Annotated in this window: 33 protein-coding genes (2 of these 33 running past the window's edge); 7 read left to right on the top strand and 26 right to left on the bottom strand. The window is 43.6% G+C overall.

Annotated features, from left to right (window positions below):
* Positions 1-985: the 3' portion of a methyl-accepting chemotaxis protein gene (locus HG263_RS16265; RefSeq protein ID WP_171627143.1), read on the top strand. 851 nt of this gene lie to the left of the window's left edge; 985 of the gene's 1,836 nt are visible here — the last part of the coding sequence; its start codon lies off the left edge, out of view; it ends in the stop codon at positions 983-985.
* Between the two features lie 27 nt (positions 986-1,012).
* On the opposite strand, the gene mrcB is transcribed toward HG263_RS16265, so the two are convergent.
* The 3 genes from mrcB to HG263_RS16250 form a co-directional block, all read right to left on the bottom strand.
* Positions 1,013-3,358, bottom strand: coding sequence for a penicillin-binding protein 1B (gene mrcB / locus HG263_RS16260; RefSeq protein WP_171627142.1), 2,346 nt, complete (start codon positions 3,356-3,358; stop codon positions 1,013-1,015).
* A 127-nt stretch (positions 3,359-3,485) separates the two neighbouring features.
* Positions 3,486-4,715, bottom strand: coding sequence for an ammonium transporter (locus tag HG263_RS16255; protein ID WP_171627141.1), 1,230 nt, complete (start codon positions 4,713-4,715; stop codon positions 3,486-3,488).
* Positions 4,716-4,726: 11 nt separating this feature from the next.
* On the bottom strand, positions 4,727-5,065 hold the full coding sequence (locus HG263_RS16250; protein WP_152085104.1) for a P-II family nitrogen regulator: 339 nt from the start codon (positions 5,063-5,065) through the stop codon (positions 4,727-4,729).
* A gap of 324 nt (positions 5,066-5,389) precedes the next feature.
* Between HG263_RS16250 and HG263_RS16245 the strand changes: the two genes are divergently transcribed.
* Positions 5,390-6,898 carry a S10 family peptidase gene (locus HG263_RS16245; protein WP_171627140.1) on the top strand — a complete coding sequence of 503 codons (1,509 nt, stop codon included), beginning with the start codon at positions 5,390-5,392 and terminating at the stop codon, positions 6,896-6,898.
* A gap of 110 nt (positions 6,899-7,008) precedes the next feature.
* A complete protein-coding gene (locus HG263_RS16240) occupies positions 7,009-7,821 on the top strand; it encodes a DUF2797 domain-containing protein (protein WP_171627139.1) in 813 nt (270 codons plus the stop codon).
* Here HG263_RS16240 and HG263_RS16235 read toward each other — a convergent pair.
* A complete protein-coding gene (locus HG263_RS16235; RefSeq protein WP_171627138.1) occupies positions 7,797-10,313 on the bottom strand; it encodes an EAL domain-containing protein in 2,517 nt (838 codons plus the stop codon). The genes HG263_RS16240 and HG263_RS16235 overlap by 25 nt on opposite strands.
* Positions 10,314-10,390: 77 nt before the next feature.
* Between HG263_RS16235 and HG263_RS16230 the strand changes: the two genes are divergently transcribed.
* Positions 10,391-10,696, top strand: a complete 306-nt coding sequence (locus HG263_RS16230) for a DUF4144 family protein (protein WP_171627137.1) — start codon at positions 10,391-10,393, stop codon at positions 10,694-10,696.
* Positions 10,697-10,713: 17 nt separating this feature from the next.
* Here HG263_RS16230 and HG263_RS16225 read toward each other — a convergent pair whose 3' ends face one another.
* The 5 genes from HG263_RS16225 to HG263_RS16205 all read right to left on the bottom strand — a co-directional run bounded on the left by HG263_RS16225 (position 10,714) and on the right by HG263_RS16205 (position 14,172).
* Positions 10,714-11,637, bottom strand: coding sequence for a histone deacetylase family protein (locus HG263_RS16225; protein ID WP_171627136.1), 924 nt, complete (start codon positions 11,635-11,637; stop codon positions 10,714-10,716).
* Between the two features lie 109 nt (positions 11,638-11,746).
* Complete coding sequence (locus HG263_RS16220) at positions 11,747-12,271, bottom strand: gamma-glutamylcyclotransferase family protein (RefSeq protein ID WP_171627135.1); 525 nt, start codon at positions 12,269-12,271, stop codon at positions 11,747-11,749.
* Between the two features lie 20 nt (positions 12,272-12,291).
* Positions 12,292-12,918, bottom strand: a complete 627-nt coding sequence (locus tag HG263_RS16215) for a LysE family translocator (RefSeq protein ID WP_171627134.1) — start codon at positions 12,916-12,918, stop codon at positions 12,292-12,294.
* A complete protein-coding gene (locus HG263_RS16210; RefSeq protein ID WP_171627133.1) occupies positions 12,911-13,696 on the bottom strand; it encodes a hypothetical protein in 786 nt (261 codons plus the stop codon). Before HG263_RS16210 ends, HG263_RS16215 begins: the two co-directional genes overlap by 8 nt.
* 2 nt (positions 13,697-13,698) lie before the next feature.
* Positions 13,699-14,172, bottom strand: coding sequence for a CreA family protein (locus HG263_RS16205; protein WP_171627132.1), 474 nt, complete (start codon positions 14,170-14,172; stop codon positions 13,699-13,701).
* Positions 14,173-14,237: 65 nt separating this feature from the next.
* Here HG263_RS16205 and HG263_RS16200 point away from each other — a divergent pair, with 65 nt between their 5' ends.
* From HG263_RS16200 to HG263_RS16190, 3 genes are all read left to right on the top strand, one after another.
* Positions 14,238-14,567, top strand: a complete 330-nt coding sequence (locus HG263_RS16200; RefSeq protein WP_171627131.1) for a 5-carboxymethyl-2-hydroxymuconate Delta-isomerase — start codon at positions 14,238-14,240, stop codon at positions 14,565-14,567.
* 56 nt (positions 14,568-14,623) lie between these two features.
* A complete protein-coding gene (gene rsuA, locus HG263_RS16195) occupies positions 14,624-15,334 on the top strand; it encodes a 16S rRNA pseudouridine(516) synthase RsuA (protein WP_171627130.1) in 711 nt (236 codons plus the stop codon).
* Positions 15,335-15,459: 125 nt separating this feature from the next.
* Positions 15,460-17,091, top strand: coding sequence for a methyl-accepting chemotaxis protein (locus HG263_RS16190; RefSeq protein ID WP_171627129.1), 1,632 nt, complete (start codon positions 15,460-15,462; stop codon positions 17,089-17,091).
* A 410-nt stretch (positions 17,092-17,501) separates the two neighbouring features.
* Here HG263_RS16190 and HG263_RS16185 read toward each other — a convergent pair whose 3' ends face one another.
* The 17 genes from HG263_RS16185 to HG263_RS16105 form a co-directional block, all read right to left on the bottom strand.
* A complete protein-coding gene (locus HG263_RS16185) occupies positions 17,502-18,821 on the bottom strand; it encodes a sensor histidine kinase (RefSeq protein WP_171627128.1) in 1,320 nt (439 codons plus the stop codon).
* Positions 18,805-19,494, bottom strand: a complete 690-nt coding sequence (locus HG263_RS16180) for a response regulator transcription factor (RefSeq protein ID WP_171627127.1) — start codon at positions 19,492-19,494, stop codon at positions 18,805-18,807. Before HG263_RS16180 ends, HG263_RS16185 begins: the two co-directional genes overlap by 17 nt.
* Before the next feature lie 3 nt (positions 19,495-19,497).
* Positions 19,498-21,183 carry a cyclic peptide export ABC transporter gene (locus HG263_RS16175; protein WP_171627126.1) on the bottom strand — a complete coding sequence of 562 codons (1,686 nt, stop codon included), beginning with the start codon at positions 21,181-21,183 and terminating at the stop codon, positions 19,498-19,500.
* Between the two features lie 183 nt (positions 21,184-21,366).
* Positions 21,367-22,143 carry an amidohydrolase gene (locus HG263_RS16170; protein ID WP_171627125.1) on the bottom strand — a complete coding sequence of 259 codons (777 nt, stop codon included), beginning with the start codon at positions 22,141-22,143 and terminating at the stop codon, positions 21,367-21,369.
* Between the two features lie 13 nt (positions 22,144-22,156).
* Complete coding sequence (locus tag HG263_RS16165) at positions 22,157-23,383, bottom strand: SDR family oxidoreductase (protein ID WP_171627124.1); 1,227 nt, start codon at positions 23,381-23,383, stop codon at positions 22,157-22,159.
* A gap of 41 nt (positions 23,384-23,424) precedes the next feature.
* Positions 23,425-24,192: an SDR family NAD(P)-dependent oxidoreductase gene (locus HG263_RS16160; protein ID WP_171627123.1), complete on the bottom strand. Its 768-nt coding sequence runs from the start codon at positions 24,190-24,192 to the stop codon at positions 23,425-23,427.
* Positions 24,193-24,197: 5 nt separating this feature from the next.
* Entirely contained in the window at positions 24,198-27,179 is a 2,982-nt protein-coding gene (locus tag HG263_RS16155) for a PfaD family polyunsaturated fatty acid/polyketide biosynthesis protein (RefSeq protein WP_171627122.1), read from the bottom strand.
* 2 nt (positions 27,180-27,181) lie between these two features.
* Positions 27,182-31,816: a polyketide synthase family protein gene (locus HG263_RS16150; RefSeq protein WP_171627121.1), complete on the bottom strand. Its 4,635-nt coding sequence runs from the start codon at positions 31,814-31,816 to the stop codon at positions 27,182-27,184.
* Positions 31,806-38,621 (bottom strand): type I polyketide synthase, encoded by a 6,816-nt coding sequence (locus tag HG263_RS16145; protein ID WP_171627120.1) that lies wholly within the window; start codon positions 38,619-38,621, stop codon positions 31,806-31,808. Before HG263_RS16145 ends, HG263_RS16150 begins: the two co-directional genes overlap by 11 nt.
* A gap of 1,119 nt (positions 38,622-39,740) precedes the next feature.
* Positions 39,741-40,928 (bottom strand): acyltransferase family protein, encoded by a 1,188-nt coding sequence (locus HG263_RS16140; RefSeq protein ID WP_171627119.1) that lies wholly within the window; start codon positions 40,926-40,928, stop codon positions 39,741-39,743.
* 14 nt (positions 40,929-40,942) lie between these two features.
* Positions 40,943-41,983 carry a hypothetical protein gene (locus HG263_RS16135; protein ID WP_171627118.1) on the bottom strand — a complete coding sequence of 347 codons (1,041 nt, stop codon included), beginning with the start codon at positions 41,981-41,983 and terminating at the stop codon, positions 40,943-40,945.
* A 10-nt stretch (positions 41,984-41,993) separates the two neighbouring features.
* Positions 41,994-43,082, bottom strand: coding sequence for an alpha/beta hydrolase family protein (locus tag HG263_RS16130; protein ID WP_171627117.1), 1,089 nt, complete (start codon positions 43,080-43,082; stop codon positions 41,994-41,996).
* Between the two features lie 28 nt (positions 43,083-43,110).
* On the bottom strand, positions 43,111-50,352 hold the full coding sequence (locus tag HG263_RS16125) for a non-ribosomal peptide synthetase (RefSeq protein WP_171627116.1): 7,242 nt from the start codon (positions 50,350-50,352) through the stop codon (positions 43,111-43,113).
* 124 nt (positions 50,353-50,476) lie between these two features.
* On the bottom strand, positions 50,477-51,481 hold the full coding sequence (locus tag HG263_RS16120; protein WP_171627115.1) for a hypothetical protein: 1,005 nt from the start codon (positions 51,479-51,481) through the stop codon (positions 50,477-50,479).
* On the bottom strand, positions 51,471-52,529 hold the full coding sequence (locus tag HG263_RS16115; protein ID WP_171627114.1) for an alpha/beta hydrolase family protein: 1,059 nt from the start codon (positions 52,527-52,529) through the stop codon (positions 51,471-51,473). Before HG263_RS16115 ends, HG263_RS16120 begins: the two co-directional genes overlap by 11 nt.
* A 156-nt stretch (positions 52,530-52,685) precedes the next feature.
* Entirely contained in the window at positions 52,686-54,197 is a 1,512-nt protein-coding gene (locus tag HG263_RS16110; protein WP_171627113.1) for a condensation domain-containing protein, read from the bottom strand.
* Positions 54,194-57,671: the 3' portion of a beta-ketoacyl synthase N-terminal-like domain-containing protein gene (locus tag HG263_RS16105; RefSeq protein WP_171627112.1), read on the bottom strand. Its footprint extends 374 nt past the window's final position; only the last 3,478 of its 3,852 coding nucleotides appear in the window; the start codon falls outside the window, past its right edge; its stop codon occupies positions 54,194-54,196. Before HG263_RS16105 ends, HG263_RS16110 begins: the two co-directional genes overlap by 4 nt.

The raw sequence follows: 57,671 nt of genomic DNA, 5'->3' as shown, positions 1-57,671 counted from the left end.
TGTGGACAGTATTTCTAGCTTTTCTAACGCAGCAGCGCTTGCTGCTCAAGGTGACTTACGTGCCAAAGCAAACCCTTATGGCAAAGATGAGATGACCATTATTGTAGCTCAGTACAACAAAGTGTTGTCTGCTTTCATTGCATTGCTCAACGATGTCAATACAACCAGCGTTGAGCTTGATGGAGAAACTTCAAAGCTCACCCAAATAAGCCATGACACGCGCAGTGATGTGGGCCAACAGCAGCATAAAATCAGCATGATCCATGGTGCTTTGAGTGAAATGGCCAATGTTGCAGACTCGGTTGAGGGCTCCGCACAACATGCCACTGAACTGGCAAGTACGGCAGCGCAGCACGTGAAGCAAAGCTCCGTTAATACCACTGAGCTCGCTCAGCATATGACGGTATTACAAAAAGAGTTTGAAGAAAGCCGTATCGCACTGGATAAACTTGCCCAAGACAGTCACAACATCAGCAAAGTCAGCGCCGCTATCAGTGAAATTGCAGAGCAGACTAACTTACTTGCGCTGAATGCGGCCATTGAAGCGGCAAGAGCCGGGGAGCAAGGCCGAGGTTTTGCTGTGGTTGCCGATGAAGTAAGGACCTTAGCCAAAAGAACGCAACAACAAACCGAGGAAATACATACCATTATTAACTCTTTGCAAAATGCATCAAACGATACACAGAGCAAAATGCGCAGCAGCGTAGAGAAAATGGAGCAAGGTGTTGAAGCTGCCGATCAAACCAATCAAGTATTACAGCAAGCTCAGCAAAGTATGGTTAAAATTGATGAACAAGGTGTCCATATAGCCCAGCTGGTGCAACAACAAAGCCGCGCTACACAACAAGCACTTATCGATGCCAGTGAAGTCAATGAGCTTGCTGAACATACCCTAAGTTCAGCACAAGCAACTGAAGAAGATGCCCTGAAGCTGGCTGCAATGGCTCAAAAGTTACAAAAAGCGATGAGTCAGTTTAAAAGCTAGTTGGTTACTTTATCTAGACTTCCATGTTTATTCACATAGCGGTCTAGGTTTAAACTCGCTCTGTCGTATTGGCAGTTGGATCACTTTACCGCATCCAGGCGGTGCTTGCTTACCGGTCAAAGGATTTACAAATGCCCAACGTACATCACTTGGCCGATTATCAGCAATCGCTTGCGGATTAAGCGGTTTCAAGTAACGGATATACAGCTCTAGCGCCCCGCTGGCACCTGTTAGGCCTGTCGATTGGTTATCATCTCGTCCCAGCCAAGTAACAGTTACGGTATTGTGATCAAAGCCTGCAAACCAGCTATCTCGCAAATCGTTACTGGTGCCTGTTTTGCCCGCTAGCTGAATAGATGGAAAGTGTAAATTCAACCTTTTCGCAGTGCCTTCTTTTGTCACTTTCTTCAACCCATATTTGGTCATATAGACAGCTTGCTCGGTAAAACGCTCACGGCTTATAACATCATGCTCATAAAGCACTTTGCCAGTGGCGTTGGTCATTGCAGAAATGGTTGTAAGCTGACGATAAACCCCGTTACCTGCAAGTGTGGTATACATTTGCGCGACTTCGAAGCTCGACAGCTCCAATGCGCCTAACAACAGCGATGGGTATTGGTTGATTTGTGATTCTATACCAAGCTTTTTCAGCGTTGCAGCGACATTATGCACTCCCACATCTAACCCTAAGTTGACCGCTGGTATATTAATACTGTTACTAAACGCTTGATAAAGAGGCAAAACTCCACGGTATTTATGATCAAAGTTCTCAGGGCGCCAGACATCTCCCGACTCGTCTGTCACTTGTAATGGACCATCTTCAAGCAATGTACCTAAATTGTATTTTGGCTTTTCTAATGCCGTTAAATAAATCGCAGGCTTCACTAAAGAGCCAATGTTTCGTTTGGTATCGAGTACACGATTAAAACCACTAAAACGCACATCACGTCCAGCCACTAAAGCTGATACTCCGCCTTTTGCGACATTGACAGAGATCATTGCAGTTTCAAGCTTTTCTGTATCAAAACGTCTTTCGAGGTATGGCAACCCCTTGCGCACAGCCTCTTCCATCGCAGCTTGTTTTTGCAAATCGAAATAAGTAAATATCCTGACTCCTGCATTTATTATCTCTTGATTGGTCAGTAACGTTTTCAGCTCTCTATCAACCAACTCTAAATAGCCGGGATAATTTTGCTGGAGACTCTTGTTTATCGGCTGAACTTTAATGGGTCTGACTAAAGCTTGGCGCAGCTCATTGGTTGATATATATCCTTGCTCTGCAAGCAATCGCAGTACCAAATCTCGCCTCTCTTGTACGCGCTCAGGATAACGTCTTGGATTATAAAAGGATGGACCTTTTACCATCGCGACCAACATCGCGATTTGGTCAAATTCAAGCTCATCAACAGGTTTGGCAAAGTAAAACTCCGCTGCCAACCCCATCCCGTGAACCCCTTGGTTATAGGCTTGTCCCATAAAGACTTCGTTAAGATAAGCCTCTAAAATTTCATCTTTGCTGTAACGATAATCTAAGATCAATGCAATGAAGGCTTCATTGATTTTTCTAACTATTGAGCGCTCTCGGCTTAAATAAAAGTTTTTCGCCAACTGCTGCGTTAACGTGCTGCCCCCTTGCACCGTTCGACCCGCTTTAAGGTTTGTGTATAACGCGCGTAAAATTGACCAAACAGATACCCCGTGATGTTCATAGAACTCTCTATCTTCAACCACCAGCAATGCCTGTTTCAAAATATCAGGAAACTTCTCTAAAGGAACGAACTCTCTATCTTGTTTAGATTCATTACCAATACGTGCAATTTGTACAGGTTCTAAGCGAGCCTGTTTAATGCGTCGACCATTTTCATCGACGATATTGGCTAAACGTTTACCAGCAAAACTTAATGTAAATACCTGCCCCGACTGTGCACCATTATAAAACTCAAAGGCACGACGGTGTATTTTTATGGTTCGCCCATGCAGCTCGTATTGCCCTGTACGGTTAATTTTGTTGACCTGAGAGTAGTTAAGGCGCTTGAGTTCCCAGATAACTTCGTCTTCTGATAAAAATTGCTCTGGATAGAAGTTCATGGCTCGTGCATATACCTGCACTGGCAGCTGCCATTTACTGCCTTCAAATTGGCGAGTAATTTTTGCATCTAAATAAATTAAATAAAAACTAACAAGTACCACTATGGCAATGGTGCCTTTGTAGAAAAAGCGCCAACAAGTTTGCAATATACGATGTTTAACCGCCGCCAAAGTAGATTTTGGGGAGGATGTTTTAGTTTTAGATGCAGAACGACGCGTTTTGGCTGGCGTTTTTGTCGACTTTTTCTTGGGTTTTTCTGTGTCGTTATTTTTTTTATCTACCATGCCACTTATTACAAACTTCTTAGTTAAATATGCCGAAGCATAGAGTACCCTAGATTAACCAAGCCTGAAAGATAGAACGGGCCATTTTGGCCCGCTCTGCGTATAAAGTAAGTGAATACTCTAATCGTTATTGACTGCGCACAGAGACAAACTCTGGGTATGCATCAATACCACAATCATGTTGGTCCATTCCGTTGATTTCTTCTTCTTCACCAACTCGAATGCCCATCGTGGTTTTTAGCAATGCCCACACAAGGTAAGACACGATAAACACAAACCCTAAGATACATACCAAACCAATCAGTTGATTTACAAATGTCGCATCGCCGTTCGATAAAGGCACTAACATAACCCCTAAAATACCGCAGGTACCGTGCACTGAAATTGCACCTACTGGGTCATCAATTTTAGCTTTATCTAAGAAAACAATACTAAATACCACTAAAGAGCCACCCAATGCCCCCAACATACAAGCGAGTAAGGGGGTAGGTGAAGCTGGCTCTGCGGTAATAACAACAAGCCCAGCTAAAGCACCATTTAACACCATAGTTAAGTCTGCCTTACCCCATAATGCTTTACACACAAGTAGTGCTGCGATTGCCCCAGTCGCTGCCGCCGCATTGGTATTTAGCAAGATTTGGCTGACCGCTACGGCATTTGATTTATCCGCTAAAAATAATTGTGACCCGCCATTAAATCCAAACCAGCCCATCCACAAGATAAATGTACCGAGTGTTGCTAAAGGCATGTTTGATCCTGGAATTGGATAAATCTCACCATTCTTACCATATTTTCCTTTACGTGCGCCCAGCAATATGACACCTGACAAAGCTGCTGCAGCGCCCGCACCGTGTACAATCGCAGAGCCTGCAAAGTCAACAAAACCAAGTTGAGATAAAAAGCCACCACCCCATGTCCAGTAACCTTCTACCGGATAGATAAAACCAGTCAGTACCACAGTAAAAGCCAAAAATGCCCATAGCTTCATACGTTCAGCAACCGCACCTGATACAATCGACATCGCGGTGGCAACAAACACAACTTGGAAAAAGAAGTCAGATTCCAAAGCATGATCAGCGTCAGCGGCAGCTTCGCCAATCAGAGCACCAAAACTTGGGACGATGCCGCCTTCTGTATTACCCACATACATAATGTTGTAGCCAACGAGCAAAAACATCGTACACGCTATCGCATAGAGGGTAATATTTTTGGTTAAAATTTCTGTGGTGTTTTTTGAACGAACCAGTCCTGCTTCAAGCATGGCAAACCCTGCAGCCATCCACATAACTAGGACACCCGAAATTAAAAAGTAAAAAGTGTTTAAAGAAAATTTCAGTTCTACAATTGCGCTTTCCATTATTCGGCCCCTTAAATAGCTTCTTCATCTAATTCGCCGGTACGGATCCGCACGACTTGGTCTAGGTCATATACAAAAATTTTGCCATCACCGATTTTACCTGTGCTGGCTACTTTCGTAAGCGTGTCAACAACACGTTGTGTATTTTCACTACGCGTTGCAATTTCTAGTTTTATTTTTGGAATAAAATCGACTTGATATTCAGCACCACGGTACAACTCGGTATGACCCCGTTGACGCCCAAAACCCTTTACATCAACCACCGTCATACCTTCAATGCCTAAATCTGCGAGCGCTTCTCTTACTTCATCCAATTTAAATGGTTTTATTATTGCACTTATCATTTTCATTGTTGGTCCCCTTAGGACAGGTTTATCCTGTTAACACAGCTAATCCAACCTTCATGCCACAAAATTAAAGCCAACAAATTCAAAATGTTAACAAAAAAACACAAATAATAACGGCTAATAGTGCACCAACTAAGTGCATTATTAGCCATGCTGTACTGTCATGGTGCAACCTTCTTAATCAAAGTGCGTTCTTTGAGAGTTGTTTCGCTCGACTCATTTAATGCCCGCAAGTTATCCTATTGTTGATGGTATTTGACTCATACACTTTGAAAGTTGCGTGAAAAACAACTGTAATGTTATAAATTTATTCATTTGGGGAAAGTAATGAACTTAAGCAAGTTTCTGGCGGTATGTTTTATTGCCGTTGGCTTTAACTGCGCTGCAGCAGATCACAATCGTGCAATAGACATTGATAGTAAAGTGGTCACCAATCACAAAGCGACCATCAACGGTGAACGCATTAGTTACAGTGTGACATCAGGCACTCAACCGGTATGGAACGAGCAAGGGGAACCGACGGCGACGCTTTACTATAACTACTACAAAAAAGATAAAGTGGATGATATCAGTAAACGCCCACTGTTAATTTCATTTAATGGTGGCCCTGGTTCCGCTTCTGTATGGATGCATATCGCCTACACTGGACCACGCATTTTGAAAATTGATGACGAGGGCTACCCTGTGCAGCCTTACGGTATGAAAGATAACCCTTACTCTGTGTTGGACGTTGCAGACATCGTATTTGTTAACCCTGTCAAAACGGGTTATTCACGTGTATTACCAAATAAAGAAGGCAAAATGCCCAGCGCCGATGAACAAAAAGCGCAGTTTTTTGGTGTTAACGCAGATATAAAATACCTTGCAGATTGGATTAATACCTTTATTACCCGCAATAACCGCTCATTATCACCTAAGTTTTTAATCGGAGAAAGCTACGGTACAGTGCGAGTTTCAGGTCTTGCAAGAGAGCTTCAACAAGCCCATTGGTGGTTTTTAAATGGTGTGGTGTTAGTCTCGCCAACCGATATTGGTATCGAACGTCAGGGGCCAGTAAAAGCCGCAAACCGACTCCCTTATTTTGCTGCAACTGCTTGGCATCACAAGGTGTTGCCAGCCGAGTTACAAGCAAAAGACTTAACAGAAGTGCTATCAGAAGTTGAGCGCTTTACCATTGATCAGTATTTACCAGCACTGGCAAAAGGAGCCTTCATTGCAAACGATGACAAACAAGCAATCGCTGAACGTGTTGCCTTTTATAGTGGCCTGTCTAAACAGTTTGTGCTGCAAAATAATTTGGATATCAGCGATGACGCGTTTTGGAAAGAATTGCTGCGTGACCAAGGCTATATTTTGGGTAGACTAGACTCACGCTATTTAGGTATAGATAAGCGTGATGCAGGTGACAGACCGGATTATTTTCCTGAACTAAGTGCTTGGTTGCACGCCTTTACTCCAGCCATAAACCATTACATTCGTGAAGAGCTAAATTATAAAACAGATGTGCAATACAACATGTTAGCCAATGTTCATCCGTGGGATAGAAGTAATAACAACACAGGTGAACAGCTACGTGAAGCGATGGCCGAAAACCCTTATCTAAACGTATTAATACAAGCTGGTTACTATGATGGTGCAACCAACTACTTTGATGCCAAATACACTCTGTGGCAACTAGACCCAAGCGGCAAAATGCGCGACCGCTTGAGCTTTAAAGGCTACCGTTCGGGCCATATGATGTATTTACGTAAAGAAGATTTAAAAACCTCTAATGATGATTTACGTGAATTTATTAAAGCATCTTTAAAAAGTCAGACGCGCTCAGCCAAATACTAACTAAACCGCGTGCGAACAACATTGTTGTTCGCACTTCTCTTCTAATACAGATTGTGACTTAACGAGCAGCTTGATAGTATCGCCCTTTTAACATCTTTAGGGGCGTAAAGATGCAAGGCACTCTAAGCAAGCTAAAAGCAACGCATACACAACCAATTCAATACCAATTACCCATTGGCAATGAGCTTATTGCACTCAATGAGCACATCGGTAAGCGCATTACCCTCACGCACACTGGCAATATTTTTTGTTGTAACTGCGGTAAAAAAACCAAAAAAAGCTACTCGCAAGGACACTGTTTTGTGTGTATGAGAAAGCTGGCGAGCTGCGACATGTGTATTATGAAACCGGAAACGTGTCACTTCGATAAAGGCACTTGTCGTGAACCACAGTGGGGTGAAGAGCACTGTATGATCCCCCACTACGTTTATCTTGCAAACACCTCAGGTTTAAAAGTGGGTATCACTCGTCATACACAGGTCCCAACGCGTTGGATAGACCAAGGTGCCACTCAAGCGTTGCCAATATTTAAAGTGCAAACACGGTTACAGTCAGGCCTAGTAGAGGTTGCACTGGCTGAGTTTATTGCTGATAAAACCAATTGGCGCAACATGCTCAAAGGCGTATCTGAAGAGATCGACCTAAAAGCCAGTGCCAATGAGTTGATCCCACAAATCAAAAACAAATTAGACGAGCTTGCAGAGTTATTTGGTGCTACTGCCATTGAATGTCTAGATGAAGAAGTGGTTGACTTAAGCTTTCCTATTGAGCAATTTCCAACCAAAATAACATCCTTCAACTTTGATAAAAACCCAGAGGTATCGGGTGTATTACAGGGAATAAAAGGCCAGTACCTTATTTTTGATACCGGCGTCATTAATATTCGTAAATTTACCGCTTATGAAGTGACTTTTTCTGCGTGATAGAAACGCAGCCAATCGTCACAACTCAAGGGTTTACAATACATATAACCTTGGATAGTGTTGCAGCCCAGTTTTTGTAAAAACTGGCGCTGCTCTGCTTTTTCAACCCCTTCAGCTACCACGTGCAAATTGAGTGCTTTAGCCATCGCAATGATTGCTGCAACAATTTCACTATTACCATATTCATCAGGTATTTTAGCGACAAAGCTGGCATCTATTTTTAGTGTGTCAATCGGTAACTTAGTGAGGTAACTTAGCGCAGAATAACCCGTTCCAAAGTCATCTAAAGCGATAGCAACCCCCAAACTCTTTAATTTATGAAGCTCACTTTTAGCTTCATGTAAGTTACTAATAAAGCTGCTTTCAGTGAGTTCAAGCTCAACAAAACGCCCATCTACCCCATGTTTATTCAATGCGTTGGATACGGTTGTTGCCAATTCACCTTGGCACAAGTGCTGGGCTGACACATTAATCGCTATACGCCGTAAATCACTGCCTTGACGTCGCCATAGCGCCATTTTTTCACACGCTTTATTGATCACCCATTGATCTAATTTGATAATGAGTCCTAATTCCTCGGCAAGCGGAATAAATTGCGCAGGCGAGATCATGCCTAACTTTGGGTCATTCCAGCGCAACAAGCATTCAACACTAGAAATTCTTCGACTCGCCAAACATTGTAGTGGCTGAAAATAAAGCTCAAATTCATCATGCTCTAGGGCGTGCTGGAATCGGCTTAACATAGACAAACGCTCTAACGAACGGGCGTTCATTGACGCTTTGTATAACTGAAACGAATTTCGGCCAATCTCTTTGGAGCGATACATCGCTACATCTGCATGCTTGAGTAAAGTTTCGCTATCCACGCCATCATCAGGATAAATAGCAGCCCCTAGCGAGGCGGTGGCGTTAACACTGATATCATTAAGCTCAAATGCTTTGCTTAACTGCTCTAGCACATTGTTCGCGAACCCCACCACATCCGAAATATGCTTTACCTCTGTCAGTAGCACGACAAACTCATCGCCACCAAGACGCGCTAGCGTATCGCCTTCTTCAAGCATATTTTTTATACGCTCACTGACTTGCACTAAGAGTTCGTCACCGGCACTGTGGCCTAGCGTGTCATTCACTTCTTTAAAACGGTCTAAATCAATGAACATCACCGCTAGTTTATGATTTTCACGATGAGCAGAAGCTAAAGCCATCGATAAGCGGTCGTAAAACAAACGACGATTTGGCAAACCTGTTAGCTCATCGAAATAAGCGAGTCGTGCAATTTTCTCTTCAGCATTTTTGCGCTCGGTAATGTCACTGAAAATAGCCGCATACAGCACTTCATCACTATAGGGCTCATTGATGGCAATAATGGTTAGCCACTCAACATATATCTCACCACTCTTTTTACGATTACAGATTTCGCCTTGCCATACACCTTTTGTTCTCAGCTCTAACCACATTTGGTCATAGTATTCTTTACCATGAATACCTGAACTGAGGATATTTGGGCTTTTACCAATTACCTCATAATCTTGGTACCCTGTTAATTCACTAAACGCAGGGTTGATTTGTAATATTTCACCATCACCACGAGTGATCATAATGCCATCTAATGAGGCATCAATAATCCGATTGGCAAGGTAAAGGTTTTTCTCTGACTTACGCAGCGCTAAGTCTCGTTGTACAAGCACCTTTTCAAGTTCACTGCAATACGCAGTTTCAATCTCGGTTAGTACATTTTTAAGTGGCAACAAGCCTATCACTTTAGCTGTGCATGGGTCTTTCACGACCAAATGACGAATAGACTCAGCCGTCATCAGTCGATATGCATCAAATAAACTATCTTTGGGACTAACTTGTAACAGCGGATATGTCGCCAGCTCCCAACAAGGAATACGCCAATCAGGGTTGAGTAGCATGTAAGCGATATCTCGCTGAGTCACAATGCCATATTCAGCCAAGTCACTGTGGTAAACTAACACCGCAGTAACTCGACGAACTCGCATCACTTCAATAACTCTTGAGACACAATCATCGGCTTTTAAAATAATCACATTGCGGTTGTAGTGATCTTCGATTGGCCGAAAATGTAAATAATGATCTAATCCTTGATTGCGTACAATATCAGACAGTGAAACCACTCCAACAGCTTCATTGTGCTGATCTTTGACCAGTAGATGACGAATGCCTAATTGATGAAATTTGACCGTAGCCTCACTCAAGGTTTTATCAACTTGAATATCATGCACAGGTGCGGTCATTGAACCTGCGATTGGCGCATAGGCAAAGTCTGGATCATTAAAGTTGAGCTTGACACAATCTGATTCCGTCCAAATTCCCACTATTTGCCCATGTTCGGTGACAAATATTGAGCTTACTCGCCGCTTACGCATCAACTCAACCGCTTCGACTAATGGCGTTTGATGATCGCAGGACAATAATTGGTTAGAAAAAATATCTTTGATTTGTAATTGACGATTATCAGATACCATTGAGCACAACCTCGTATTCTTACTCGAATACGCAGTATAATGCTGCTCATGTTTTATACTTTGATTGAGAACAAACTATGACAATAAAATATTACCCACTCTTGCTGTGTTTAGAAGAAAGTATTGAATATATTGACAGCCCTCATTCACTTGAACAGAGCACTTTTTATTTAACCACCGAGCAAAAGAATCAAGCGGTGTGTGTGCTAAAAGACGGCAATTGCTGCGATTTATTGGGAAATGAAATAGCTGCAATTCAACTACAACCGCTCACTGAGTTAGTTCAGCAAGCGCTTATGGAAGATGGGCAATGTTGCGTGCAAAAGATATCTCTACAAACCTATCAACAAGCCTTTGAATTGCTCAAACAACTACATAACTAATCTGAACTCGGGGTAACTTAGAAGTGCCCTTCAACCAATGCTTTGATGTGTGTAGCAACGCTGCGCCCTAAAGCCGACAAAGCATATCCCCCTTCTAAAAAAGAGATAATCCCCTTCGCTTGGGTACTATTGGCTACGTTTATCACTTGCTCTGTTAGCCACTGATAATCGGCCTCTACAAATTGTAAACCGCCCATGTCGTCTTCAATATGCGCATCGAACCCCGCACTGATAAAGATGAGCTCCGCCTTAAATGCCATTAATTTAGGCAACCATTGTTGGTTAAACAGCGCTTGTAAGTCTTCACCTTTACTTGCCACTGGCAATGGAGAGTTGACGATATGCTGGTTGTTCTCGATTTCGGTGTTTGGATAAAATGGATGCTGGAATAAAGAGCAAAACAACACATCAGGTTGCTCACGCATTATGTCTTGTGTGCCATTGCCATGATGTACATCGATATCCAATACCGCTATGCGCTTTACACCCAATGATTTTGCATAGGCAACGGCAATTGCCAGATTATTAAATACACAAAAGCCCGATGAAGAGGATTGGTTCGCGTGATGTCCCGGCGGGCGTACGCTACAAAACGCGGCATCTAAATTACCAGCTAATATTTCATCAACGGCTAATATACCAGCCCCCGCCGCTCGTTCAATCGCTTTGAACGACTCAGGACACAACCAAACATCCTCTGCAAATTCATGTACACCTTGCTCAGGTATCGCTGCGCACACTTTATCAATATGAGACTGCTCGTGTACTAACGCCACGTGAGACATACTCACTTTAGGTGCTTGCATATGAGCGATGGTAGCATCGACACCCGACGCTAATAACCTATCGGTGATCGCATCTAATCGTTCTGGACACTCAGGGTGCTCAGGCCCCATCGAATGCTTTCGACAATGAGGGTGGCTTATCACTGCAGTTCTCATTGTAATCCTTCAACTCGTTTTTATATAAGTGTAACAAGCACTGTGAGCGAGCACAGTGCGACTTTGGTGTTAATTACCAACATCTTGAATTTTTTCCTGCACATCAAAATTAAACTTTGTTACTCACTCTCACTTTTTGATATAGCTGCCATTCTCGCTGGGCACGTTCTAGGTCATGATCAGTGACATGCTGTTGCGCTTCAATGTGCTTAACATAATCAGCAGGAAACCGATGCTCTAACGCCCCATGCAGTACATGCTGCACATACCAATCAAAAGGTAGATGCGTATCAATAAACGTATTGGCGATATAGCAATGCGCACGCATCGGACCATGTTCTAATGCCTCAACGTCAAGCGCAACACGATCGTAACGCGCCCCTTCGATGATATCTAATTGATTAATTTCTTGATCATTTAAGGCATACAGGACCCCCATGACCAAATCATCACGCCGATGAGTCGCTTCGATAGTACATTTGGCTGAACCATCGGTGCTTAGCATATTAAATGTAAGCTGATGACCAAAAAGCTTAGCGACACCTAAGCACTGCGCTTGGGGTAAGCGGGCAAATAACCGCTTAGTTGACATGTTCGAGCCAAATGCAAAATTGATATGGGGCTTAATACTCATACTGCTTTATTAACCTTTACTTAAATCACAACTCTTACCGCCAAAGCGATTAAGACAACGCCAATCCCTCTGTCAAACCAATGACCCGCTCGCGCAAAAAAAGCACGTACACGCTCTTTGCTCAATACCAAAGCTAAAAACGAGAACCATACCCAAGTAGCAAAAGCCATATACAACCCATAAAATGCTTGGACTTTGGTGGGCGTTGACGGTGAAATAACCAAGGTAAACAACGAGAGAAAAAACAGCGTCGCTTTTGGATTAAGCGCATTAACTAAAAAACCGCGTCTCAATGCTTGCCAAGCGCTTTCAGTATCCTGAACAACTGGTTTTTCGCTCGATGAATTACCCTGTGCTGGTTTTGCGCGCAGCGCCTGAACACCCATATAGGCCAAATAAGCACCCGCAACATATTTAAGCACGTTAAACAATGTTGGTGACTGAGACAAAATAATCGCCACACCAAGCAAACAATAGGTAACATGGACTAAAATACCCAATGCAACTCCACCGCTTGTCCATAGCGCATTTGCTCGTCCCCGTTGAATACTTTGCTTTAATACAATTGCAAAGTCAGGGCCAGGACTTGCGACGGCAAAAAAATGCGCCACAGCAATCAACAAAAATTCATCGACAAACTCAAGCATTACTTTGCTCCTTGAGCATCAGTAAGACTGGATTAGGTGAATCACTAACGTAACTTTCAATTTGCTTTCGCGCTTTTTTATAAATGCTCTTTAAATGTGGTTTCAAATGCTTTTTACCATCTACATTGGGTTTGAAATAACACACTAAAGCATGCATAAAGACCGTCTGCGCTTCGCTCAGTGCCGCTTGGCGATTCGCATAAGGGTTATAGCAAGAGCCACACCCTCCTTTGAATTGATATACCGTGTTACTCATCATCACGCCAAAGCCCATAAAGCAAGCTAACGCATCGCTGGCAGCTGCAATTTGTTGCTCTCCACCTGGTGGTAACGCACCTTTTTGATAAATCATGACCGTCGCTAAGCTGCCAGCAAAGCTGGCCACTAAATCTTGAGGTTGATTAATTTGGTTTGGATTATACGACAACAATACATCATGTGGTGGCTGTACATTGAGCATAGCCGACTCCCCGCGCATGGTATCGGAAAAACTAAATACCGGCATAGTTTGCTCAGCAGGTAAATTTGCAGGACCAACCAATTGTAATGGCCATGTTTGCAAACCCGCATAATCTCGCACACGCTTAAACACCGTCTGTGCCATTTGCTCAACACTGGTTACTTGGTCAGGAAAGTACTGCCCCGTAGGCTCTATGATCTGTGTACTAGATAAAAAGTATTGCCCGTCAAAATGCTCACATGCCCAGACAAATGTGTCCATCAGCCAAGCTACTTCTGACTCACTTAATAATGGTTTTGATTTAAATAACGCTAGCATAATTACTCAGTTCTCGTTGCCCATTGCCAAGCTTTTGTATTATAAAGTGGTACTGTCGACAAGGCATGGTGATGACTGCCACTGGTTTCTTTGGTCGAGTAAGATAAATACAATAAAGTGCGAGTTTTAGCGTCATAAATACGACGAACTTTTAATGATTTAAATAAAATACTTTTTGATGTTTTAAAGACAACTTCACCATCTTTAGATAAATCAATTTGTTGCATCTGTTGCTCAGTAATTTCACCCGTTTGGCGACATGCTATCGACATATCCGATGGGTCAGAAAAATCAAAGTCGGCTTCAACATGACTAATATGGCAGGTAACTCCCGTAACAATCGGGTCTTGCTGAGCTGATACCACCACATCTTTGGTGGTAAACAAACCTAAACTTACTTTGGCAGCATCATCACTACAGCCACTTAATGTCATCACTGTAGCAATGGCAGCCAATACAATTTTGTATTTATACATCTAGTATTTCCATATAAATGACCTAATATAGCCCCATTTACTCATACTTGGACCAATAAGTCATCATGCCACATATAATCATTGAACATGCCAGTAACCTTCCTGTACCAACTACTGACCTTGTTACATGCGTCCACCAAGCCACAGAGCGAACAAACTTGTTTGATAACAGCACGATAAAAACTCGTAGCCAGAGTTTTGAGCACTTTAAAGTACAAGCAGGTAAAAGCGGCTTTGTCCATGTACAAGCTCACCTCATAGCAGGACGCAGTGAAGAGCAAAAGCAATTATTGAGCGAAACTATTCTCAGCGCTTTGAAAACTCTACTTGATAGCAACTGGCTACTTAGTGTTCATCCGTATGATTTAATCCCCGAGGTATACCGAAAAAACTGATCTAAGTAACACAGTTGCGTATAATGATGTTCCGTTAAAATTAAAGATAAAAGATTATGAAGTTTCCTTGTCGCTTGGATAAGTTTTTGAGCCACCTCACTGAATTGCCACGTACCAAAGTCAAAGCTGGTATTAAAAGACGTTATGTAACCGTTAACGGTGAACTGGTTAATAAATTTGATTATTCAGTTACTCAGGACGATCTCGTCACTTGGCAGGGTAAACCGTTGCAGTATTTGGGCAAGCGCTACTTCATGTTGAATAAACCAGCGGGTTATGTCTGCGCTAATAGTGATGAAATGCATGCCACTGTCTTTGATTTGTTAGACGAACCTAACTTAAAAGATTTTCATGTTGCAGGTCGTTTAGATATAGATACCACAGGCCTTGTACTTATCACTAATGATGGTGATTGGTCTCATCAGATCACCTCTCCAAAAAAGCAAAAATTCAAAACTTATTTAGTTGAAACTCAAGAGCCAATAACGGAAGAAGCCCTTGAACAACTCAGAGCAGGTGTGCAATTGCATAATGAAAAACAAGCCACTTTGCCTGCCATCGCACAAAAGCTAGAAAGTTACTGTTTGCGGTTATCTATTTGCGAAGGCAAATACCACCAAGTTAAACGTATGCTTGCAGCCGTTGGCAATAAAGTTGTTGAACTTCATAGAGAAAAAATTGCTGATATTGAATTAGACGACACGTTAGCAAGTGGTGAGTATCGCCCTTTAACGGAGCATGAAATAAGCATAATCAATGCAAAGTAAGTAAATAATCTCATCAATATGAGGAAATATCATCTCCATTTTTAGCCAAATGCACTATATGTTACTTACATGATTCCGATAAACATGGTAGATAATAATACTCTATTATCTGAAAGGGGCGTATCGTGCTATCAGGTTTAACATTAAGAATTAAAATAATACTTTTCGCCGCGGCTATTTTCCTCTCACTTTTACTGGTCGCCACATTAGGATTACAAGCTTTACGTCATGCGAGTGAATCAGACAATATTGCACGCATCAATCAATTGATGAAAAGCACAGTTAATATTGTCGAACAATTCGAAGACTATGTAGAAACGGGTGCTCTGAGTGAAAAACAAGCTAAAAAACTTGCAATTCAGATGCTTAGAGAAAACAAATACCATGACTCTGAATATGTCTATGTTGTTGATGATGAGCTTAACTTTGTTGCCACCCCTCATGATCCGCAACTTCATGGTACAAGCTTTAATGACTTTAAGGATTCCAAAGGTAACAGTATAGGCCGTATGGTCGAACGTTTGGTTGGCAGCAAAACAGACCAAATTATCACCTACAAATGGGATTCTGTGCGTGATGGAGAAGTGGTTGACTTAACCTCTGTTGTACAAAAAACCTCTGGGTTTGGTTGGTACGTGGGTACGGGGATCAGTGCCAAAGAAGTCGACGCTCGATACTGGGGCACCGCACGTTGGTTGTTGAGCTTATCTTTGCTCATTGCCGTTGCCTTAACATTTGCGTTAGCTAAGTTTGGTTTGGCTTTATCTAACAAGCTTGGTGGCGAGCTAGATGAAGTGCTCTCTATTGTAAAGCAAGTATCGCGTGGCAACTTGAGCTCACCAATTAATACCGCACAAGCAAAAGAAGACAGTATTATTGCGGCGATGAGCTACATGCAACAAGGCTTGCAAGGCGTAGTTGGTGGTATTGCAGGAGTAAGCGACGCACTTAAATCACAGAGTAACGATGGTGAGCAACGTTCAAATGAGCTTGAGCAACTAACTCGCAGTTTAAGTAGCGAAACACAAATGGTTGCCTCTGCTATCACCGAGTTAACGGCTTCTGCACAAACAGTGGTTGAACATGCCGATCAAACTGCCAACTCCGTACAAGAAGCCGAGAAGCAAGGCCAGAATGCCGATAAGCTGACTACTGAAGCTGCAAAAACCATCGCCTTATTAGAGCAGCAAATTGACAGTGCGGGTAATAACATACAAACCCTAGATGAAGAAGTAAGTAATATTGCTAATGTACTGAGTGTTATTCAAAGCATTGCTGAACAAACCAACTTACTGGCTCTGAATGCCGCCATTGAAGCTGCGCGAGCTGGGGAGCAAGGCCGTGGCTTTGCCGTGGTCGCAGATGAAGTACGCCAGCTTGCACAACGCACGCAATCCAGTACCGAAGAAATTCATACTATGATTGGCAAACTGCAATCTGCCACCCAAGAAGCGAAATCATCTGTGACAGTGTCAATTCATACCAGTGAGAAAACCGTGACTATGTCCAAAGAAGCTGGTGAAGAACTGCGTAAAGTGGCCAATTCATTGAGTGAAATATCGCAAATGAGTCACCAAATCGCTCATGCAGCGAAAGAGCAGCTCGAAGCTGGCGAAGATACCGCACGTCGTGTCGTAACTATTTCAGATACAGCCTCGCAAACCGCCAGTGTGTCTGAAAAAGCCCATCACGCCACTGACAGTATTAAAGAGTTAACCGTTAAACTAGAAACAGAAATAGCCAAGTTTAGTTGCTGATAAACAACCAATGATTTGTCATCCTGAACTTGTTTCAGGATCTTCTTGCACTCGCACTGGTTGCTAAATATAACAAGATTCTGACCCGCGTCAGAATGACGGGGTTCTCGTCATTCTGAACTTGTTTCAGGATCTTCTTGCACTCGCACTGATTGCTAAATATAACAAGATTCTGACCTGCGTCAGAGTGACGGGCTTCTTGTCATCCTGAACTTGTTTCAGGATCTTCTTGCACTCGCACTGGTTGCTAAATATAACAAGATTCTGACCTGCGTCAGAATGACGGGGTTCTCGTCATTCTGAACTTGTTTCAGGATCTTCTTGCACTCGCACTGATTGCTAAATATAACAAGATTCTGACCTGCGTCAGAATGACGGGTTGTTTGTCATCCTGAACTTGTTTCAGGATTTTAGCTGCTCTTAGGCTTTGTGAGTTTTTTCTCACTGGGCAGCATCAAGGTGATCTTAGCGCCTCCCAAAGGGGAGTCGCATATCTCCAATTTACCGTTATGGCTGTTTAAAATGCTCGCCACAATCGATAAGCCAAGTCCAATTCCCGGTATGTTACGGCTACTGTCTAAGCGTAAAAAAGGTTTTAGTACTGCTGCTCGTTTGTCTTCGGGTATACCTGCACCATCATCCTCGACGTCAATACAAACATACCCATCACAGCAGCGCGTACTCACACGAATTGTACTAGAAGCAAATTTGCAGGCGTTATTTACCAAGTTCTCAATCGCTCTTTTCAGCAACTTTTTGTCAGCGTTAACCTCAATATCAGGCACGATGTGAGCAAGCGCATTAATCTGTGAATAAGCAGGAACACTGCGACTCACCACCTTATTAACAATACTTTCTAGTCGGCAGACCTGAATTTTAGGCTCTCTACGTGCGGCATTTAAACCAACATATAAAAACCAGTCATCGAGTAATTCGTCCAAGGCATCTAAATCTTCGTCCATAAACTGAATCGTCTCACGATACTCTTCGGCACTGTTACAACTGCGAGTCATATCTAATGCAAAGCGCAACCGAGCGAGTGGCGTTTTTAAATCGTGAGAAATACCATTGAGCATATGTTGATGCTCTTCGAGTAAGCTTTCAATTTTTTCTGCCATGGTATTAAAGTGACTAGCAAGCACACTGTAAGGAGCAGGCATTTCGGTGGGTACGCGTAAAGAGAGCTTACCTTGACCATACGCTTCATAAGCGTTTAACAGTCGCTTAATGTACTTTTTATGCATATGTACATAGCAATAAACAAACAGTGCTAATACTGTTAAAATCGTCACCAATAGCGATTGCCAGTAGAGCAAGTAAGCTTGCTTATCCACATGCATCTTAGACATCACTAATATTTGTTCACCATGCTGATAGTAAGCCGTGACACTGTCTTGCGTCCAACCACTGACCAATTCAATGATACTTCCAGCACGGGATAACTGTACCAAATCTACTTCTAAATCCTCAGCCTGCTGAACAGTCAACACATCTAACTCATAACCAAATTGACCAGACCAATAATTCAGTACATCATTACTGATAGGGCCTTCTTGAGCTTGCTTATTGATGACAGAATAAATGCCTTCTAAAATAGGCTTTTCTTCTTGGACACGGATATCAACATAATTGGTATCTAAAAGAATAACCGCAATAAAGATACTGCAAATAAAAGCCGCTGCAGAATAAAAAAATAAACGTTTAAACATCTGGTTACTCGCGTAGTACATACCCCACACCCCTAACCGTCTTTATGTACTTATAGGGAGGAACATTATCGTTTATTTTTTTGCGCAAAGAAGAGAGTCTCATATCAATAGAACGATCATGTCCATCGTACTCTATGCCTCTTACAGCAGAGATGATACTGGCTCTGTCTAGGATCTCACCTGGATGTGACATCAAATAGTACATCAGGCTAAACTCAGCCTCTGTAAGCTCTACAGGCGTATCATCTAAATAAAAACTACGATTGCTGGTATTAAGGGTTAAATCTTGAATTTGAAATACAGACTTTCTACAACTAGGTGCCTGACCTGCAAGGCGGCTCAGCGCTTTTACTTTTGCTACCAATATATGCGGCCTGATTGGTTTAGTAATAAAGTCATGAACGCCCAAGGCCAATGCATCAGCTTCCAAGCATTCATCATTGCTGGCAGTCATCATGATAATGACCCCTGTGTATTCAGGAAGTATTTGTTCCAATACACTAATGCCGTTGAGCCTTGGCAGCATCATATCGAGTAAAATGACATCATAAAGCTCACTATTTACTTTCTCTAACGCCACTTGCCCATCAAATGCGCAAGTAACTAAGTAACCTTCATGTCGCAGCACATGTGAGATCATATGACTCAAACGTTTGTCATCTTCGACCAATAAAATGCGCTTTTTGTTCGCCATTGCCTACTCCTTGCAACTATCTAGTACTTTAAAAAATTGATTATTCTGTGTAATTTCTGCTGGCTTGTTATTTTTATGTAGTATCAACTGCCCGTCTCTTAACTCCATCAAGCGATCGGCCGTATGATAGTAGTTATCATCATGAGACACGATGATCACTACTTTACCCTGCGCTTTTAAAGAAGGCACGATTTCTTCATAAAATACTTTTTTAAATACAGGGTCTTGATCTGCCGCCCACTCGTCCAATAACACAATTGGCTTATGCTCTATGTATGACTGGATCAACGCTAAGCGCTTTCTTTGCCCTTGCGACAAAGTTGTTTTGCTCCACTTACCTTCAATGATTTCCACGGCTTTATCGAGTTTCAGTAAAGACACCAATTGTTGTAGTAGCTTTTCATCTTCAACTGAGTCGTTCACCAAGATATGTTTAAATACCCAAAAATCAGCAGCAATTAGGCTCACACACTCTCGATAGCTCGGTATATTATTGGTCTCTAGCGGAATATCACCGTACTCAATCGTTCCGCCTGTGGGGCTGTACAGTCCCGCTAACATTTTAAATAGCGTTGATTTACCACTGCCGTTACCACCAATTATGAATGTTGCTTCACCGGCTTTAAACTCGCAATCTATTGGACCAATTTTAAACCCTTTCTCAGACTCTACTTGCGCAGCATATTGATAAGTAATGTTACTAAGCTTCAAATTAAGGTTACTGCCTAACGCAGCAACTTCTTGCTTTTCATCCACAACGTCATCTGAAAGTTGTAGGCTTTCAATTTTCTTAAAGGCAACTTTAGCTTCCATCAAATCAGTAGAGGCTTGTGTCACCTGCTCAATAGGCTCAAGGATGAACAGCAAGGTAAGGATATAACCCACGACTACTGTTTTCTCTAACCCTAAAGTCATGCCTAGGTAGTATAAAATCACCCCTAGAATGGCAAACAAGATAAACTGTCCCCAATGCTCTAACATACCAAATAAAGTCAGTGCGCCGCGGTTGTTTTTTCGTAACTGTTCCAATGTGCCGCGGATATCCGTTCTCACATAACGTTGACGTTTTGAATCTAAAGATAACTCCTTTTTCCCTTTAACTATCGCTTCGTAATGCTCCATAAGTGTATCTGCGCACTCACGAATATTTTGTAGATATTTGCGCGACAATAAAATGATTACAGTAAAACTAAGCCCAGCAAATGCTATTAATGCAAATACATACATCAGCGCAGTCACAGACAAATACGCCATGTAGGCTATTGCACAGACAATGATCGAAATATTAGCAACCATTTGCGGTAAAACTTGAAAGAATTTAATGGCAGTATCAACGTCTTTGCTGAGCGTCGCATTGACTTTAGGCAAGCCAATACTTTCTACTTTTTCATAAGATGAGTCTAAAACCTTATCAACCAAGCGACTGTGTATATCACGGCTTGCATTCACAACCAGGCGAATTTTAACAAACTCATTGAGTACGCCCAGTCCAAGTAATACGCCAATCGTAATAAAAAACTGTTGCGCCGAGTATTCAATAGTCTCAACACCAGAGGTAAGCGCATCATTAATGATTTGCAATACATGCATACTAATGACACCTAATAAAATCCCCATTGGTAGGGTAAAAGCAAAATACCAAAAGTATTTTTTATAAAGGCGATTTAAGCTTTCCAATTGAATTCTCACTTATCCTTAAATTAAAACAACGGCTGCAAACTTATTCAGCATTAACGACTGGTTTGCACATTAAAATACTTGTACCACAAATAGCAGATAAACTTGGTAAGGGTTAGTAAAGACGTGACGACTCACACCATTTGCTCAGCACTTCAAACTTGAAAAAACGCCCGTAGTGGGCGTTTTGATAACTTAAGCAAAGGTAAATCCATCTGCCTCTTGCAAGAATGGAAAGCGACTTCTCACATCTTGTAACTCATTTAAATCAAGCTCGATGTTTAACACCACTTCCTTATTGGCGCCATACAGTAACGTTTCACCCAGTGGATCAACAACCATAGAATCGCCGCTATATGCGATATCATTGCCATCAACACCCACACGGTTAAGCGCTACAACATAACTTTGGTTTTCAATGGCGCGAGCGGGTACTAAGCTCTTCCATTGCGGTGCACGTACCTTAGGCCAGTTTGCGACGTATAACGCAACATCGTACTGACAATCTAAGTTTCTAGACCAAACTGGAAACCGTAAGTCGAAGCAAATAAATGGTGCAATTCGCCACTGACCAAGTTGGAAAATCGCGCGCTCAGTACCGGCACTGTATTGCTCATCCTCACCGGCAAATTTAAACAGGTGACGTTTGTCATAATGAGATACTTCCCCTTGCGGTGTGACCCACAAAAAGCGGTTTACGTACTCATTACCCACTTGCATCATCATGCTGCCACACACAACTGCGTCTTGTTGCTTTGCAACAGACTTTAGCCAACTAACGGTTTCACCATCCATTGTTTCGGCAAGTCCCGCAGGCTTCATATCAAACCCCGTTGAAAACATCTCTGGTAAAACGATTAGGTCTCTATCAGATACTGTTCTTAACTGCTGCTCTATCGCTTCGCGGTTCGCAGCTGCGTCTTGCCACACTAAATCTAGCTGTAACAAGCTTATCTTTAATTTTTCGCTCATATTTAACTTCCACTTAAGCGTCGTATAAATGTTCCATAAAAACCTTTGCTGTGATCTCTTCACTGATCTCAGCTATCGGATGTTGTTGCGCTGGTGTTTTGATAAGTCCTGCTGCCACACAGTGATCTAATAGAGTAGACATTAATTTACTATCCAGCTTAGGACAGCTCACACCTGTGCCTTCTAACAATGCTTGGATACCAGACGTATCATATTTAGCTTGCTCAGATAAATTATCATCATCGCTTACCAATGCCAAAATATCAGTGAAGCTTGAGTGATATGGCTTACCATTTAGTAACATACGGTCTTCATGTAGTGCTTGGAAGTAATCATCACAAGGTACGTTACGCACTTCGTAGCCGTATGCTCGTAGCAAATCGATAATTTCATTGTAAGTCGGTGGGTTTGGATTAACCAAATTGAACGTTTGACCACTTACCGTATTGATATTCTTTACAACTTCTAAAGACGCTTTAGCCACATAATCCACAGGTGTTACATCAAAGTCGTCCGTTGCATGGAAAGTATAACCCGTTTCAACCAGCGCTCTTATCATCTCATAGTAGATACCTTTTACTGTGGTACCTGTGAGTGGATAACGACCATTTTGGCTATCACCCCAGATATTACCAGGGCGCACAATAGCCATTTGTAAGCCTTTTTTAGCTAAGTCATTAAGCAATACTTCACTTTCAAATTTAGTTTGCTCATAACCCATGTCTTTAAAGTTTTGCCCATAGTCCACACAGTCTTCTTTTAGCACAAAACCAGGCTCGTATAACTTAGAGCCGATAACTGAGAAGCTTGAAGTATAAAGAAGTGGAATATTCGCTTGCATACATAGCTTAGCAATACGCTCTGTACCAACCACGTTTTCTTCACGTAAAGAAGGATATTCTGCAATAAGAGATAACTTGGCTGCACAATGAATCACTACTTTAACTTGAGAAGTCAACGTAGCGTAGTCATCATTACTTAGGCCTAATAAGTCTTTACCTATATCACCATAAATAACGCTGATACGTGATAGTTGATCGGTCACTGCGCCTTGAGGATCATACAGCTCAACCATCTCCAATACTCTACGACGTGCATTTTCTAAGTCTTGCTCACGAGACATGCAATATACTTTGGCATTTGTGGTTGCAAGTAACTCGGTTAAAATACGTCCGCCCAATACGCCTGATGCACCAGTTAATAGGTAATTATCTGGTAAAAACGCTGCGTTATTGTTCATGTTAATTCCTTACAATTGTTCCATTAAGTTTCGCGTTTACGCTACATGGCCCCAACTCGCATGCCACCATCAATGGTGATCACGGCCGAATTGAGATAGTTAGTTTTACAAGTTGCTAAAAACTGCACGACTTCTGATACATCTTCTGCTGAACCAAAGCGTCCGATAGGTACCGTACGACGTGCAAACTTTGCTTCCTCAGCATCCGGGATGCTTTCTTTTTCAAGAAATTGATTAAACATCTGGGTTTTACAAATACCCGGTGCCACACAGGTCACACAAATATTCATAGGTCCGAGTTCTTGAGCCCATGACTCTGACGCTTTAATCAAACCCGCTTTTGAAGCTGCATAAGCTGCACTACCACCTGACCCCCAAATGCCTGCCACTGAACCAATATTAATGATCCGACCATATTTTTGTCGCACCATGGCTTGGCTAAAAATAGTGGTGCAATTAAATGCGCCAGTGAGGTTCACATCAAATGTTTGCCGCGCTGCTGCTAAGGACTCTTTTTTAAGACAAAACGCTTTATGTAAAATCCCAGCATTATTAACCAGAACCGTAATCGTACTATTTTCACGCTGCACTAATTGATCATAAACAGCTTGCACACTATCGCTATCTGTAACATCCATAACAAACGTCAGTAACCGTTCATCATCATCTAGCCAATGCTTAAGTGACGCCAACTTGTCTTCATTCAAATCTACAGCCGCTACCGTATAATTTGACGCGAGTAAGGCGCGGCATATCGCCGCACCAAACCCACCAGCAGCACCTGTAACAACTGCTATTTGTTGTATCATGCTTATCAAAGTCCTTTAGGGAATGTGATATCAATGATTTGTTTAGCGTTAACCATTGCAGGATAAATACGCTCTTCGAAGAACGATACATCGTCTTGGTTAAGCATTAAGTTTGAATACATACGTGATAGTGGCGAGAACTGAATGCCGTAACGTTTGCTGATCTCACGAATGATGATGTCACACATCTTAACTTTTGCTGTGTAACCTTCAGAGCGGTCTACTAACTCATTCTGAGAGTGGAACACCATACCTGTTGGCATACCTTGCAGCACTAATGGCATGTCTGCAGCATGTGCAGCTTTAACGAAAATATCAGCCATTTGCGACATCAAACCACCCATTCGGTCATAACAACCCGGATCATTCTCAATCAAGTCAAATGTTGCTTTGATTGCAGCAAGACCCATAGGATAACCGTTGAAAGTACCCGCATGAATGATCTTACCTTTGGTGTAGTAGTCCATAATGTCTTTACGGCCCACGATTGCAGAAATTGGTACTGCGCCACCACCGAGAGCTTTACCTAGGGTAGTGATATGTGGTGTAACACCGAGTAGTTTTTGTGCACCACCTAGACCAAAGCGAACACCTGTGATTACTTCATCGAAAATTAATACCACGTTGTGCTTCTCACATGCCGCTTTAGCACGCTCTAAGTAACCATCTTTTGGCAAAATACCGCCACCGTTCATACAGATTGGTTCCATAAGTACCGCGGCAATTTCGTGACCGTGTTGCTCTAGTGTACGCTCTAGGATTTCAGGCTCATTCCAAGGCAACATAAATGTTTGGTCTTGCAATGTGTTAGGGAAACGGCCTAGCGTATCTAGCATGTCACCTTTAAACATTTCAGGTACAGGGAAATCTGCTGTTTCAGGGTTGAAGCGACCACCAATGACGTTATCCGCATTACCATTGTAGTGACCATGGAAGCGAATAAAGCGCGGCTTACCAGTATAACCACGTGCCAAACGAATGGCGTTTTGTACCGCTTCAGTACCACTTAAACTAAAACGTACGCGCTCAGCTGAAGGGACATTATCAATTAACTTTTGGCATACTTCATACTCAAGGTCGAAGGTATCTACAGAAGTTAACTTCTGCATATTTTCGATCAAGATTTGATTGTATTGTTCGTTGTTATGACCAACAAACAAAGCGCCAAATTTACAGAATAAATCAAGGTGTTCATTACCATCCATATCCCAAACGCGAGAACCTTTACCTTTTACAAATGGTACGATCAAGGCTCTTTCTGGATCTGCGAAGTTATAGTGTGCGCCACCTGGAAGTACTTCCCATAATTTTTTGAAGTACTCTTTTGATTCAGTCAGATCTAATTTTTGATTTACTACTGTGTTCATTTTCTTTTGTTCTCCTTGAATAGAATCTTTCTTGATTTCTTCCTTTTGCGACTGCGCATCAGTAAATTCACTAAACTGCTGTAATCGGATAGGGAAGGTTCCGTCTTGGCATTGTTCGATACCAGAAACGGATAGTGTTTTTGCAATATTTACGCGAGTTAAATATGCAGCGCAGTTAAGTAGATAGTTTGCTACGCTCTCAACTGTACGTGATGGTGCGTCCTGTAAATGAGTGTCTTGTAACCAATCATTATTAGACCCCATGGCTGGGCCACACCAAATTTGGTAATCGATGCGACGCTGCGCATCACCTGTAATTGCCCACTTAGATGACTGACCTAAATACCACTGAAACACCAAGGCCATCTTGCGCTTAGGATCTTGCTCAGCAGAATCTGCTATGCGCTGCAAATTACGACTGGCAAAGAAAGCTTTAGTGTCATCCCAAATTTGCGCCAATGGTTTGTGGAACATTTGTTTTTCAAGCTGCTGTTGTTCCGCTTCAGGGATTTGCTCTAATGAGTCATAACGCTTATAGATTTGATATAACTTTTGCGAACGCACACCATACATGGTGCCTTTTTTCAATGTTTGTACTTGTGCGCCTAGCTCAAACATATCCGCAGAAGGCGACGACACAACATCCGCAATCGTTGCCCCAGTTAGCATCTCACGTACTTGATCAGAAGTGCCCGACTCAATACACGCTTGGTTGATTGACCCTGTCACCACGTAGGCGGCTCCCATGGCATACGCCGCAGCGACGGCCTCAGGGCAACCGATACCACCAGCGGCACCAACACGCACAACCTGCTGATAACCGTATTGCTTGTGCAAGCGAGTTGCTAAGCGCAACATTTGCGGGAAGATACACGTTAACGAGCCGTGATCCGTGTGACCACCTGAGTCAGCTTCAACCGTGATGTCGTCAGCCATTGCTAACTGCTCACCAAGCTTGGCTTCAGCTTCACTCAAATGACCACTGGCCACCAACTTAGCAACTATCTTATCTGGCGCAGGCGCTAAGAACTTGCTTGCCACTTCTGGGCGAGAGATTTTTGCGATGATGCGTTGCGCTGGCACAACTTGACCATTGATAAGCTGTACACCCTTCAAGCGGAAATAAACCAGAGCGGGTGTTAAGTTAATATAAGCGGCGGCTTCGACCACTTTTACGCCATTATCTAAACATAATTGCACGACCTGCATTTCCCATTCAGGATCAGCGGGGTTGTGCAGCATGTTCATAGCAAACGTTTTATCACCTACCACCTGCTTTATTTGCGCAATACTTTGCGCGATGCGCTCAAGTGTTAAACCACCCGCACCAAATGAGCCTAGCATGCCCGCATTGGCAAACGCGCCGACCATTTGTGCAGAGTGGATGCCATTGGCCATCGCTCCCCCCATGTAGGCATACTTCAAACCATAGGTTTTTCTGAATGCCTCGCTACCTAGGCTGTTTGGTGTTACAGCTGGGATAATGCCTGCCACTTCATTGATAGAGATTTGATCCCCCACCAACTGGTTCAGTGGCATCAAGGTACGCGTTGACTGCTTTGACCACACTGCCAAAGGCAACTCTAGTGTGGCTAAATTTTCTTTGATTTGCGTTAACATAGTCATACCGTTTGCGCTCTCATTGTTAATATCGACTGCAGATCACCCTCGTAACACACATACATGTCGTCACATAAGCCAATCACGCGATCCTCATATAGCACCTCAATGACCGCTGTGATCTCCAAGCGAGCTTGATGCGCAGCTAACTCAGTTACACTGATGTCTTTGATTGTCATACGATAGAACAGGGTTTCGTTTTGGAACTTCACTTCGCCACGGAATTTAGCCGATGAACTATGTCCAGATTTAGTCACTAACTTGACCCCTGGTAGTTGAGGTAACTTCAAGTAGTACATATAGAAAGAGAACAGCTGCTGACATCCTTCAACGGTAAAGGTCCCAGGCACACAAGGGTCATTTTTAAAGTGCGCATTAAATACCCAATGTTCGGTCGAGATATCTACTTCCCCGAGCATTTGCCCTAGCTGCCATGCGCCACCACGAGGTTCAAACTGAGACACCCTATCGAGCATGCGATGACATGGTCCGTACAGTGCAACCGCTTTGTTATCAACATACCCGTCTCCAAAACACTGTGACAGTAGGCCCGAGTTTAATGCCGCGATTTGCGTACTATCAAAGCTTTGCAGTTGACTCAATTTGGTGACATCAATGGGGTTTTGCTGAGGTTTCGCAGTAAAGAACACCCCTTTGTTGTTCATGCTCTTACCGCTTTGCTTGAGCAAGTCTTCACGATAGAAGAAACCTGATGCTGCAACTAAGGTAAAGCAATGACGCTCAGCACCATTAGCCGCTTTAGCAAAACAATCGTACTCATAATCAATCAGTACGTTGTTGCCCATCTTCTTAAATGAGGTGATACGTACCACACCACGGAGTATTTCGCCCGGTTTAGGGAACTCTCCATATACGGTGGTTTCACTGTTCACAGCACGATAAGAATGTTGTCCTTGGAACATTTCGTCACAACCAATCAGCGTAAATGCCACTATCATTGCGTGAGACGATTCCAACGATACAAACGATGGCACCTGCCCTTTTACCACATACCAGTCATCTGGCGAGATGTCGTATTCCCAATGCACTTCACACGGTTTTAACTGACCACGCTCTGCTGTACATGACAAAATGCGAGATACAAACATATATGGCCATGACGGCATACGCGTACGTACAGAATATTGATCCGCAGCTGCATAATCAGGCCCCAAAACATTAGCAATTAAGCCATCTGTGATCTCGTGCAGTTGTTGCTCATTAAACATTGCAGCTGCTGAACGCGGCGATACAGGGATGTTTTTCACTTCTGGCGCTAAACGTCCATAGCGCGGGTCAAGTAATACCGCTTTCGCTCGGCTTGCACTGCTTGCTGAAAGTACAGCATCAGGCACTGCTGAGTGTTCTGCTGCGCTATTTTGCAGCTGCTGCTCATCAAGCTCAGAGGCCAGCAATGTGGCTGTTGCCGCATAACTTGCTCGCATTGCTTGTAAAAAAGCACTATGTGTTTTGGCATTTTGAGCTAGTTGAGACATCACCTTGTGCTGCACCGTGCTAGGTAATGAAGTGGGACCTGCAACGTTGTGCGCCTGAATAGATTCCAGAGCATCCTCTTGAGTACTCTCTTGAGTTGGCTCCTGAACAGCTTCAACAACTGGCTCAGTTAATTGAACATCATTTTGCGTAACCGATGCTGTTGGCGCGGCAGAGGCTTGTTCAACAACACCGTGCTGAACATCGTGTTGCGGCGCTTCAGTTACGTTGACTTCTAGCGGTGCAAAACGTGCGCGACATGGAGCAAACTGGGCCATCGTGCTGTCATTAACTAAAGTCTCGGCAACGGTGTTTTCTCCGGCCACCCAAATTGTCTTAAATAGCCCTTTTGGCTTTTCACCGGATAAGTTAGCAAATAGGCTAGTGAAGCCTTTATCTTCATACTTATCAGCCGCTTTTAAAATCATATGGCTATAGGTTCTGTCTAAGCCCATACCGCTGATAGCGGCATAACGCAGCGCATCAGTCTGTTGCTGCTCATGGCGTAGCACTAAACCCTGCTGCTGTGATGATATAGACTGTTGTTGTGACAGATGTGGCACTGCAGGCAAGCGTCTGCGATACAAATTAAGTGCTGTGCCAATCAAACTGGTGATATAAGATGCACCATGTAAATGACCAACATGCTGTTTGATGTTAGAGACAGTTACAGGTTTGCTCGCGTCCCCATAAACCGATAACAATCCTTGTTTTTCAGCTTCATCTTCAGCATCAATACCACTGGCATGCACTTCTAACAGCTCAACCTGCTCAACATCAACCCCTGCTTTTTCCAGTGCCATGCTGGCCGCTTGCGCGATGCATGTAGCATCTGGAACAAAAGTCGTGCCATTATCAACCGATTGCGTAAAGCTTAAAGCTTCTATCGTTGCATAAACACGGTCTTTATCCGTTACCGTATCGCTTGGTTTGAGCACCACAACACCGCCACCTTCACCCAGTTTCCACCCTTTACTTTCTAGTAATGGCATACCTGGCTGCGAGGCATTAATTGGCGAGCGTTGGTGAGCAAACATCACACCTTCAGCACTACCACCAAAGCTCCCCCCACCAACAATGACAGCATCAACCTGTCCGGCATCAAGCAGCAGGCGTGCAACATCTATGGCTTTAGCAATTGAGTTTTCATGAGACTGCAAGGTAAATGCAGGACCATTGAGTTTTAACAACGCTGAGATACGACTAGATACAATATTACCAATTCCGCCCGTCACACCTTCGACAGTCGGCTCTGGAAATAACGCATCTTTTGTAATCGTCTCTAAGCGTTTTAACTCCTCATCTGTCAGTTCAATGCTTGCTTTGGCTAGACTATCTTTTAGTTGCCAAGCCATTTCTGTTCTAGCTTGATAGCGCAAGCTGTTAACATCATCATCACCTGCAACGATTACCGCAATGTTGCGCACTTGGCCATCACGCTCATAACCTGCGTCTAAAAATGCAGCTTCTGCAAGCGGCATCAGCGACAAGTGAGAAAGCAAGTGTAAGCCTGCTACATTGGGTGGGATTTTGTAACGCTGGCAGTCAAAAATAAAGTTATCTAAAAACGCTCCGGTCGGAAGCTCATTTAGATTGTACTTTTCTAACAATGACTTACACTGCTCAATTCCTGACCAACGCTTTAATGGTAACTCGCTAAAGTTATCAGCCCCTTGGGCAATCAATGCATCTAGTTCAACAAGTTCTTTAACCTGTGGTAAACAAGCACTAAGGCCAACAATCGCCAAACTACTAGGCGATTTTTCAGGCTCAGCCTCTGTCACTGTCTTTATGGCATCTTCAGAGCAAATGACTAAGTGGCCGTTAACGCCACCAAAACCAAAAGCGTTCACCCCAGCAACTTTGCCTTTGCCTTGAGCTGGCCACTTTATGGCTGAGCGAACGACAGAGTTGATGGTTAATATACCTGATTCACTTCCCACAAAGTCTTCTACTTTTTGTGTAGCAGGTACTTTGTCGTGCTGCATAGATAGCAGAACTTTGAAAATACTGACCATACTGGAAGCTGTGAGTGCGTGACCAAAGTTTTGCTTATTCGCACCAATTTTTGGTAAACGATCAGCGCCAAAAAAACTGGCGATAGAATTAAGCTCTACTTTGTCACCAACGGGTGTTCCTGTGGCATGACACTCTACATAGTCAGGGTAGCGACTCGCTTGCTCGTAAGCTCGCGATAACGCTAATTGTTGGCCCTTACTATCTGGTACTAGCATATGTTTAGCACCAGCGTCGTTAGACAGACCGATGGCGTCAATCACACCATAAATTTTGTCGCCGCTGGCTTTTGCATCGCTATAACGTTTTAATGCTAATACACCAACACCTTCACCCGCTTTCAAGCCACCTGATCGCTTATCAAACGGCAAAGACTCTTCCCCTTTATCAGGAAACGCCTTAAGTACGTTGAAACCATGGTTGATATAGATATGGTCGGCTTGACAAGTCGCACCGGCAAGCATGATATCCGCCTCCCCCGCTTGTAAGTGTTTACAAGCGAGACTGATGGAATAAATCCCCGAAGAGCATGCACCATCAATGGTATAAGTTGGACCCTGCAAGCCCAGCGCTTGGGCTGTTACCACAGCGTTGTGACTACCAATCAGCAAATTATCAAATGACCAGTCATGACCTTGCCAATATTTACTAAACGCAAAGTCTTCACGACCAATGAGCGTTTGGATATGCGGTGTCAAAATCTCATGATACATTTGGCTAACCAACTGCTTGGCCGCATGTGTTGGCATATTGATGTTACCCAGTACCAGACCAGTACGAGATAACAGTTCTTCAACTTCGCTACACCCTGCATCTTTTAATGCCGCAGCTGCTGCATGCAAAGTCCATTGGAACACTTTATCAAACTGCTGCAATGTTTGCTCTGCAACGCGAAAACCGTTCAGTTCAATGTCCGATTTTCTGACGTAGCCATTTTTGCTGTAGCCAATCTTATCAATCGTGCCTTTTTCTGGGTGCTTGTAAAGAGCGGGAGATACCCCGAGCTCTAGCTCAGAGATCTCACTCGTTACATCGGTTCCCTGTTCAAAGACTTTCCAGAGTTGCTCTGGGTTGTCGGCTTCGGGGAAGATACACCCCAAACCGACAATCGCTATTTTATCTTTCATGTTCACTCACACCTTTTAACAACGCGTTTTCTGAAGCAGAAATCGACGCTAACTGTGTGTACTTGACCCCTGAAAGTCGGTACGCTAACTCGCGGCGCTCGTTGTATACCGAAATATCAGATAGCAGCGTTTGCTTATTACAAGACACCACATCTACAGCTACATAAAAGCGCTCGTCAAAATTAATATCGCGATGCTTTTCTATATGTTGTATGCCAAGCGGCAGTCCCACAGTTTGTTTGTGATGACGAAGCCACAGATAAGGGACTTGCACAAAGATGTCTGCGATAAAGCCATTAAACTGTCGAATGTCATTGAATTGCCCATGACCGACTTGCTGACTAGTAAGTTGACAACAGACCAACATGCCTTTTTCGTCATTTTGTATTACATAATCAATACCTTGCAGTGAGGGGCCACTGAATAGGTAGCCACGTACTCCGTTATGATAAACAGGGAATGGTAGAACCTTTTCGCCTTGCAATTTGGCAGCATCTAGCTGTTCTTTGCTGGCTTCTGCCTTAGCAACCAGCGCAATACTGGCTTGATAGTGCTTAACAGCTTTACCATCTTTGAGCCCTGTCACTTCTAAGTGTAAGTTCAGCTTGCTACCTTGATGCTTATCGGCTTTGATCACACACTCAAAGTCATCACTTTGCTTGCCATCAAACACGATGCCTTTTAGCACGGCAAAGTCATTGATTTCACTTAAAGAGAAACCTGGATAGAAGTTAAGGCTCTGCTCTATCATCCAGTGCAAAGAGAACATTGCTGGGAACACGATATTGCCGCCCACCTGGTGATCTGTAAGACCTGGCGTTGCCGAAGCAAGCAAAGTACGTGTTACTTTTTGTGGTTCACTGTATTGCACTGACATTGGTTTTTTGTCGGCATGATATGCACGACCACCAATGATCACCTGTGTCGCACTTTGCTGTGGTGCATCCAATTCACTGACACACGCAGCAAACCCTGTTGGCTTATCAATCAGTACCAAGTTGCGGCTTTCATAGGCTTTTTTCAGAACATCATTGACCATACCACCGTCCCATGGGCCCCAATTTATAGAGCGAACAAGGCAGTTCGGGTATTGACGTTTGAGCATATCCGCGGCACGTGAAAGTACCTCATTAGACATTGAGTAGTCTGTTTGTCCTGCATTACCAAAGAACCCTGATACAGATGAGAACAGCAACACTGTTTCTAACTTGCTTTTATCCACCAGTGATAAAATGTTCTGTAATCCCAATATTTTGGTATCGAACACTAAGGCAAAATCTTCTAACGTTTTACGTTCAATTTTCTTATCTGCAAGGTTACCCGCACCATGAATTACACCGGTAATTGTACCAAGCTCTTTTTCTGCACTTTCAACAACTTGTTCCAATGCTTTTTTGCTTTGTACATCAGCTGCGTAGTAACGTGCTGGCGCACCTATCTTGGCTAATGCATCTAAGGTATCTTGGATTTCTTGCGTACCTTTGGTAGAGCGAATCAACGCATCAACTTTTGCAGGGGTCATCGGCTCAGACTGTGCTTTCAAGTACGCTATCGCTTGCTTTTTCAGCTGGGCATCATCGTTTGCACCTTGTGCCCACTGCGGTAGTGCTTTTAGTTCGCTGCGTCCAAGTAACGCAAAGCCACAACGGTAGCGTTTAGCCAGCTCAATCACACACCCAGCTGTAATACCTTTGGCACCACCGCTGACCAATAACACCGATTGCTCATTCAGCACAGGTGTACTTGTTTGTTGCGTTACGTCATCACGCTTAAGTACGAGCGCGGCACGTTGCTCTTTGCTAATACCAACGTGACTTAAAGTACGGTCAGAGTCAGCAAGTTCTTTGGCAAATGCTTCGTTCATCGCTTTTTTGCTCAAGCTTGTCTGCAAATCAAGGTGACGACAGTAAACGCTTGACCACTCGTAGTTCAACGATTTGGTTAAGCCACTTAATGCACTGTTTAAGGTGCCACTTTTGCCTTGTGCACTAGTACCAAATTGACCATCATTTAGACCAATAGTGAAAAAGTAAGCGGGTACTTTTGCAGACTCAGCTTGCAACTTAGGTTGTAATACTTTAGCCAACATAAAGAGTGCTTTTAAGCTAAATACCTGTGCTTGGTCGTATAACAGCTCCAGCGACTCTTGCTTAATTGGGTCCGCGACGTATAACACACCAGCAATCTTACGTTTGGTCTTAGACTCAACATCCTCAACCAATGCTTTCACCGCATCTTCTGTACACTGTGTTAAGTAAAAGTCACTTATCGTGTTGGTCTTTTTACTACCAACCAATACGCTAACCATATTCTGCTGCTGTTGTTTGAAAGTTTCTTCAAACAGCGTCACGCTTTTTTTGGTATTTGCCAGCACTAACCATTGGTGATTTTGCTGTGGCAAAACGGCAATACGGTCAGGTGCTGCAAGCGCTTCTAATTTAGCAACATAACGGCCTACTGAACTGGGGGACGCTGCAGATTTACTCTGCAGCTGGGACTTTTTTACGGCACCCTCCTGAGTGTCAGTTGACACAAAGAATCCGATTTGTTGAGTTTTCTTTTTCACGTCAGCATCAGCAACGTATACTTCTTCTTTAGCGTCTTCTTTCGCTTGTTGTTTTACAGCTGGTTTAGCTTCTGATGTTGCGTCAAGCGCACCACCATCAATGGCACTTAATACTTCTTGAATTGAATTATGAGCAAATTCAGCGATGCGGCGGATGGTGTTCAGAGCGTCAAAGTTAACGTCACCGTCTAGGTCATCTTCATCCATACCATCGCCTGAATCTTTACCCCACAAGCGTTCAAACAATGCAGCAAAGATTTCAATACGTTTGATAGAATCAATACCAAGATCCGACTCTAGGTCCATATCTGGGTCAATCATATCAGTCGGGTAACCCGTCTTATCACTTACGATTTCAACTAATAGGCTACAGATCTTATCGATATCCAACGACTCAAAGTATGATTTTTGCTCTAGATCTATTGCCCCACCTTCAAGTGCAGGTGCTTCTGCTGCAGGCGCAGGTGCCACTTCTGGCGCAGCTGTTTCAACTACCGGAGCAGGCGCTACAGGTGTTGCAGGCGCAACTGGCGCAGAGGTAATAGGTGCCGATACTACTGAAGCAGGAGCCGCTGGCGCAGCTTGAGCAACCGGTGCAGCTTGAGCAACTGGCGCAGCTTGTGCAACTGGCGCAGTTTGTGCAACCGGGGCAGCTTGTGCAACCGGGGCAGCTTGAGCAACCGGGGCAGCTTGAGCAATCGGTGCAGTATTAAGATTAGAAATTTCAGACACAGACGCAGCAGCACTAGACTCAACGCTGCCTAATAGCGCTTGCTGGCTACGGAAGTACTGTTCATGGTTTACATGATAAAGTGTCTGGTTCTTCTCAAGTACATTGAGCGTGTGATCGATATGACCTAGAACCTGGTTAAAGCTGTCGTGGTTACGAAACTCACTTAATGCATTTTGTTGATGACTGATAACCGACGTCAACATGTTTAAATACTGCTGTTGGTTTGCCTGAAACTGGCTATGTACGTCGCTTAATTGCTGTTGAGCTTGTAATTGTCCAGCAACGGCGCTGAACTGTGCATTTGTGTCGTTTTGAGACATGGTCAATTCCCTTGTGATCTGATTTTGATTTAAATTTGAAGATGTTTGATTTGAGTGTGTAGCTTGATTCGCCGCCCACTTAACTTCTTGTAATTTTTGCTCTAACTGTTGCTCTAAATCTTGGTTAGCCAGTTGCAACTGTTTAAGCTCTTGTTCTTTGTGTGCAATAGTTTGCGCGAGCTTTGCTTGCTCAACAGCAACCTGCTGCTGCACTTGTTCGTCAACATATTCTTTAAGTAAGCTATCGTCAGTATCGCGTAACTTTTCCATCACGGCTCTGCGCTTAGGCGTTGCATAGTTACCACCATCTAGCAAAATCGTCATAACTGACTGTTTGGCAGGTAATGGCTGCCTTAAGCGATACTTGTCGATGTGCTTAAGCTCGATGCCCAATGACACCATTTGTGCCACTGCTTTGTAGAACTGCGCAACCGTTGGTGCTGAAGATGACGGGTTAACGGGTACAACCGCAAAAGGTTTATCGCCCAGAATGTTTTTCACGAGGTTACTTAGCACCCCTTTTGGACCAACCTCAACAAACACTCTGATACCATCAGCGTACATTTGCTCTACCAATTCAACAAAGCGCACTGAGCTGGTTAACTGCGATGACAATGTCTCACGCATTTGCGCTGACTTATCGCTATATGGTTTAGCCGTCGTATTAGCATAAACTGGGTGCTTGGGTGCTGTGAACGGTATGAACTTCAAGACCTCTGAAAACGCACTTTGTGCTTGGGCAATGTAAGGTGAGTGGAACGCCGCATCTACGTTCAATTGCTGACATCTAAGCTGTTTTGCAATCAATTTTTGTGCGGCTTGCTGTGCTTCATCTTCTGCTCCAGCAAACACCGTTTGTTTTGGTGAGTTGAAGTTTGCAACAACTAAGTTTTTATACTCAGCTAAAACACTCTTTACAATTTCGCCATCCGCTTCTACCGCATACATGACACCTTTTTCATCTTTGCCTTTGAGCGCATTTGTCATAGACAAGGCACGCTCAACAGATGCTAAATAAAGCTGGCTTTCAGACATAGCACCGGCTGCCCACAGTGCTGTTAATTCACCGTAGCTGTGACCCGCAAAACGTGTAACTTCCATTCCCATGTTGCACAAGGTTTTGTAATACGCTGCAGATACTGCGCCCAGTGCTGGTTGAGTGAACTCAGTGCGGCGCAACTTGTTATGCAGCGCTTCTTCTTGCTCTTCAGTAAATACAGGCACAGGGTAGATAGCAGTAGAGAGCTTCTCGCCAAGCTTTTTGCGGCTCTCTAAATCAGCGACTCGTAAAGACTCTCTAAATTCAGGGTATTCAATGGCCATATCTCGAGCCATATTGAGATACTGTGAACCTTGACCTGGGAACAATGCAGCTACTTGTTTTTTATTTTCAACCAAACCTGTTGGACGATAGAAAACACCTAGCGGGTGCTCAAACGCTTGATCTGGCTGATTAGTCACAAGTGGTAATACTTTTTCAAGTAGGCCCGCTGCATGTGACGCATCACTGGTTACCATCGTTAAACGTGCATCGCCTTGCGGTACAGCAATTTTCTGTTGCTCCAGATGTTCACGGAATTTCGCGGCTCCTTCCTCAGAGCGCCAATCAGCCAGTGCTTGCTCAGCAACTTGTTGCAATTGTGCTGGTGTTGACGCACTTAGAACGACCACTTCGGGCAAGATCGATTGACGGTAAGCATCGGTGTGCTCATCTTGGAACTCCTCCAAAATGATGTGGTAGTTGGTACCACCAAACCCAAAGCCACTGGTTGCTGCACAACGTGGTTTTTTGCTATCTTTTTTCACCCAAGGCCTTGCTTCGGCACTGATGTAGAAAGGGTTTTTCTCATCTGCAAAAAACTTATTTGGCTTGGTGACATTGATTGTCGGCGGTAAAACTTTGTGATGTAACGCTTGTGAAACTTTAATCAACGAAGCTGCACCAGCAGCACATCTAGCATGGCCAATTTGAGATTTAATACTGCCCACAGCTATCGACTGCGGTGCCAAATCGTAATTACCAAATACCATGCCTAAGCTACGTAATTCGGTTTCATCACCTGACGCGGTGCCTGTACCATGCGCTTCAACCAGCTCAATATCTTCTGGAGAAACCGTCGTTCTGCTGTAGCTACGCTCGAGTGCAAAAACCTGACCTTGATCACGCGGTGCAAACACACTTTTAGCCTTACCATCACTTGATGCTTCAACTGACTTAATCACTGAATAGATTCTATCGCCATTGGCTACCGCATCACTTAGACGCTTCAGCACCACTAAGCCAACGCCATCCCCTAACAACATACCATCCGCTTGCTCATCAAACGGACGGCAGATCCCCGCTTTAGAAAGTGCAGGTGTTTTCGAGAAACATAAAAATGAGAAAATAGAGTTTTCTAGGTTAACACCACCGGTTAATACCGCATCACAGCTTCCCATTCTCAGCTCGTTTACCGCTGACTTAATTGCTGCATGGCTACTACCACAGGCGGCATCAACCATGTTAGATGTGCCACCAAAGTCAAAGTAACTGGCAATACGACCACATGCCACGTTACCTAAAAACCCAGGGAAGCTATCTTCGTTCCAGCCGATATAGCACTCGTTAAGCTTGTCAACAACACTGTCCACTACGCTGCTCGGTATGCCTTGGCTAACCATCGCACTGCGAACCATAGGTGTTTGGTTGCGAGCAAGAAGTGAAAACGCCGTATTTCCGTTGCCGGCACCACCTAAGATAACACCCACCTTGCTGCGATCTAATGAGCTGTTTTCTTTAAGTAAATTGGCATCTTCAATCGCTTTTTTAGCCACATGTAATGCAAACAGCTGGGCGGTACTGATTGACTCGATTAATACTGGCGGGATCTTAAACTCAATAGGATCAAAGGCGATAGGTTTGATGAAACCAGCTTTGAACATATAGGTTTTATCAACTTTACTCGGGTCAGGATCATAATATGCCTCCTTGTCCCAGTAAGTCATATTGTCTTTTTCATCGACACTGGTCATCGAATCTTTTTTCTGGCAAATGTTGCTCCAGAAATCGTAAAGATTGTCAGCATCAGGAAATTGGCTCGCCATGCCTACAATGGCGATTGGTTCATCCTCATACGATGTAGGTTTGCTTTGCGTATTTGGTTTAGCTTTAACTTTAGCTTTTGTAGGCGACTTCTTGGTGACCATATCACTCGTCCTTTTTATAAAAATTAGTGAAGTCAAAAATTCCATTCTTGATTACGAGCCATCCAAATTGTGTGCAAAAAAACACCCAGATCAGTCGAAATCAAAATACAGCTAAGGAACGACAAATGTTTAACATTTGTTACATATCAAAACACTTTTTGTCTGCAAAATGAAGACAAAAAATATGAAATTTTTTATACGAAAAATAATTCCATTAGTTTTTATGCGGTTATATATGAATTTTTTTATTTTCCTATAAAAAGGACAGATACAAACAAATTACAAGGCTTACATTTAGCTGAAACAGCACTCCCCAATAACAAAAACCTAAAGAAAATGAAATTATAAAACCAAATAAATCAAAAACATACAAAACAGAAGAGGCAATATAAACTTTAATTATTGTTTATCAAAAAACGTACAACTCAGGAATAGGGCTCACAAAAAACCACAAACCATTGATAAATAAACATAAATTAAAAAAACCGAAATCAACTCACCATACAAAGAAGTTCAAATAAAAATTAAAAGCTTTAAAAACAAAAAGATAATAAAAAACAAAAAATATTTTGAATATTATCCACCCATGAAAATGAGAATTATTCACTTTACATGACAGTTATTAGACAAAGCATCTTTTTTGTAATACGTATAAATTTCGTTCTATTGACACCCACCTGGTCAGTCCAGATTCAGCGTACTCTAAATCAATTACGTTGATTACAATCCATTTACATAGTTTTAATTTCTTGTATCTAATACACCTAACTATGAGCCGCGTTACATTTTATTCAAAACATCAAATTACAATGCAATAGAAAACCGCCTTTAAAGCTTTTATCAAAAATGAAAAAATCAATGGGACTTACTGCAAATAAAGTTATTTTTCGTGGAAGAGTAAGAGCAGGATCTAGAATTTATAAAACGACGAGCCGTTGGTACGAGTAAAGACTTGTACCAACTCATAGCTGATTAACCAAATGTTTGAATAGGCATTGTGAAATACAAAGTGTTTATTTAATTAAACTAACATCGCTATCGCATATTTTGTATCAGGGTGTGCCGTAATTAACCTCTGCTATTTTCTATTTCAAAAATCTTATCCAAACCTGAGGTTAATTAAACTTGACCAAGCTTTGTTGTAGTTTGGCTTTTAGCCCACTTCAGTTGTCTACGCTTACCGTTTAGTAGCTGACCTAGCCAAGTGTAACGAACCAGTATGTGATAACTCAGTAGTGAAATAGCAGACGAGATAACGATATTCGCAGCCATTTTGGTATAGTACTCCCATTCATAACTATACAAGCCATAACTGACAAGCAACACAATTGGTAAGTGAACGATATATACCCAATATGCACTATCAGACAAATATCGCAGCCAGCTTTGGTAACCACTCAGCCAACGCTTGAAAAAACCAAACAGTGCAAAACTCCAACACCAGCCCCAAAGACCATAACAATACGCAACCACAAAATTATCTATCTGTGAGCCAGATCCAGTAAGAAGCGGCTCAATAACGACCAAGGTTGCCAACATCATTACACACCCCAAAAGCGTATAACGCCCCCAGCAACGTTGATAGTGATTGAGCCAAAGGCGTCTGAATTTATAAGCCATAAAGCCAAAACAAAAATAAGGAATGTAATGCAATAACTGCAAAGGATTTGGTATAAGTTCGCCATCGGCGGGGATCATACCTCTTTCAAAGTGGCTATCAACATACGCAATCATCGTCGCATAAAAGATGATAGAAACGGGATGGCTCGCCCAATACCGAAGACGTCTCAGTAGTGATGAATTACTCAAAGACAACCTATAAAATAGCGGTAATAAAATGATATGACAGATAAGTAAATAATACAGGAACCACAAATGGCCGAAGTTGAAATGATGCGCTTGTGCTTGACTCAACCAGTCTTGATCAATTTCGATCCCGCTGCTGCGCATAAGCTGCAAATATTCAACAATGATTGAGCCTAGAGAATAAGAGATTATCGGACCAAAAATGAGCAGCGGAATAGCAATTCGTAGCAACCTCAACCGGATGGTTTCAACTAGCCCTTTTCTGCCCAATATAGCAGCAACAAAAAAGCCAGATAAAATAAAAAACAGCGGCATCCGAAAGCTATGAATCGAAAATACCAGCATATCAGCCCATTCACTGAGCGCTGCTTCTCTGAGTCGTTGCGGCGTATCAGAAACCATTTGCAACATAGCAACATGTATCACCACACCCAACCACATAATATATGCGCGTAAATTATCCAGATAATGAACACGGCCACGTACTGTTTTACTAATCATCCTAGATTTATCTCTCACGTATTTTCAAATTGTCGGGCACTTAGCGCTTTACTAGCACAAAGCTTTAAAATTGCGATACTCACACCTGCAAATGCAGCTAACAGCATAAAAAACATGCTAATGGCAATTGCGCTTTGGTAACGGTACTGCTCAATATCGAAAAAGCCATTAATGGCCGCAATGATCACCGCTAATACTATGGGCACAGCCATCACCAAACTAAATGCTTCTGACTCCGAAATATGGCCAATGCCACTTAAATTGATATACCCTAATATGCGTTCCAAACGGGCTATTTGTCCAACCTCTAGCCACAACCACACTGCTACCAAAGCGCCCGATATATAGGTGCTTCTGACCACAGCCCCGGTGTCAACGTAACCGTACTCATCAGCGATCCCTACGTAGTATTTAATGAAGAATGTAAACAACGTTGTGACCGCAATGGCACTCCATGGTAATAAGTGAAAACGGATAATATGATCGATACTTTGTGCTTCGTCATATGCTTGACGACGATGGTGAAATGCTCTGATAACGGCAATCGACAAAGGCAAAGCGGCGTTGATAATGATCCAGTTGGCAAACAAAAATGTGGCGATAATGATGGCGCAAAATAGCATCAACAAATCGTCAAAGGTCTGCGCGCTTTCGCTGTAACATAGCGCTATCAACAATCCAGTGCCCACCATGAGAAGCACTTTTTTCCAACTGATATATTGCCATGCAGAGGTCGCTGCCGAGGTCGCTGCCGAGGTCGCTGCCAAGGTCGCTTGGGTGCCATCACCCCCCTGTTCTATATTGATATTTTGCTTCTTGGCTTGTAGCAATGCTTGCGATGCAATTTTAGTTAGCGCGTTTACTGCCACAGAACACCCACAGGCTGGTACAAGAATCAAACACAACAAGTACCAAAAGACTTGATAAGACTCAAAATATGGCTTGGTCAGTAAAAACAGCAACGCAACAACAACAACTTCAAATAAACTAAGTAGCAATGTCCTTAGCAAATAACCGGGATATTGTGCACGTACTAACTCAGTGAGTTGATTCATTTCACCGCTCCTAATGACTGTTTTTTTGGGTTGCGAGTTGTGTCAACTGGGTGTTCAGCCACAGCATGACATCGTCTACAAACTGCTCGGAAAATCCATCTTCTTCCCATAGCGACATTTTGATCAGCCACCAAAGGGACGGTGACAAGTGTCCAAACTCACTATTTTTCAACAAGGTATGGTTGGCATTTTGGTAAACATTGAGCTGCAGTTGTGAGGCATTGCTGGCGAATATCCGCTCATATTGCTGCACGTTGTATGGCACATTGACATTGCTATCATGATTGCCAAAAGCGACAAATATCGGCTGTTTGATATCCGATAAGTCTTGCTTAGAATCAGCAAGTATATTTTGCTGTACAAAATGATAGCGTTCGGGACTCATTGCTGACTCCACCACATCGGGCTCTGTTTGCTGTAAAAAATCAAGGTAAGCGCGGTGAGATTCTCCTTGAGCAATCAGCTTAGAAATGTTTTGCGCATGCTGCATTTGCTGCTGTTTAGCATCTCCTAAAATGCCCTCTTTTTGTAAGCGCACTTGCGTCAAAAACTCACTTTGTTTGAGCCAGTTAACCGGCGTTGATACAAATACAGCAAAGGATATTTGCGTAGAGTCTTTGAGCGCTTTAGGCATCACCCAAGCAGCTTGCGAAAAGCCGAACAGTCCAATGGGCACATTTTTAAGTTGCTCTTGTTGGCGCAGCATTGCGATGGCGTTGTGTATTTCATCGGCACGACTTTGCATATTCTGGTTGAGCCAGTTACCGCCAGATCCTCCAACCCCAGCTTTATCCCATGAATATGAAGCGATACCTTGCTTTGCTAAACGCTGCCACAGCGGGTAGTAATAACCAAACGCACTGCGTCCCATTGCACCATCACCATGCACAAAGATCATCACTGCACGAGGAGTCTCACTATTTGTTGGCAATATTAAAGAGCCCGAACGCATCGCGCCATCGGTTGCAAAATCTTGCTCTAGATTTTCGTACGGCGCACTATCTAACATCGCTAACAAAACAAACACCAGTCCAGCTAAGGCAACGTATAGAGTCCACCGACCATAGATAGTGGGAAGCTTGTCATCGATTTGCGTCATATTATATTCCTTTAACATTCATGGTCCTTTAGTTTTCCCTCTGTGCCTGTTCATCGACATGAACCTCACACAGCGTTTGGATTTGCAACTCAAGTTCATATTGCAATGCCTGCACAGCTTCAAATGTTAAGCTACGAGCGTTAATTTCGATACATGGTTGCCGGCTGTCAGTCCGCGTACAAACAAACTCTAGCGTCGCCCCCCATATGGCATTTTCACAACCATTGTATTTTTGTTCTAATTGCGCAACCCCTTCACAATGCTGTTCAATACATTTGGCAACTTGTGCATCGTGATGCCAGCTCAGCCCCTCATCCGTTTTTTGTATCAGCGCAAAGTCTTGCAAGATGTTTATAGATACCGGCGGCGCTTCTCTAAAACCTCGATATGTTTTTTGCTGAGGCTGACCTGCCATTAATTTGCGGATCCATTTTGGAATATCATCAACGGCCATCATCTCTTGCAAATAGCGTGGGTATATTTGAGCCGATTTAAAGTACCAGCTGAATAAACGGCTACCTATATTGAGCATCTTCTTGTAAAACTGCGGGACGTCCTGCCAGCGCCTTTGTTCAATGATGGCATCCAACATAACCGAAGAGATAACAGGGTACTCTAGCGCAGCTATCGTATGCTGTTTAACGCTTTTCAGTAGCTGTGCAATACTGCCGTTTGCAGGAACACGAATTGGCAAAGCGCTCTCCCCTGCTAACAGCGCAATGAGATCGGTCATTTGCGTATCGTAACGGTTCTCCATCACGTGCGTGATACAAAATTCACTGTTTGCTGTGACACGAGATAAACTCATCCCAATCAGCGTATTCATCAACATTTGCAAGCTCGCATCATAGTGCTGAGCGTAATGTTTAAGTTTTTCCAACTGCGCCTCACTCAACACCACCAAAGCGCTTTGCAATGCTAACTGTTCACCCTGATATTGCGCTGGGAAGGTTGGGTAATGTAGGTTGCGCAGCGCATCTTGCCAAAATGCAGTAATATCATTTTGGCACGTTTGATAAGCTTCTCGCTCCCAATAAACAAAGTCTCTTAGCTGTGCGCTGTGTTGAGCTAAAGGAAACGCATGACCATGAACAAGACTGAAGTAACATTGTTCGATTTGGCGTGCAAAAATGCTCAGCGCTGCACCATCAAAAATAATGTGTGGGGCACATAAAAACAGTACATAATCATCGTGTGCAAACTGCAATAGGTGTGCAACCAGCAGTGGAGGATGAGTTAAATCAAAAGGCTCAAGACGAATGGTTTCCAGTGCATCATATACTTCAGCCAATTGGCTTGATGTCATATTTTGACAGTTAATAATATTGAGCTCGATTGGCTCAGCACACTCTTTTATTTTTTGTAGTGGTCGTTTAAGGTCAATTTCAACTTGCAATGAATCATGATGCGCAGACAGCATTTGCAACGACTGCTGCAACAGAGCAGTATCAATCACATCCTTAATTTCAATACATTGTACATTATTAACGGTGCCAACGTTGGCATCGTTAATCAACCAAAATACCACCTGCTGATACGACAATGGAAAAGGCTCAGTCACCTCCCAGTTTTGTGCAACCAAAGTAGGTAAAGCGATCCCTTGCTCATGAAGTTGCACGCTAGAGCTCTGTAAATCACCTGTTTGCAGTAATTTGGCTTGCTTCTCAATCGAACTGTTGTCAAACAAACTTTTCAGCTCAACAGGGGTATTTAACTGCTCTTTAATTAACACTTTAAGCTTAGCAATACTCAACGAATGCCCACCAAGCGCAAAGAAATTATCGGTCACACCAAATTGCTCAACATTTAAAATTTGCTGCCAAATAGCGTACAACGCCTGCTCTAACTCGTTACGCGGCGCAATAACTTGCGTTTTGACACTATAACTTGGTTGTGGCAGCGCTTTTCTATCCACTTTGCCGTTAAGTGTTTGTGGAATAATGGCCACTTGTGTCAGCGTGCTTGGCAGCATATAGCTGGGGAGCTGTTCAGATAGCTGATTGAGGATCGCCGCTTCATCACATACCTGCCCAGTCGCTGGCACAATATAAGCGGCTAAAAATACGTTTTGCGACTCTTTGATATCAACAACCACCGCCTGTTGTACTTGTTCTAATTGACACAGCGCAGCTTCTACCTCTCCAAGTTCAATGCGATATCCTCTTATCTTAACTTGAAAGTCATTGCGGCCATGGTATTGAATTTCACCACTTGGCAACCATCGAACAAGGTCGCCGGTTTTATAAGCCTTCAGCGCATCTAAACCATCACTAAGCGCATAGGGCTGTTGGCTAATAAAACGTTCAGCGTTAAGCTCTGGGCGATTTAAATAGCCTTTTGCCACTAAATCTCCGGCAACCACCAACTCCCCAATGGCCCCCAAAGGCGCTAACTGACCGAGTTCATTTAGCACGTAAAGCTGAGTATTAGCCAGTGGCGTACCTAAGTTACTGATGCTATCAAACTGCGTTTTTTGTAGTTTTTGCAACTGAGTCACAGTCGCTTCGGTCACACCGTAGCTATTGATAAGTCGTTCACCCCAAAGCTCTGCAACCTCTGCAGTACAGGCTTCTCCACCGGTGATCACTCGTTTCAAAGTTGACGAAGTAACCCTACCAAGCGCACTTAAGTAGGTTGGCGTGGCTTCGAAGTGAGTAATTCTTTGCTCAATGAGTAAGGTGTTGATCACATCTGGTTGCACTATTTGTGACTGACTTGGGATCACCAAACATGCACCGTTGATAAGGGTTAAAAACAAGTGCTCAACTGACACATCAAAAATATAATTTGCAAGCCACAACACCCGTTCTTGCTCACTAAAGCCAAATGCCTGTGTCTGCGAGGCGATTAACGCGCTGACATTATCATGACTGAGCATTACCCCTTTTGGCTTACCGGTAGTACCTGAGGTATAAATAACATATGCAAGATCACAGGCTTGGCTAACGGGTTCTAGCTCGAATGGATACTCTACCTTTGCAAGCTCAGCACACTCAACGTTAATAAGTGGCACGCCCGTATTCTTTAATTCACCATGATAGCAGGCTGTACATAGTAGCATTGCCGAGTTTGTATCTTCGAGAATAAACTGCCTTCTTTCATTAGGGAACTCAGGTGATAAAGGCACATAGGCGCCCCCTGCACGTAACACCGCCAAAATCGCAATGACCATCTCGATACTCTTATCGAACTGCAATGCAATAAATGTGTTTGCACTAAGCGCAATGCCGTATATTTGTTGATATTGCTCACGGATTCTCACAGCAAGTGTGTTAACCCAAGCATTCATCTGAGCATAACTCACTTGTGTATCTGCAAAACACAAAGCGATAGCATCAGGCCTTTGGGTTACCGCCTCATCAATTTGCGCTGTTAGTGTTTTATTTTTTGGATATGACGATTGCGTTGAGTTCCAATTGTGCAACTGCTTTATATGTTGGCTCGCGACCCAGTTTACCTCTTGCAACTGCGTATTGAGGTTATCAGCAAATTGCTGCAATACATCAAGATAACTCTCAACTAACCACTGCATACGTTGTGCTGAAAAGAGTGCGCTCCCATACACCAACTTACCCGTTAAGTGTGTTGTGTGATCGCTAAGCGTTATATCTAAATCAAATTTTGCCGACTCCTGCAAAGTCACGCCTTCTTCACCAGCAACAAAAGGTAGTAACCCCAGCTCATTGGTATTATCTGGCGGTACTACACTGAACATCACTTGAAAAATTGGATGGCGAGACGTGTCGCGGCTATCACATAATGCCTGTACAACTTGCTCAAAAGGCACATCTTGGTTTTGTTTAGCACTAATAATCACTTGGTGCAGCTGTTGTATTAACTCCAGCAAGGACTGCTCGTGAGAGAGCCGTAATCTCAACGCCAAACTGTTTACAAAAAAACCGATCAGCCCGTGAGTTTGTGGCATATGCCGATTATCTGTTGGGGTGCCAATCACGATGTCGCGCTGACCGGTTTGGCCGTAAAATGTAACAAATGCAGCAGCAGCCATCACGGTGTACAAAGTGGTATTGTTTACAGCCGCAATACGCTTTAATTGCTTTGTTAAACTAGCATCGATGATAAAATCGTGTGTTGCACCTTGATAATCAAATTGTGCAGGGCGCACAAAGTCCGTTGCCAATGCCAATGGTTCATGGCCTTTGAGCTCAGTTTGCCAATAATCTAGCTGTTGGCGCATCAACAACTGCTGTTGTTCTTGGTGTTGAAATTGCGCATAGTCGCGATAACGAATTGGCAATTCTGGCAGCTTTGCCTGTGTACCTGTTTTCAAAGCATCGTAAATCAATGCTAATTCATTAAAAAAGACCGGCTCAGACCAGCCATCAAAGGCAATATGGTGCCACACGATAAGCAAAAATTGCTGTTGCGATACGCTGTAACTAAACACACGCATCGGCGCGCCATTTTGTAAGTTAAACGGACACTGATAATCGGCTTGCACGCTAGCACTGAGTTGTAGTTCACTGTCAAGTTCAACACGCGTTATCCGAATTGGTTGTGTCAGCTCTGTGAGTCTAGCCTGTGCAACATCTTCAGCTTGCATATAACAGCTGTTTAACACAGGATGTCTTGTTACAACCTGTTGCAGAGCTTGCTCTAATAAAGCGATATCCGCATCTGCAGCAAGCTTGGTGAAAAATGGTAAATGATAGGCATCTGTTCCGCCTTCAAACTGCTCTATAAACAACATTCTTTGCTGTGCATAAGAGAGCTTATTGGAGTCTGAATAGGGGATCTCTACAATACTTTGAGCATCGCTAAGCTGCAAAGCTAACGCTGCAATTGAGGGGTGCTGGTAAAGTTGTGCCAGCGATATGGTGCAATTAAGTTGCTGTTGGCATAACCCTAGTAACTTTAAAGCGCTGACTGAATCACCACCGAGTGCAAAAAAGTCATCATGAATACCAACTTCTTGCAAAGACAAGGCTTGCAGCCAAAGCGGTTTTAATTTAGCTTCGCTCTCGCTGCTTGGTTGTTCAACCTGCCCGTCATGCAAAAGCCTAGGCTCTGGCAATGCCCGCCGGTCTAACTTGCCGTTAATGGTGATCGGAATGTGTTCAAGCTGAGTGTAGGTCGCAGGCACCATATAACTGGGTAATGATTGCTGTAAACGCGCTTTGAGCTGCGCATCTTCAAGGGGAAAAGCAGGTTTGAGTACGTAATACGCGGCCAAGTATTTTATTTCGCCCCGTAACCTATCAATCACCACAGCACTGTCTATCTCAGGCATAGCTGTAATAACTGATTCTATCTCTGCAAGCTCAATGCGATAACCGCGAATTTTAACCTGAAAGTCATCACGCCCTAGATATTCAATATCACCATTTTCTAACCAACGAGCCCTGTCACCCGTTTTATACAAAACACCACCAGAAGAATGAGGGCTATCACTTTGCTCAACAAAGGGGTTAGCAATGAATTTTTCTTGGTTCAGTTGTGGCCGATTCAAATACCCCTGCGCCAGTCCCACTCCACCGATGTACATATCTCCTGGCGCACCGATGGGCAACAGCTGTAAATTTTCTGACAAGATATAAATTTGGGTATTTGCTAAAGGTTTGCCAATGTTATTGATACGCCCGCTGGTTTTTCTATCACAGCGCTGCGTTTGTGTTACCGTTGCTTCAGTCACACCATAGCCATTAACCAACCTCTGCTGCCAAAGATTTTGTACATCTTTGGTACACGCCTCCCCCCCGGTTATCACTCTTTTTATATCAGGCGCATCCACCTCACCAAGCGCACTGAGGTAAGTAGGCGTTGCTTCAAAGTGCGTAATTTTTTCATCTTTCAGCAATGATTTAATGCAAGCTGGGTCTAATATTTGCGGCTCACTTGGTACCACTAAACATGCTCCGCTGCTCAGTGTTAAGAAAAAATGCTCAACAGATACATCAAAAATATAGTTGGCTAACCAAATAGATTTGTCTTGCTGTGTAAAATCAAATACGCGGCGCTGATAATTAATCAGGTTAACCACACTTTGATGACTAATCATTACACCTTTAGGCTGTCCCGTTGTACCCGACGTATACATCACATAAGCAAGCTGCGAAGGCAAAAGCGCATCGACCTCAGTAGGATTTTGTAAGTCTTGTTGCTCATCAAGCTTGTCTATCGCCATGCTCACATAAGGTGCGTCACTCACGCAATCAAGGTAATGCGACTGAGTCAAAATCAGTCTACTTTGAGTATCTTCAAGAATGAAGCGACGTCGCTCGGCAGGAAATTGCGGCGAAATGGGCACATATGCTGCGCCCGTCTTTAGCACCGCTAAAATTGCGACGACCATGTCTACGCTTTTATCTAGCAAAAGCGCGATAATATTTTGCTTATCCGATTGGTGCTCTGTGCCATTTGCTAACAGCATAGTCTTAATGCGCCGCGCCAATAAATCAGCTTGATGATGTAGTTGCTGATAGCTCACAACTTTATCTTGGAAGATAACCGCAGTGCGCTTTGGCCACTGCTGTGCAGCTCGCTCAAGTTGACTCACCAAGGTATCATTTTCAGGCCACTCGACTGTGCAGCCTTGCCAACTTTTAAGTAGTTTAGTCTTTTGTTCACTGGGCACTAAATCAACCTCAGCTAAGCACTTCGTCGCGCCGCTGATGAGACTTCGAAGCGTCTGTGTAAAGCAGTTCGCAAAAAGCGTCAAACCAGACTGGCTATATTGCCAAGGACAAAGTATCTGAATCGAGATAGCATTTTCTTGCGTTTGAGCGTATAGCTGCCAGCTATGATTGTTTGCCAACGACATCGACGCTAAAGGCTTGTCCGTTAGGCTTAATGTGGCTTGATGAAGAGTCTCTATTCCAGCGGAGTTTGCCGCTTGCAAGATAATAGCTTCGCTGCTCGCGACGTCTTTTCCTAAATGATGCTTTAGATTTGTATTGGCTGCGTTTGCTAGCGCTTTCAAAGCCTGCTGAACAGAAATTTGCATCGCTAAGTCACACACCACAGGCGTATAAAAATTTGGCTGAGCTATTTGCTGTTGATTAATCCCAATTGCAAAACGAGTCTGCCCGGACATGGTACGCAAAGTAAGGTAGTAACTGAGCAACAACAAAGTGTGTAGGTCGCAATGAGTTTGCGCTAATTGATGCTGGATCAACACAGCATCTTGCTCTGTTAAATCAACAGAATAGCGATACCCGTATTGGCTAATTTGTGTGTCATCTTCACATGGATCTGCTACAACAAGTGCATCAAGATCAGCAAACTGGTTCTGCCAAAAGGTCATACTCATAACAACATCCTTATACAACTGAAAGGTTCTCTCACCCTTGATTTATAAATAAATTCATAAACATATCTACATGCAATAGGTAATTCAGCAAAACGCCCTGCCCGTTGCTATTAACAAAAATAAGTTACGGTGCACAAGACTCACCTTGCCCTTGTTGCTGAGATTGACTGTACGCAAATAATGCCGCAGCACTGACTCCCACTGCCACAGCAAAAATAATAATGCTGACAGCTATCACGGTTAACCAAATTCCACTGGTTAATGACGGCACAAAAAAACCGAGTACAAACAATGCGAACCAAGGAATAAACCCTGCGCCTAAAATCATGCCAAATAGCTCTGAGTAGGAGAACTTATCCGTATCAGATAAAAACAACGGTTGTAGCTTCATATCCGTTTGGATTGGCTCTAATACGTTGTAACAGCTCCAAAAGCCAACAAAAGTACAACTGATATAGCTATATGTCGCCAAGCTAGATAGGCTTATTTGCCCAGAGTCTGCAACATATCCCATGTAGTACTTACTCATCAGCAAGCCAAACGCCAGCACCGCGAATACTAACCAAGGGAGCAAATGAAAGGTGATCAGCAAGTCAACAGTTTGAGATTCATTAAGTGGCTGTGCACTGCGAGCTTGGCGCAAAGTACCCGCAACGAGTGACTTTGCATAGCGCTCAAATAACAATGCACTGACAACGAACACAGCAAGCCCAACGCACAGTGCAATCACCAGCATCACGCCAACACTCTTGGCGCTAAAATAATATAACGCAGCACCACCTACAGCGGGCAGCAACGTCAAAATTGCCGTTTTAATGGTGACACATTGCCATTGCTGCGTTATTGGGGTTTCACTCACTGCTGAAATATCGATATGGCTAAAATCATTCAGTTGCTTTTGCGTGGCTGTTTTTAGCTTAGCTAGTGCAGAAGCCGCTTCGCTAAAGATATATAGCGGTATTAATATTAAGAAGAATCCATACCAAAACGGATTCAATGTTTCAAAGTAGGGTGTAATAAGCAGCATCACCGCAAAAATTGCCAACACTTCCAGCACGCTCGAAAACAACAAATCCCAGAGTAACTCTTCTCTTTGTTTATCTAACCAAGTGGTAAAGTTATTCTCCATCGACAAGCGCTCCTTGAGCATTCAACTGAGCATGGGTTGTTACCCAGCTAAGTACATCAGCAACAAACTGTTCGGTTAAGCCATCGGCTCCCAACCAATTCATTTTTACGCCAAACCAGATTGAATCTTTACGAATGCCTGCAAAGTGTTCGTTTTTGAATAAGCCGTGATCCGCTTCTTCATACACTTTGTAACTAAACGGACCAGACAGTTTGCTTTGATAAGTATCAATACTCTGGTGTATATCAACCACCTGATCAGAGTCGCCAAATAGCGCTAACACGGGCTGTTTAACTTGCTCCAGCATGGCACTGGCATCAACCTGCATATTGTTAATGACAAATTCGTAGCGACTTCGGCTCATGACCTTGCCGCCATAGCTTTGCGGTGCACTTTGGGTGATAAATTGCTGATACGTTTTGTAAGGCACTCGTTGTTTTAATAGCGCATCTAACGCTTCGTTATAGTCGAGGTTTTGAGCTAACAACTGCCCCTCTTGCCCTAATGACTTTAAGCGCTGCACGGTTTGAAAGTGGCCTTGTTGCTCCCAGTTAACCGCGGTTGATACCATAACCGCATACTTGAGCCGTTTATCTTGGGCAAGTACCGACGGGAGTACCCAACCTGCTTGTGAAAAACCGATCACACCAATACGCTGACTATCTAAGTTTGGCTGCTTAGATACCCAATCAATCGCCGCGCTAAGTTCTTCAGCACGTTGCGTCATGTTTTGTCCAAGCCAGTGACCACTTGAACCACCCACCCCTTGTTTGTCCCAAGACAGTGACGCAACCCCCGCCTCAGCGAGCGCTTGCCACAAGGGGTTATAGTAACCATAGCTGCCACTGGATATGGGTCCATCTCCATGTACAAATATCACCACAGGCACAGGTTTATCAGCACTTTGCTTGGGCAGCACTAATGAGCCATACAAGGTCTCTTGTTGGCTTTGTATCTCAACGGCATAACGGTCATAATTCGACAGCCACATAACGGCGATGACCAAACCAAACAACAGCGCGCTGGCGATTTTTATTATTGAGTGCATTGCGATATTCTCATCTGTTCTTTTTCATAATTAACAGTGCGACCACGGACCAAAACAAAGTTATTTCAAGCATATTGAGTATAAATTTTCCCTATTTTAGGTCAATCGAATCATTGCGAATTTAGCGCTTTGCTTACAAAGTCTTACCAAAGGCTATCAAACTCTCTGTTCAGCAAATTGCGCAACCTTTGCGGGTTGCTTTAACAGTGCATACAGCTCTTCACGTATTATTTGCTCTGCGTGCTCGGTTAAACACTGATGAGATAAACGGATCCCCGCCCCTTTGAGCGGATGCTTTTCAATATAAAAATTCAACACATTTTGCTCCCATTCACTGTCATCTTGTGGCACAGGAAAGTCCAGCTCGCGACGTAAGGTAATTCGACATGCCTGCGCACAGTCTTGCTCGATTGCTTTAGTGTCGATACCTTGCTCATAAAATGAAGGCAGCATATTCACGTTCATGGTCAGTGCTTGATGGTGCGGACCAAAGCGCAGGATCTTTTTATCTTCTTCAATATCACTGGCGGCTATGGCGGCAAAATCAGCCAACGCTTGCGGATATAACCCCGACTGTTTACTAATGCTGTGATAAGCGCCACTGAGCTTACTGAGCATTTTTAGCCACCAAGGGCGCTTAGCGAGTTTACGATGGGCCAAGATTGACAAAGGAATGCTCCAAGGCACATGCCGATATGCATACACAGCAAGCGTGGTTTGTTTAACTTGCAACAATAATTCAAGCAATGACTGGCTATCCGCTAGCTGCAATGGCACTGGCAGTGACGTAAGCAGTGCACCATAAAGCGCTCTTGCGCCATCGATATCCCGATTCTCTTGTACCGTGGTTAAACATAAGTTGTTGTTACCTGATAGTTTGGCCATCACTTTGCCGATCAAAGCTAAAAATACCATCTGCTGGGTGAGTTTGTTTTTCGAACACCACCTCTCAATCTCTTGTAACTGGGCTTGACTCAACGGGATAAATATTCCACGCCGAGCACGATTGGTGATATCTAATAACGAAGGCGCAAGATAGGTCGGGTTGGTTTGGCTCAATTTTTGTTGCCAAAACTGCGTGGCCTGCAGGCTTTGCGAATGCCTAATTGATTGCTCTTGGGTAACATACTCAGCCAGCCCTAGCTTTTTACCGACTCTTAGCGGCTCTCCTTGCAACGCTTTTTGATACAAAGCGCGCAATTCTATGTCCATTTGATGTAGTGCAGCGCCATCCATTGCAAAGTGCGGTGTTACTAACATAAGTAAATGTTTTTCTGGTGCGATTTTAACCAAGCAAGCTCTTAGTAAAGGAGGCTTCATTAAATCAAAGTTTGGCTCGGCATATTTTAAAAATAATGCCCCTAATGATGCAGTTCGGCCTTGCTCACATAGACCGCTTAAGTCTTCATAAGGTAAATGAAAATATTCATAGGGATACACATACTGCAACGCACACCAATCGCTCACTGATGAACGCAGGATCTCATTATCTTGTAACAGTGTATTGAGGACTTTTTCAAGTAAGTCACCACATAATGGCCCTTCAAATTCATAAGGCAAAAAATGATTCGCCGTCTCTTTGGTCATATGATAAATAAACCAAAAACTAAGCTGACCATTGGTCAGTGGCAACACCTGTCTGTTGTTATCAATACTGATATTCATCATACTGCTCCTTGACTTGCCGCAGACTTATTAGCAGCAACTAACTCACCTAGTTTCGCTACCGTTGGATTTTCCAAAACATCCTGTAGTGTAAGCTGCGTCGTATGTTGCTCATTGATGCGATTAACAATCTTCAGTGCTAGCAGAGAATGACCATGCAGGCTGAAAAAGTCATCGTTACGACCAATGGGTGATAAATAGAAATAGCTTTGCCAAATCAGGGCAATTTGCCGCTCTAGTGACGATGCGGGCTCTGCGAATGGCTGCTCCAGCTCTGGACGCGGCGCATATTGCTGTTCATCTAGTTGCGATGTTTGTTTGACTAACGTGGCCGGTGACACGTGATTCACTAGCATGTCATCAACCAGTAACTTGTGCGTCGGTTGCACCAAAGCACTAAAACACCGCCCTAAGTCTTCTGGGGTTATCTGCTGATTGGCTAGCACAACACTTGAGAAACTCTCTTTGCCAGCCTGATGCCACAATTTAGCATTGCTGGTTAAGCCCGCAGTGCTTGGCCCTTGTAGCAATACCAGTGAGTTTAGCAACGGGTTAGCTACCATTAACTTAGTCAATAATTGACGATACCCCACCTGATGTTCAACGTGTTTTAACAAGTTTTCTGGCTGACTAAAGGCATTATCTGTAGACACCAAGTTGATGCAAATATCACTACCCTGTAAATCCGTTTGCTTGTGCAAAGAGCGGCTTGCTTTGTTGCTGTGCCAAGAGTAGGCAATACCTTCTTCTAACCAACTGCTGAGTAGTAAAATAATGTTGCTATATAAATTACCCTCAACGTGGTCAAGTAACCACTGCTGCCATTGCTGTTGAGCGGGAAAGTCTGCGGGCAACACCACATGGATATGTTCACACAAGGCAGGCAGCGCTGACGCAATGGCAACGCCATTTGGTTGCTCAATGCCTATCAGTAGCGCCTTACTATAGTTAACTTGGGCATTATCGCTGGGGGTAAATCGACTATGGGTGACACCAAACAATTGTTTGTGCATGACTTTAAATTGGTATGCTTTAGCACCCACGAGCTGACTCAAAAGTGCACTAGTGAGCACGCTGCTTTGAGGCGCTTTAGTCGCACCTTTCTCTATTTCACACCACAGTATTTTTGGCGCGACAGCTAGTGCCAAGTCTTGATATTGGTATGAGAAGAAATCAAGAATATACCGCGCTAAATGAGCGCTTTTGTTATAAGCGGGTTCACCCGGTATGAGGCAAAGCTGTGTCCATCTTGTGTTGGTATCGAGTAAATGGTTATCAAGTGCTTGCCAACTGCGACGCAATGACACATCCACCATGGCATTTAACAAAGCTTCAGGTTTATTTGAAAACACACTCAACCTTGCATCTACCCAACTACATGGTGCACCAATGTGCTGTTGAACATGGTTTTCAATTTGCTCTAAATGTGCCTGCTGCGTTAAATCCGCATAGAGCGTATGGTCGTCGCCAACACTAAATTGCAAAGCTGCATAAATGGTCCAAACATTTTTTTCGCTGCTGCTAAAACAACGCTGCACTTTTTTTGCCGCTTTCCCTTGGGGCATCAGCAATAAGATTTGTCTTTGAGTATTATCGTGCTGTGCTACTTTCGACCACTGCTGCATGCTCCAAAGAGTACTTTCATGCTTGTTCAAAGGCAGCTTAAAACGCGTTGCTGCAAATGCATATCCAGGCAAAGATAAAGGTGCAAACCTTTCCCCAAAGTACGCGTCGCTATCAACTGTAACGCCATGCATCCACAGCTGTGCAGCCATGCTATGCAAACTAGTACTGACCGTAAGGTGACAACATGGCAAACAATGTGCTTGCTTGTCACTTTTGCGCTTACACAAGGCCTGCCAAAAGGCTTCTTGTTGCCAGTGCTTGGCAGTTAGCGGCTCTTTTGAGTCATTACATGCCAGTGCACAGCGCGCCTGACCAGGCAGGCTTTCAACGTGCGCGATTGATTGGTCGCGAAGCAAAGCTAGCGCCTGACTTGCCGTTAATACACCAGCCCACTGCGCGGCACTAATAAACAACGCGCCGCAGGCATGAATGCTTTTAAACTCCAACCCCATTTGTGACAACCGTGATAACACGCTCAACCACACAGCTCGGTTTAGCAACCTTTCAATGCTCGCATCGTCATCCATTTGGGTGCGTAGCTCATGCCACATTGATGGCGACTTGCAGATGATATCTAACTCAGCGCTCGACTCACTCAGATACCCCTTAAAATGAGCATTCAGTATGTCATCACTATCAAATAGACGCTCCAACACAATCAGATCGTCACTTGTTATAGCCTCAATGCTAATGGTTGGTGCTCCCTGAGCTTTGCTAACATCATCACTGGTAATTGCTTTAAGCACTTGTAAGTCTTGCAAAGAAGTTACGCTGACTGCACTGCGATAAAGCATCGGCGCTTTGCAATTGAGTAAATTCCAACTTAATTGTTTTAAGTTACATTTTGGATTGTTACGCAACCAAGCAACCAATGCATCTCGGTTACGTAACAGCGCTTGAGGGTCTTTCGCGCTTAAAAATAATATCTGTTCACTGTGCTCTGTCGCTGCTAAAGGTATGGCGCTGGCATTTTGCAACAGCACATGACCATTGGTGCCACCGATCCCAAAAATGTTCAATCCGGCGATCAGCGATTTAGATTCAGGCCAAGGTGCAACCTCTTGTTGTACATAAAAATAACTGCTTGGTGATTGTAGTTGCGCTAAGGGGTCATCACAATTGATGGTGGGCAGGAGAGTACGATGATGTAACATCAAGCTCACTTTCACGAGACTTGCCAGCCCTGATGCGGCATCTAAATGCCCAATATTGCCTTTGACAGATCCAAGCGCACATGACTGACCGGGTAAAGCTTGAGCATATGCCTGCTGTAGCGCTCTTAACTCAACACCATCGCCCAGCTCAGTCCCTGTGCCATGAGCTTCGACATACGCCACTTCATGCGGTTCTATATCGGCATTCATCATCGCTTGCTTAGCAACTTGTGCTTGGCCATTTACAGATGGGGCTGCAAAGCCCAACTTATCACGACCATCATTATTCAATGCACTGCCTCTGATCACCGCATAAATGCGGTCGCCATCTTCGAGCGCTTCTTCATAGCGCTTAAGCACCACGGCCAAAGCACCGCTGCCAGGCACCATACCTGTTGCATTATTGGCAAAGGGCCGACATAGGCCATCAGGGCTAAGCGGTCCGCCCGGCGTGGCAGTGTAGCCTTCGTAATGGGGATAGCCAATGCGACTGGCAACCACTAACGCCGTTTCACAATCGCCACTATTGAGTGCTAAGCAGGCATAATGGAGCAATACAAAGGAAGTGGAGCACCCCGTTGTCAGCGACAAAGCAGGTCCATTCACACCCAATTGATAAGCGAGCTTGCTGGCAAACAACTCTTGTGAGTTATGATGAATTAACTCATCTATTTCTACCGCACTGTCTAATCTATCT

Origin of the sequence: Pseudoalteromonas caenipelagi (assembly GCF_013140855.1) — a bacterium.
GTDB lineage: Bacteria > Pseudomonadota > Gammaproteobacteria > Enterobacterales > Alteromonadaceae > Pseudoalteromonas > Pseudoalteromonas caenipelagi.
This window is presented reverse-complemented; position numbering and strand designations above follow the sequence as displayed.

What these genes read in the sequence shown, in the direction of transcription:
- mrcB (WP_171627142.1), bottom strand. Translation starts at nt 3,358, where the DNA reads ATGGTAGATAAAAAAAATAACGACACAGAAAAACCCAAGAAAAAGTCG.
- HG263_RS16255 (WP_171627141.1), bottom strand. Translation starts at nt 4,715, where the DNA reads ATGGAAAGCGCAATTGTAGAACTGAAATTTTCTTTAAACACTTTTTAC.
- HG263_RS16250 (WP_152085104.1), bottom strand. Translation starts at nt 5,065, where the DNA reads ATGAAAATGATAAGTGCAATAATAAAACCATTTAAATTGGATGAAGTA.
- HG263_RS16245 (WP_171627140.1), top strand. Translation starts at nt 5,390, where the DNA reads ATGAACTTAAGCAAGTTTCTGGCGGTATGTTTTATTGCCGTTGGCTTT.
- HG263_RS16240 (WP_171627139.1), top strand. Translation starts at nt 7,009, where the DNA reads ATGCAAGGCACTCTAAGCAAGCTAAAAGCAACGCATACACAACCAATT.
- HG263_RS16235 (WP_171627138.1), bottom strand. Translation starts at nt 10,313, where the DNA reads ATGGTATCTGATAATCGTCAATTACAAATCAAAGATATTTTTTCTAAC.
- HG263_RS16230 (WP_171627137.1), top strand. Translation starts at nt 10,391, where the DNA reads ATGACAATAAAATATTACCCACTCTTGCTGTGTTTAGAAGAAAGTATT.
- HG263_RS16225 (WP_171627136.1), bottom strand. Translation starts at nt 11,637, where the DNA reads ATGAGAACTGCAGTGATAAGCCACCCTCATTGTCGAAAGCATTCGATG.
- HG263_RS16220 (WP_171627135.1), bottom strand. Translation starts at nt 12,271, where the DNA reads ATGAGTATTAAGCCCCATATCAATTTTGCATTTGGCTCGAACATGTCA.
- HG263_RS16215 (WP_171627134.1), bottom strand. Translation starts at nt 12,918, where the DNA reads ATGCTTGAGTTTGTCGATGAATTTTTGTTGATTGCTGTGGCGCATTTT.
- HG263_RS16210 (WP_171627133.1), bottom strand. Translation starts at nt 13,696, where the DNA reads ATGCTAGCGTTATTTAAATCAAAACCATTATTAAGTGAGTCAGAAGTA.
- HG263_RS16205 (WP_171627132.1), bottom strand. Translation starts at nt 14,172, where the DNA reads ATGTATAAATACAAAATTGTATTGGCTGCCATTGCTACAGTGATGACA.
- HG263_RS16200 (WP_171627131.1), top strand. Translation starts at nt 14,238, where the DNA reads ATGCCACATATAATCATTGAACATGCCAGTAACCTTCCTGTACCAACT.
- rsuA (WP_171627130.1), top strand. Translation starts at nt 14,624, where the DNA reads ATGAAGTTTCCTTGTCGCTTGGATAAGTTTTTGAGCCACCTCACTGAA.
- HG263_RS16185 (WP_171627128.1), bottom strand. Translation starts at nt 18,821, where the DNA reads ATGTACTACGCGAGTAACCAGATGTTTAAACGTTTATTTTTTTATTCT.
- HG263_RS16180 (WP_171627127.1), bottom strand. Translation starts at nt 19,494, where the DNA reads ATGGCGAACAAAAAGCGCATTTTATTGGTCGAAGATGACAAACGTTTG.
- HG263_RS16170 (WP_171627125.1), bottom strand. Translation starts at nt 22,143, where the DNA reads ATGAGCGAAAAATTAAAGATAAGCTTGTTACAGCTAGATTTAGTGTGG.
- HG263_RS16165 (WP_171627124.1), bottom strand. Translation starts at nt 23,383, where the DNA reads ATGAACAATAACGCAGCGTTTTTACCAGATAATTACCTATTAACTGGT.
- HG263_RS16160 (WP_171627123.1), bottom strand. Translation starts at nt 24,192, where the DNA reads ATGATACAACAAATAGCAGTTGTTACAGGTGCTGCTGGTGGGTTTGGT.
- HG263_RS16155 (WP_171627122.1), bottom strand. Translation starts at nt 27,179, where the DNA reads ATGTTAACGCAAATCAAAGAAAATTTAGCCACACTAGAGTTGCCTTTG.
- HG263_RS16150 (WP_171627121.1), bottom strand. Translation starts at nt 31,816, where the DNA reads ATGAAAGATAAAATAGCGATTGTCGGTTTGGGGTGTATCTTCCCCGAA.
- HG263_RS16145 (WP_171627120.1), bottom strand. Translation starts at nt 38,621, where the DNA reads ATGGTCACCAAGAAGTCGCCTACAAAAGCTAAAGTTAAAGCTAAACCA.
- HG263_RS16140 (WP_171627119.1), bottom strand. Translation starts at nt 40,928, where the DNA reads ATGATTAGTAAAACAGTACGTGGCCGTGTTCATTATCTGGATAATTTA.
- HG263_RS16135 (WP_171627118.1), bottom strand. Translation starts at nt 41,983, where the DNA reads ATGAATCAACTCACTGAGTTAGTACGTGCACAATATCCCGGTTATTTG.
- HG263_RS16130 (WP_171627117.1), bottom strand. Translation starts at nt 43,082, where the DNA reads ATGACGCAAATCGATGACAAGCTTCCCACTATCTATGGTCGGTGGACT.
- HG263_RS16125 (WP_171627116.1), bottom strand. Translation starts at nt 50,352, where the DNA reads ATGAGTATGACCTTTTGGCAGAACCAGTTTGCTGATCTTGATGCACTT.
- HG263_RS16120 (WP_171627115.1), bottom strand. Translation starts at nt 51,481, where the DNA reads ATGGAGAATAACTTTACCACTTGGTTAGATAAACAAAGAGAAGAGTTA.
- HG263_RS16115 (WP_171627114.1), bottom strand. Translation starts at nt 52,529, where the DNA reads ATGCACTCAATAATAAAAATCGCCAGCGCGCTGTTGTTTGGTTTGGTC.
- HG263_RS16110 (WP_171627113.1), bottom strand. Translation starts at nt 54,197, where the DNA reads ATGATGAATATCAGTATTGATAACAACAGACAGGTGTTGCCACTGACC.